Origin of the sequence: Pseudoalteromonas rubra, from assembly GCF_005887115.1 — a bacterium.
Classification (GTDB): Bacteria; Pseudomonadota; Gammaproteobacteria; order Enterobacterales; family Alteromonadaceae; genus Pseudoalteromonas; species Pseudoalteromonas rubra_F.
In genome coordinates, this window is sequence record NZ_PNCJ01000020.1 from 1 (window position 1) to 57,379 (window position 57,379).

Here is a 57,379-nt window from a genome sequence, read left to right on the forward strand (position 1 = left end):
ATTTGACGGAGCAAATATGACGCTAACGGCGTTGAAAATTTTTCATTTAGAACAACTAAATAACAAAATTTTTGCCTTGTTATCGACCATATTTTCTCGCCTCAAAATAGAACACTTAATTTAGCAAATTGGTATCAGATTTCAGCAACTAAATAGTAGATATAAAAAAGGCCATCACAATGTATGGCCTTTTATCACTTGTAGTTAGCGGATCGCGCTATCTACCAACGTCTTGGCCGCCTGTTCCAGCTCAGCAAGATGCGCTTCGCCTTTAAACGACTCAAGATAGATTTTATAAATGTCTTCGGTGCCTGATGGACGAGCCGCAAACCAACCCGACTCGGTCACTACTTTTAATCCACCGATGGCCGCTTTATTACCTGGTGCCTCGGTCAGAATATCGGTGATGGCATCACCGGCAAGCGTGCTTGCCGTCACATCTTGTGGGCTTAAGGCTTTTAGTTTGGCTTTTTGTTCAGGTGATGCCGGTGCATCAATACGCTTGTAAACTGGCGCGCCATATTGCGCTTCCAGCTCAAGATAGTATTGTGATGGTGTTTTACCAGTCACAGCCAGGATCTCCGCAGCCAGTAAGCCCAGAATAAAGCCGTCTTTGTCTGTGTTCCAGACCTCACCGTTACGGCGCAGGAAAGATGCGCCCGCGCTTTCTTCACCGCCAAATGCCAGCCATTGTTCGCTCAGGCCATCAACAAACCACTTGAAACCAACCGGTACTTCGTATACTTCGCGCTGATTGCCTTTAACCACTTTATCGATCATGGCACTGGATACCAGGGTTTTGCCAATCTTGATCTCACTGCCCCAGTCGCGATGCTTAAGCAGGTAATCTATCGACACAGCCAGGAAGTGGTTTGGATTCATCAGACCGTCTTGAGTGACGATACCGTGACGGTCGTAATCCGGATCGTTACCAATGCCGATATCATAATCGTCTTTAATCGCCACCAGATTGGCCATCGCAAATGGCGAAGAACAATCCATACGAATTTTGCCGTCTTTGTCCAAAGGCATAAAGGCAAAGCGTGGGTCAATCTGCTCATTCACAACCGTGAGATCTAACCCATATTGCTTGGCAATCACCGGCCAGAAATTGATGCCAGAGCCGCCCAGCGGATCAACACCAATGCGTACGCCTGCTTTGGCAATGGCTTCGAGATCGACAATATTCGCCAGGTCTTCTACATAAGGCGTGATCAAATCGACGTATTTTACAAATCCAGAGCGGCTGGCTTTTGCAAATGGGAACAGCTCAACTTCAACCAGGTCTTCGATTAACAGTTGATTGGCACGATCTTCAATCCACTTAGTCACATCAGTATCAGCCGGCCCACCATTGGGTGGATTATATTTAAAACCACCATCTTCTGGCGGGTTATGTGATGGCGTCACCACAATACCATCAGCCAGCTCATGCGGATGAGTCTTGTTATGACACACAATCGCGTGACTGATCACCGGGGTTGGTGTGTAATCATCGTTTTCTTGCGTTACCACATGAACTTCGTTGGCAACCAGCACTTCGATGGCAGAATTGAACGCAGCCTCGGACAAGGCATGGGTATCTTTACCTAAAAACAAAGGCCCAAAAATGTTGTTGGCTTTCCTGTAGTCACAGATAGCCTGAGTGATTGCCAGGATATGAGACTCATTAAACTTCACATTATATGAGCAGCCTCGGTGGCCTGACGTGCCAAAAGCAACACACTGCTCGGGGTTTTGTTCCAGATCAGGCTCATTTAGATAGTAAGCCGATACCAGTTTGGGAATATTCGCCAGCTGACTTAACGGTGCTGATTTGCCTGCATTGGGGTGATTTGCCATCACATTTCCTTATAGGTAGTCTCGGATAGTTTCTGCCTGTTGCGCCGAATAACCAAGTATGAGCGCAACTTCGTGCAACATCATTTTTTTGCGTGTCGTGTTTGAGTTTGTCATGACCCAATACTGACTATCTGCAATGTTTTTCGGGTTCGTACTACTACCGCTTTCGAGCAACGCTGCTTTGCTGGTCGAAAAATAAATGCGATCTCGCCCTTTGATCTCCAGAACTTTATGGAAATCAGCTTTGTGGCTGCGATGAAACGCCGCCAAAATAAATAAAAAGCGCCCTACTACACCTTTTTGCATAGCCAGCTCTTCTTTATTAAGGATATCAAATACGTTACCTGAAGCATCATTTGAAACCGCTGCAGGCTCTGCTTCACCCTGCGGTTGAACGACCGCTTCTGCGGGCTGTACGGTTTCTTGTGCGTTCTGCACCACTGAGTTCAGGTTTAATAAACGACGCAGGATCTGGGAAGCGCTTTCACCAATACTTTGCGTGTTACTGGCAATGTACTGATATAGCTCGTCATCTATCTCTATTTTTTTCATGCTTGTCCTGTCATTTTATACATCTACTGCATCTTCTCGGGATTATATCTAAATTTAACTTATTCCTCTACGGCTATGATTTTGCTTTCAACACTGGCAAACTATGCGCCGGATCCGGAGGTATTATGTTGCTTAACTACAAATTATCGGGACAGCCAATGGGCAGTGCCGAGCCAGTTGTGTTACTTCACGGCCTGTTTGGCTCGCTGGAGAACCTAAATATTATAGCCCGCGCATTGGGCGAGTCTTACACTGTGATCAATCTAGATTTGCGCAATCATGGTCTGTCGTTCAAAAGCGATGTAATGGATTACCCCAGCATGGCTCAGGACGTGTTAACCCTGCTCAAACACCTTAATGTAGATAAAGCACATCTGGTTGGTCATTCAATGGGCGGCAAAGTGGCCATGCAGGTAGCTATGCTGGATGAAAGTATAATCCATAAGCTGATTGTGCTGGACATAGCCCCTGTGAATTACCCCCCACGCCATGACACCATTATCCAGGCGTTAAACGCCGTTGCTTCTACAGCAGTTGCAAGCCGCAGTGAAGCGGACGCCATCATGCAAACCTATATAGCAGAGCAAGGTGTGCGAGGCTTTTTACTTAAGAGCCTCGCAAAAGACGAACAAAACATCCTGAACTGGCGGTTTAACCTGGCCGTCATAGAAGCCAACTATGATAAAATTATCTCAAACATAAATACAACTCATTCTTGTTTGTGTGATACTCTTTTTCTAAAAGGAAACAACTCAGATTATATTATGGCCGAGCACAAAGACGCCATCATGCAAGCATTTAGCAATGCCAGAGCAAAAATCATCCAGGGTGCCGGACATTGGCTGCACGCAGAGAAACCGCAAGCCGTCAATCGTTCAATTATTGATTTTATTCAATAATTACCCCAGTTTTTTCTCAGCAAACTTAATTTATCGGTAACAGGTATGATATAGTAGCCGCCGTTTATATTTTGAGTAGTGCAAAGATGATCAACGAATTTATGAATGAGTTTGAAACCATTGGTCTTTACTTTGCTCTCGCCGGGATTTTCTTCTTTATAGGTATGGCCATTCAGGACGTCCTAAAGAAAGGAGACGTGCCCAAGTTTGGTCGATACATTGTCTGGTTAGTGCTATTTTTAGGGTGCTCAGGCTTTATCGCCAAGGGCCTGATACAAGTATTTTGGCAAGGTGCGGGTGTTGGTTAATGGCCAAGTCTGAATTAGATAGAACCACTATCGACTTGTTTGAAAATGAAAAGCGCCCTGGTCGGCCTAAGACAAATCCTCTCCCCAGAGAGATGCAGCTAAAGATCAACAAGCGCAATCAGATTAAAAGAGACAGAGCAAGAGGGTTAAAGCGCGTCGAGTTTAAAATTTCCTCTGAGCTATATCAGGCATTGAGCGATATGGCCGAAGAGCAAAACATCAGTCGTAGCGCGCTGATAGAAACCATTTTGCAAGAAAAATTAGCGATTAATAGATAAAAGGTAAGTAGTTAATGGCAAGCGTAGGTATTTTTTTCGGCAGTGACACGGGTAACACCGAACACGTTGCAAAAATGATCCAAAAAGAATTGGGCAAAAAATTAGTCGACGTAAAAGACATTGCCAAGAGCAGCAAAGCAGATATCGAAGAGTTCGACTTGATCCTTTTTGGTATCCCTACTTGGTACTACGGTGAAGCGCAGTGCGACTGGGATGATTTTTTCCCTGAGCTGGAAGAAATCAATTTTGAAGGAAAGCTGGTCGCGATCTTCGGTTGTGGTGACCAGGAAGACTATGCCGAGTACTTCCTCGATGCAATGGGTATGGTCAATGACATTGTCACCGAACGTGGTGCAATCGTGATCGGTAACTGGTCGACTGAAGGCTACGACTTCGAAGCGTCCAAAGCCCTGGTTGATGACGGCCACTTTGTTGGTCTGGGGATTGATGAAGACCGTCAGCCTGAATTGACCGAAGAGCGTGTTAAAAAGTGGTCTGCTCAGGTATACGAAGAAATGTGCCTAAGCGAGCTGGAAGACTAACTAGACCCTAAACGGGTTAGTAATCCAAAGCACACTATTTTTAAGTCTGTGTCGTGCTAGACTTAAGTAGTAACTGAAATTAGACAAATTGAGACAGATTAATGACTGATCACAACTTAGAGCTAAAAAAAGCGGGTTTAAAGGTTACCCTGCCACGCATTAAGATCTTAGAGATCTTGCAGTGTCCTGATAACCAGCACATCAGTGCCGAAGACGTATACAAAATCCTGCTGGATAAAGGCGAAGAAATCGGTCTTGCGACCGTTTATCGCGTATTAAACCAGTTTGACGACGCCGGCATTGTGACCCGTCACCACTTCGAAGGTGGTAAGTCTGTATTTGAATTGTCAGGCAGTACACACCATGACCACCTGGTTTGCTTAAAGTGTGGTAAAGTCGTTGAGTTTGAAGATGATGTGATTGAAACGCGTCAGGAAGAAATTGCCAAAGACAACGGCATTAAGCTGACCAACCACTCTCTTTACCTGTACGGTGAGTGCAGCGACGTGGAAGCGTGTAAAAAATACGCTGAAGAAAACGGTAACTAATAAAGTTGTTGTTTTGATTGAATAAGCCGACTTTTGTCGGCTTTTTTGTGCCTAAACGCCCTAAAACTCACTCACGATTGGAGGCTGTGGCCTACCCTATCAACAGATTTGGCTAATACCAATTCCATTTAATGCCTATCCAGTTTTAATAAGCGACTATGACGCTAATGGTGTTAAAAGCTTCCTTTTTCAAACCTATGCCTTTGACAAAGGTTGAAATATTTTCGCCCCAATCTAGAACACTTAGTTCAGCAAATTGGTGTGGCCAACACGAGGTATTAATCACAACTTAACTATTAAAAGTATTTCCTGGTATTTTATGTACAATAACGCTCTCTATTTTTTCTCTCAATCCACCTGCGGTGAAAGGTTTAACAATATAATTATTTACCCCGGCTCGGAGCGCTTCACCTATCTCAGCACGTGATGCGATGACAGTCATCATTAAAAAGCTCACATTATTGTGAGGCCCGGCCCAAATGGTCTTCACAAACTCAAGCCCCGACATATCGGACATGTGCCAGTCAGCTATGACAAGTTCGAACCCTCCCTTGTTGAGCTCCTCTAATGCTGTATTACAGGTGTCCACCTGAACTGAATCTTGATAGCCTATTTGAGACAGAACTTGTACAACACTCTTGCGTATAAAAGCACTGCTATCCACGACTAAGGTTTTCATATAAAGCCTCCTTTTAAAATAGGACATTCATTTATTTTAATACTAACGGCGGTGCTTGGTCAGTGATTTCAGAGCCCAGTTCTACACAGTTAGAACCAGTATTTACCAAAGCCTTTATCAAACCAGTGTCTTAATCAGTGTGCGCTGTAGGCTTAATTTGGTTTTTGGATTTATAGAACTCATACAGCTGTGTATATGATTTAAAATAAACTAATCGCTTTGAGTACTTTGAAGAGTACGCCCATTCTTCAAAAAAATGTTCTAAGCTTACGTTAGCGAATTTTTTAATGTACTGAACAAATTGTTCAGTTGTAGCACCGGTAGAATAGTAAGTTCTGTAGAAGCCGCCCATCACCTCATTAAACTTTTTGGCTCCAACCAGGTCATAAAGTAAATGAAAAAACACCATCCCTGTGATGTATGAATTTAAACCGTGCTTACCATAATCAATAAATGCTGTTTTCGTATAAAGTGGGTTTTCTTTTATGACCTTTTTCAGGTGAAGCAAATTCTTTTCTGTCTGGGTCCTCAAATGGCCTGATTTACCAAATTTATCCAATGTAAGTTCTTCTAAAAACGTTGCAAGCCCTTCATTCCACCTTGGTGAATATGTATCAAGGGTTTTTACATTCCATTGGTGACTGATTTCGTGATATACCCTGTCAAGCTCCTTAAAGCCCTTTGCATCTTGAATAACAGCTGTCACATCTGCTTGTGCACCATAATCTTCCGGTACCTCAATAAAGGTATAGCCTAAATCCTTCTGTAAAGGTCCAAACCACTTCGTGTATAAATCGAAAGTTGCAGCAATTTTCTCAAGCAGCTGAAAAGAAGCTTGCTGTGATTCCCAACTGAACACTGAGTAATTACCCTTTGAATAACGCTGGTAATTTGCAACAGCGAAATCCATTCGCCATGCTGGCAGCTTATTGACATAGCGATAAGTGCTAACCCCATTGCGAGTGCTGTGAGATAGTAACTCGCCACCATTCGCTACCACCAATCCCTCCGGTACATTAATAGTGACGTCATACTCATAAGTGTTCAGCCAAAACTTTGCTTTTTTGTTCACTCGGTCATTTGGATAGGTCACGAGAGGGTATGCCAGAGCGTCCATTCTGATAATAGAAAACTCTCTAGAGATGTTATCTTTAACATAATTCATTCCAGTTTCTGAATAGCCTCGTAATAAGCCGTCAAAATTGATTTGAAACTGAAAAAGCTGATTTGGTTTAAGAGGCGTATCTAGCTTAATTTCAATGTAATTAGTCTGCAGTACAGGCCAATCTTCATTACTCAACACTCGCTGCGTAAATTCTAAGTCATTGCCTTTACTATCGAGTAGGGAGGATACGCTCAATAATCGATATAAGCGCAGAGGAATATGATCTGCATTTTTCTTTGAGGTATTTATAACAGTAATAACACCTGACGCAACCAGGCTTCGTTTTTCAATATTAATATCATAATTTAACGTATAGTGATGAGCAGCCAGTTGGAGGCTTCGCTGAGAAAAAGACACTTGCGCATGAACTATGCTCGTGAGCATCGCAATTAAGAATACAATCAATTTTGACAAAATTTATCCCTGGCTACGCCTAAAGTCTAACCATTAATAATCTTCCAAAATGCCGAAACATAAACTGACAAAATGGACGGTATTACATATTGGTATCAATCAAGAGAATAAATTTCAAGCAAATAATGCTTTGTATTTGTACAGGCATTGTCATGTAACAATCGAATAACATAATGCAGTCAAGTGATTTAAGACAGCTCCCTGCGCTTAGCCTTATCGTTAGCATGCCAGTTGCCAATCAGTATGTTTATGAATTCATTGCTCTCTTAGCCATATTATTGAAGCTAAGAGTCTAAACTTATCGCGTTGTTTGACGTGAAAAAGCCGACAATTGTCGGCTTTTCCTGTATGATATTCATAATTTAATAGCGCATTTCATATGCTGTTAGCTATTTGGCACGCATTTAATATTGCTTAGTTCAGGTCAGGCTTAAAATATAGCGGCGGATAGACAGGGTTAAGCGTTTTATCCTCAATAATTTGCCCTGTTTTCAACCCTCTGTTTACAGAATCAAGCATAGACTGCTGTTGCCCATTCACCATAAGTGCGACTGTCACCTGCTTGTTAGAGGCACCGACATTGGGACAAACTTTTACACGTGCACTGTCGCTGATATCTTGCCAGGTGCACTTGAGTAAAGAGGCTTCAACCCCATCAAAGAGCCGCTTAGCTGGGAATGGCCTGAAGTAAACCGGTCCAAGGTCACAGGTGTTCGCAGCGGGTTCATTGTCAATAACTGCCTTACCACCCTGGAAAAGATCTAATGTAAACGAGTTTAAACTCATTAGACATTGGGCAGAGTTTTCTGCTTGTATTTTGGTCGCTACTGGGTATCCAATAGTACCGCCATCAACCTCATCGCACATTAACTTGTGGGTGTTGTTGGCTTGTTTATCCCAACGGCACTTCAGAAGCTCCTCCTGAATACCATCAACAACGCGCGTCTCGGACTCTTGGCGAAATGAAACTGAGTGACCGTAACAAGCAGATTTGTCTCCCTCAACTTCAACCGTTCCTTTAAGCTCAGTGCGATAACCGTCAAACCAACTAATACTGCAATGGTTTTGGCTGCGCAGAATTCCCCGGCTTGCTACAAACACGTCTGGTAAGCTGGCATCCCGTGGGTTGCTACAAAGCTGGTGCTCCAAAATACCAAATTCATTTTGATTCTCAACCTGCCAATAGCAGGACATAGGTGAGCTGTCTTGAGCATAAGCTGTGGCCATAGAGCTACACGCAATAATTGACGATACTTTTAGTAGTGTATTTAATGTGCTTTTCATACTGATATTCCTTTTTAGTAATGCGTTGTCATCCGAAAACATGTGCACATTAGCATTTTTTTAAACTATAAAAAGTCTAAATTACAGTTGCTTACAATCAATTACCGAGTACCACATTCACATGTTTTTGCTTACAAAGCTAGTACGCACCATCGACCTGAATTCAGGTTCTATGCATGTTTTGCCATATAACTACCGCTTATCGCATCATATGTTTAGCGACAATGGCGATTACAACAGGCTCGTATGCTCAAGTAATGGTCATGTAAGGCAGTGTAATAGTATTTGTAGTATCGGCGTCTAGACTCTCAAGGCTGTTATCCCTGACAGCCATCCACACAAGGAGCCAGGCAATGACTATCTCAAAATTTATATTGTGTGCGTTATTTAGTAGCACTTTTTTGGCACATGCCGGAACTCAGTATCTAACCCAACCAGCCAGCAATATCACGCAAACTTCAGCTCAATTGAACGGATATTCCTCTTCCACAATCGGTCTCAGTGGTGAGGTTTTTGACTATGGGCAAACGACCAGCTACGGAAGTGGTGCACTGGCAATTCCCCCCGGTGTTAATGGCCCTGTGAGTGCACAAATTTCCAACCTGAATTGCGGCACACAGTATCACTTTCGCTTTCGAGGGGACCCCAAACCACCCCGCACAACCATTCAGGGTGAAGATCTCACCTTTACTACCCTACCCTGCGGCCCGACGACCTATTCGAACGTATCCTTTGAAACAGGTGGACAATACTTCTTCGTCGCAGAAGGTAATGGTGGTAGCACGGTGAATGCAAGCCGTCTGGCTATTGGGCCTTGGGAGCAGTTTAATCTGATTGATATCAACGGTGGCGACCTGAATAGTGGCGATCAGGTCCATATTCAGACTACTTCAGGCTACTATTTTGTTGCAGAGCAAGGCGGGGGCGCTGAACTCAACGCTAACAGAACCGCAGCGTCCATTTGGGAAACGTTTACCATCGAACTCCCAAACAACCCTGGCGCTTTGATACAAAACGGAGACAAAGTCGCCCTCAAATCTGTCAACGGATATTACGTGCAAGCGTCTGGTAACGGTGGTTCTGGCGCAAATGTCTACCCAACCGTGATTGGGTGTAATGCCACATACCCATGTTCCTGGGAAATGTTTAAAATCCATTTTTAGACAAACCACAAATCTGCATGGCTGTATAACCAGCCATGCTACTAATATCATGATATCCGGTACACTGGAGCAGCATTGATTAAAATGCTAGGTTGTTTGGCCTAATCAACCAAGGTGGATATGCCATAGTGAAGCGCTCTTTGTTACGAGAAAATATATTGAAAAAGCAGGTTTTACTTCAAGCGCTTTCTCTTTTGGGACTGTTGACTGGTGTATTTCTCGCGCCGGAAAATCCAACCTACCCGTTTGCACCTGACAAAACAAGTATGGCATTCATACATCGAACAGAAGCAATCATTACTTGTGTGCTATCTGGCTGTGTTGCAATTTTTGCTATTTATGGCAAATTCTGGCTTAGATTATCCTATGCACATGTCACTATTTGCTCTTTAATGAGTGGGCTTTTGGCCTTATCACTTTCAAGTTTTCGATTAGGAAGCTTTTCTTTACCTCCTCTCTACCTGGTCTTTTTATATACCGGCGTCTTACTTCTATTAATAATGGGTGGTGTTTCAGTTGAGAGGATATGGCTAAAGTATACATCAAAGGAATGAGATCAAGTTTAGTGGAGATGGACAAGGCCACACGTTCAATTTAGCACCCGCTACTTTGGCTTAAAAGAAAAATTAAAGACGTGCGAAAAGCAAGAGCCGAATAATTTGCCGAACCTATTTGGCTCCGCAGGTCGACAATGCTTTTTCAATTGCAGTAAGTAACTGCTTTGGCTCATTGGTGCCTAAGCTGACGGTGGTGCCGTCTTTCAGTGTGAGTTCTACGGCGTCCAGACCGGAGACGTTATATAACCAGCCGGTGGACAGCAAGCGAATGCCCAGGCCATTATACCATTTAGTTTTTATGACTTTTGCCGAATCTATTTGTGTGTAATCGAGTGATTTACGCCAAAACCCGGGGCCGAAAAACCAACGGATCTGCCCCTCACCTACTTTAATCGTCAGCGAACTAAACAAAATGGCGATGATGGCAACGACTACAAAAGCAAAACTAGCGTTGTCTTCGGGTTTAACGACTGCGCTATAGGCAAGAACCAGTGCAGATATGCCCATCACGGCCAATATGGCGGTACCTATTTGGGTATGTTTATAGTCCATTTTGCTTTCTCCCGTATTGTGTTCTGGTGAGCCACTTTTTTATAGAGCTATATATATATCTTGATAATTGGCTATTGAAGGGCCTGACCATACAACGTAGGCACGCCCTTTAACAAACCTATCGATTAGCAAGTGTAGCCAGTGACAGAAACAGGACAGGAATAGTTTGGATTTGAAATTGGACCACATCCCATTGCGGAAAGCGCCCCGCCAACCTGGCGTGTTTTACCATTTTCGAGGACGACCTGCCCAGACAGGTTTTTTACCTTTTTCTTGTTGAGTATCAATGTCATTATTTTCACCTTTACATGATTGCACCAATATTGGTAACAAACAGTGTGTTGCCATTTTGCTCAAAAAGCAACCAACAAAAGCCGATGCACAAATATTTCACGCAAATGTCATAATTAAGAAAAGCGCTCGCGGTGCTGAAGGTCGCGAGCAAGCTGAGTACAGTCAGCAAGTGCCGTGTCGTGATCTGTACTGTATGCACTAACACTTCGGTCCCATTGATCTCGCCCCTGCGCTAGATATTGCCCCGGTCCCACCTCCCGACATCTGAAATACCACCCTGTGACTGCATCGAAGATCGGATACGTTCTTGCTAATTCATCCACGGGCATGGTTGTCTTAGGTTTTTTCACTGTGGTAAATGCCCATGTTGTATATTGTTGTTTTTTAGCGCAAGCTGGCGGCGCACCAGCTTGCACCGCACGTATTAAAGTATTATGCGGCTTGCCTCGGTAAAAGGTGTGATGCCAATTTGCTCAAAGATGGCTTCCGGTTTAAAGACTTGGGTTCCCTTAATCACCAGAGAGAGCTTTCTCAGGGCCTTGATATCCTGAACCGGATCACCATCGACCAAGATCAGATCCGCAACTTTGCCTTCACTGATTGAACCAGTTTGATGCGCAACACCCATTAATTTTGCACTGTCGATGGTGGCCATTTTCAGCACCTCAGTAGCAGGGATCCCAGCCATAGTGTACAACTCAAGCTCCCGAAGTAAAGTAAACCCAGGGACACTGTCTGTACCAGCAACCATAGGTACGCCCGCGTCATAAAGGATTTTGACCATTTTCAGCATAGCATCCCCGGAATTCTGATAAGCACTTTGGTGCGCTTCCTCAACCTGCATCTGAGCTCCTTTCAAATTGCGCACAAAGTCGGGTGGTAAATGCGATGCTATCTCGGCAAACTCTTGATCAATCTGTTTATTTTTACTCATTAACAGGCTTCTGAAAGTAGATACTGTAGGATCAATAACCACGTTGTTATCTGCAAGCAGTTTAATAAAGGAATCCATTTCCTCACCAGTCATCGGCATTTCTGCTGCTTTTTCACCGATTAAAGAAAAACGTTGCGTGGTACGTGTGTCGACTTTTTCTCCCGCCAGAAAGTTCAGAAACAGCATGTTGATATGCTGGATCTCGTTATACCCGGCATGCACGGCCTGCTCTGCTGTCATAAAGGCCGGAATATGACCACTGAGGCGCAGCCCGCGGCTATGCGCACGTTGTGCTATCGGCTTAACCCATTTGGGATCGATCGACGAATAGAGCTTGATCTGGACATAGCCATTGTCAGCGAAAAAATCCACCATATCGAGCGCCTCTTCCAGTGTCTTAACGCTTAAGCCCGCTGAGTTCTCGCTGTATTTGTCCAAAAAACCGGCGCGATATACACGAGTACCCAGTACTTTACCAGTATCAAATAAAGCCTGGATCTCCATCAGATTTTGATGCTTATTACCCATATCCCGTACACTGATTACTCCTGTGGCAATGTTCAGGATCCCTGTGTTTTTACTTAAGTGGCCATGCATATCCCACAGACCAGGGATCAAGGTTTTGCCCTGCCCATTGACTGTTGCAACTTTTTTGCTAAGTTTGATTTTCGGTGCGACCGCAACAATTTTGCCTTGTTCAATCAGTACCTGTTGATCTTTGAGCGTGATCCCTTTTTCTACGTCGAATACATTTACCTGATCTAGTAGCAACGCCGAGTAGTACTCGGTAAGCTGCTCTGCCAAATTCTCCAGATATGTCTGCTCTGCTCGTAACTGACGCGCCTTTAGTTGCTCGAACTGCGCTGTACTAAAGCCGTCACGGATAACATACATACCACCCCAGTTCTGGGCAAAGTAATTACCATCTTCATCGTACCAGGCAAAATCTGGCGTCATAGTTAATCCGGATTTGGCGTACAAATAGACTTGCTCATCACCCAGCTTTACCGTGTCCAGCTTAGTAAAAGTAACTTTCCCATGGGGTAATACTTTGATCTTTTCCAGATCGTTTTTGATCAGATAGCGGATCAGCGCATTCTCTATTGCCAAAGTACTATTTTTAGGTACATAGAATGTGGGTTGGGTTGTATTTGCACTACTCTGCTCATCATCATTTCGCCACTTTGCATGGCCATTCTCCCACACATAAGATTCACTGATGTCCGCGCCAAAAGCAGACTGCCCTTGAGCTTCAAAGCCCAATACCCTGCCTTTATCGTCAAGTTTGAGTGTTTCATCAATCACAATACGACGGTTATTCCAGCCAAATCGGGCCTGTGATGTGTAAGTATTCGCATCTAACTGTGTCTGGCTCATTGTGCCAGCCAGCCCTTTTTCTGAATAGATGTTATTCACTATGGTCTGTGCAAATGCTGCGGGCAAATAAACGGCAGATAGAAAGGTTGTTGCAGCAATTAAGCGGCGCGCTGCAAAATTCCTTATCATTTTGTGTTTCACTATGTTTTCCTTACATATTATTATAATCAAAAACATTTATATCATATTCAGCGGTCAATTTTTCAAAAACACCATAGTTTTAAATACTTGAATTACGACACGAAGCGGAAGTTGGACTGCTATTAAGCACATGTCCGGTTTGGAGCTTGTTATATTTCTTAGTCTGGCTCTGTGAGCTGTTGTTTTAGGAGTGAGATCACCTCAGGTGGCGTTTGTCTGTTGGCGGCAAGGTAAAAGTCGTTGCTTAGTTCATCCAGTTCGAATAAAAATTTAAAATCGCTTCGTCTACAACCAATTTTATTGCACATATAGTCCAGATGTATTGGAGATGCAGCTATTATGTCTGCTCTGCCTCTTAGTAACATTTTTACTGTGACCAGTGTCTCGGGCAACACAACTGTGGTGTCGAGCATATTCTTTCCTAATAGATACTGGAACACCACGTCGTCACGCTTTACCCCGACCTTGTAGTTAAGCAGATCAGACAGTTTCTCCACTTTAATGTCGCTTCGATCTTGCAGTGCAATGAGATAAGTTTTAGTGCTCATCAGTACACCTACCCAGTGAAACAGGGCTTCTCTGTCCGGTGTTCTTACAATTGAGAAAATCAGAGTCCCAGGTTCATCTACTGCTGTTTTGTATGCCCTGGCCCACGGCATTACTTCAATGTCGGCTTTAATATTCAAATCTGACAATAATTTCGTTACTTTCTCTGCGGCTACGCCTTCTACTTGCCCGTTTTTGCCTGCCATCTGATAAGGCGGCAAGTCTTCAGTTACAATTTTGAGCTGACTTAAACCTGTTAAAGGTGAATTCTGGCCTGTAGCGACTAGAGACCATAGCAGAAGTGAAACCAAAACAATTAAATTAACATACCGCATATGTAACCAACTTAAAGAGCGTTAAAACCAGAATTATGCAAGGCACATAACCTATATACGTCTTAGGAAATCATTGGGATGATTAGTAATTAAAAAATAGTGTGCAATAGTCATAGAATCACAGCCAGCTCGGTGGTCGGTCAAAGCAAGCGCCTGACCATGGGCTTGCTGATTCAGACCATCAACTAAAGGGACTCATTGCCATTCATACCTTTGCGCAAAAAGCATGACTTGTTATGTACTTTATTTGAAGAAACTAACAGCCTAGCCACTTAGCTTACTTTGCCTGAATGTAACTACTCAGCTGATCCACATGCTGTCGCGTTTCGTCGATTAAACCGCCGATTTCTCCCGCCGATTCTGTGGTACGCATCGCCAGGCTTCTAACCTCATCGGCCACAACCGCAAAGCCCCTGCCCGCGTCACCAGCTCTGGCCGACTCGATGGCCGCATTAAGTGCCAGCAGGTTGGTCTGGTCCGAAATACTGTTGATGGTATTAATGATGGTGCTGATCTTTGACAATACCTGCGCCATAGCATGGTGCGTTTCAGTCAGTACCGCATTGCGCTCGGACACATCTGTGCCGTACAGCAAGATTTTATTTAAGTTGCCATCTTCATCTAACACAGGAGAAATGGCTGCGTCTATCTGCACTTCACTTAAACCAGTTGGCAGGGCAAGCTGGGTTTTAACGAATTGACCGTTCCGTATCGACTGCCACTGCTCGTCACTGAGGTAAGTCGACAAGGTTTTTAGCATTTGCTGCACGGCACGTTTATCACTGGCGCCCAGCGCACTGAGACCCATAGGATTGATCAGTGTCAGCTCACCCAGAGGATCAAACTCCAGCACGATATTTGCCTCACCTATGGCTCTGAGGCGGATATCATTTTCCAATGCGACACGCTTAGTACTGTCCACATTCGCCTGAATCGATACAAAGCGGATCAGACTCCCCTTGTCATCAAATACCGGATTGATTGCCAAACTTATCCAGTAAGGGTCGCCTTCTTTGGTGTAATTAAGGATCTCTTCATAAAACGGGGTGCGCTGATCCAGATTCTTTTTTATCCGTTTTTTGGTATCCGGTGAAGTATGCTTGCCCTGCAAAACATGACCCGGCTTTTTGCCCAGTACTTCGTGCTGCTCATACCCCGATAACTTGGTAAATCCGGGATTTACATACTCAATCAGTCCGTTTGCATCTGTGATAATCACAGAATTGTCAGTTTCGTTCGCAACCAGCGAAAGCAGCGCAATCTGATCTCGCTGGGCTTTTTCTTCGGTGATATCTTTAACAAATGCGGTATAGGCTATTTTTCCAGCCACATTAACTTTGGACAAAGACAGATTTGCCCACAGCACCTGTCCGTCACTGCGTTCAATTTCCACATCCCGGGAGGTACCGACGATTTTGTCTTCACCAGTCCGGCGGTTGCGATTAACCATTTCATCATGGTTGCTCTGGATTGCTTTTGGCACGAGCATTTTTACATTGCGGCCTATCACTTCATCTCTTTGATAGCCCCACAAACGTTCGGCCGCCGGATTAAAGAACGTCACTATGTTGCTGTGGTCAATAGATACAACAGCGTCAATACACTGTTCAAGCGTCTGGTCGATACGCTCTTGTGCTTCTTTTTGTACGGTAATATCTTTAATAAATGCGGTGTAATGAATACCATCTGACTGGCGAACCTTAGACAACGACAGACTGCACCACTTCTTCTCGCCACTGCGAGTTTCAATCTGAATATCGCGCGACGTGCCGACAATTTTATCTGGCCCACCGTTACGGTTGGCATTGACGTATTGATCATGGTTAGTCGCTAATTCCCGGGGAACAAGCATTTTGACATTTTTACCAATTACCTCGGTTTTACTGTAGCCAAACAGCTTTTCTGCTGCCGCATTCATATAAGTAACGTTGTTTTTGGTGTTTATACTGATCACGGCATCGATGGCCTGATCCAGGATAGCCTGGGTGTTATCGGACTTAACGGAGAAGAGTGACTGAATCATCAATTAACCTCGGAGCAAAGGTGAAAGCACGCGCTCGCAGTCTTAATACCTGATGGTTGCAATCACGTATGCATTGAACTGCGGTTAATTAAAAGTAGACTGAATTTTCGAAAAGTGTCAATTATCAGCGCAGCTTTAGAATTATATCCGCGCATGTTTTGCGTAAGACAGAAAGGCCGTATTACCCCAAACAGTGAAGTAACGCACGTCTAAACTGATCACATGACAATCGGTACATAACTCAATACTGCAATTCTCTCCGCCATAATTTACCAGTATCTGTACGCCGCCGAATAATGCTCTTATGTTCCATATATCAAGGTTGGAAGCCTTAGCTCTTTGCTGGCTTGGCTCACCTAGGACCTCGACAACATAGGCTCTTTGACTGCCGATATATACCTGATCAGATGATATCCAACTGGCCGCCAAACGACATGCATGAACAATGAACGTCACGCCCACAGCTGCTAAGAAAATTATAAAAAGCCGATTTTTAATCATTAGACTAACCTTGCGCGAGGGTGTATACATACGCTTGTATTATCGCGCCGCTATCGAGCTCAACATCCGTCAGTACTCTGGTGTAGTGCGCTCCCTCAAATTCATCCAGTCTTTGCCAATGAGTGCTCAATTGTTCTGACGTAAAGACCAGACCAGCAACCTGTTGTGCGTCCTCGTCCAGAATCAGCCCTGGATATCCAAGCTCTGCCCCCCAACCTGCATTGCGCAATTGGCCACTCACTTTACCAGGTTGCCATTGGCCATCTACATCGGCCAAAATGTGCTCGTTAGGACGCCCCGGAGCTAATGTGCCATATACAAATAGACTTGCCATTTTGCCTCCGTGTACATACATTTAGGACAGAATGGGGATCTGAAATTGCATCGTGATCCCCCCATATTGCTCCATATCGATCTCTTCGATCCACTCTATAAAGTGACCCTCGGGATCGACCTCGTAACCGGCAAGTTCAGCTTTTTCAAATAATGTGTGCAGTACCTGACTATAGGCCACATCCGATAAAAGATAAGCCCGACAGCAAAAGTAGTGACCGGCTGCGATCTCCAGTTCATAGGACTCTGACTGACCCACCGCTTTTCCTATCTGAGTATGAATATCTGACCAGCTTTTCTCAAGCTCGGTGGTTGGTGTGACCCCCAATAGTCCAACCGATTGCTCACCATAATGGTCCAAAATCTGATCCCAATCGGTCGTATCCGTTGAGATGCGCTTAATATAACGTGTGTCAAAAAACGCTCGAGTGCATGGTAAGGCCTCAGCAAGTTGTTTCTCAAGTGAGCCAGACTCCCCTGGGTGAGCCAGTTTATTCATTAATACCGTTGTTTGCGCAGGGGTTGCTTGCTGGGCCATTAAACGGACCGCTTTAGCAGTTAACCCGAGGTCGCGTTTAAGTGCTTTGGCCAAGGCCTGCGAAGAAGCAAAGCCGCATAGCTGAGCAATGTCTGTGATCGACAACGTATTGTGATACAGCAGATAATACACCGCATATTGCAGCCGGACCCGACTTAAATAACGTCCCGGGGTTTCATTGAACAACTTGCTAAACTGACGATGAAAATGAAATGCAGAAATGGCACTTTTTTTGGCGATCTGCTGCCAGGTCAACCCCTCTTCAAGTTGCTCATGCATCAACAGCAATGCCTGTTCAAATCGTTTACGCATGTGAGCGGGCAAAGGTGCCAGTAAAGCAATTTCTGGCACCAGATTAAACGCGGGATCTTTGTTCTCAGACATACGGGCTCACTGATAAATCCTGAGCGACAACTATCGCCCAGGCAGTGACCCAAGTCAACTGACCGTCACTACCTCCTTGGCTGATGGAACTGCTCGGCGGGTTTTACGATAGCTGAAACCAAGCAACACGGGTATTAAGAACAAAGTGATCAGAGTTGCGAATAACTCACCAAATACCAGAGATACCGCGGCAGGTTTTAAGTACTGCACCTGTTCAGATGTCCCGAACAACAACGGCAATAAACCGCACACAGTGGTCACTGTGGTCAGGAAAATCGCTCTGAAACGAGCGGTACCTGCCATTATCAGCGCCTCAGTGGGCTCAATGCCCTTGCGATATTCGCTGTTAAATCGAGTCATCAGTACTAAAGCGTCATTCACCACAATCCCAGTCATCGCCATCATACCAAACAAGGACAATAAGCTGACCGGCAGATCCATTATGGCATGGCCAAAAATGGCACCGGCAAACCCAAAGGGGATCACCGCCATGATGATAAGCGGCTGCCAGTAGGACTTAAGTGGGATCGCCAGCAACACATAGATCAGCATTAATGTCAGTATTAATGCCGATTTAAAACCTTTGCTCACTTCGTCGATTTCTTCATACTCACCCGCAGGCTTGATACCCACCTCAGGAAATTGGGTTTTTAGTGTCTCAATCTCCTTGGCCAGTAATGCCAGCGTTTGTTCCGGTGAGCCTGAAGCACGATCCTGAGACCAGTAGAGATTGATCACCCGTGAGCGGTCCCGGCGCTGTAACGCCTGTGGTTCGTACTCATAACTTAACCGGGCCACATCACCCAATGCAACACTCTGCCCGTCATTGAGTATTACCCGCATATCCTTTAATTCATGCTCTGTTCGTACCGCCTGCTGTGCAAAGCGCAAAACCACTTTCAGTTCCTGAGATTGATATAACAACCTATGCACTTCTCGCTCACCAAGCGCATTGGCAACCAACTCTGCCACCTGTGCCTGGGTGAGCCCCAACTGGCGACCAAATGCGTTTAGCCTGATCCGGATTTGCCGCTGTGCTGCCTGGTGGTCATCTCGTACGTCTTTCACGCCGGGCAAACCTGCCAGCTTTTCACGTAACAGGTCGCTGACCTGCTTTGCCTGCACAACATCATGGGATGAAATGGCCAGAAAAGTACCCCCCGCCGGAGGCTCTGCGGCACTAAAGTGCTGCGCGTAACTGCCCTCTATGTTTGCTGCATACTCACGCCAGGCGTCGCTAAGTGTGTTGGCCGGTAGTACATTGAGTGCTTCCGAGGTCAGCTCAGCGGTCACTTCAAGCTCACCAAACCCATTGGACCACGCCAGAATATTTTTCATCGGAGCTGCATTTAGGGCATAGTCTGCCTGCAGAGTGTTGTTGGCCTTCTGCGCACTGAGCTCAAGCTGGCTTAATGCCCGTGCCTGCAACCCAAGCGGCGCCCCCTCTTCCAAAGTTACCTTCGCAGTCACATATCGGCCCGGAATATCCGGAAACAAAGTACTTCGTATCGCGCCACCCAGCCAAAGACCATAGGCCAATACAAAAGCGGATAAAAACATCACCAAAGTGGATCTTTTATGCTTCAGACTCACACACAGCATGGGTTTGTAGATGCGCTGAATAAATTGGGTTAGTGCCCAGCGCGCTTTGTTTTGAACCGTGGCGACAATCCCGCTTCGTGTGCCTTTACGAGACATTGCAGCCAGATGTGATGGCAGGATGAACTTGCTTTCGACCAGTGAAAAACACAATGCCAGAATAACGACAGCCGAAAACCCTGCAAACAATTTTGCCAGATCATTGTTAATCCAGAGCATAGGCGAAAACGCCGCAATACTAGTCAGTACACCAAACACGGTTGCGACGGTCACAGACTCAACACCTGTATAGGTGGCTTGCTTGTAGTTGGCATTGCCGTTTTGGTGTTCATCAATGGCTTCACCTACAACGACCGCATCATCGACCAAAATGCCCAATACCAAAATAAAGCCAAACAAGGTGATGTCATTAAGGCTATAGTCCAACAACTGCATACCGTATAGAGTGCCACAGATGGCAACCGGGATCCCCGCAGCGACCCAAAATGCCAGTCTCAGATTTAGAAAGATCCCCAACAACAAAATAACTATCAGTAACCCCTGCCAGGCACTGCTGCCCAGTCTTTGTAACTGCTCTTCAATATAAGGTGCCATATCTGCCATGGTGGTGATCTCAATGTCTTCTGCAAGCGCAGGTTTTAGCTCAGCAATGGTGTCACGAATTGCCGTACTGACATCGAGTAGATTGTCGCTCTGACTGGTGCTGACCATCAGTGCAATGCCGGGTATGCCATTGTTGCGAACGATGGCGTCGCTGCGTTCATAACCCCGGCGCACAGTTGCAATCTCACCTAAAGTCACTTCTCCCGCCGGGCCGTTTATCACAGGCAGCTTTTTCAACTCACCCAGAGCACTCAGATAGCCATCCCCGCGCAAAGTAATGCGTCCGCCTTCATGTTGCAGTTGCCCACTGCGTGTTTCGAGGGACATCTGCACCATATTGCCCGCAAGCTGCTCCAGAGTCATGCCATAGCGCAGCAGTGCTTCGGGGTCGGGTTCAATATATAACCTTGGTTCACGCGCCCCCCAGTTGCTGACTTTGGAAATGTCAGGGTCCTTTTTTAGCGCCAACTCTATGCGCCTGGCAACTTGTTGCAGAGCCTCATCGCTGCGCGGCGCAGACACAATGACAAACGCCGCCAGATTAGTAAATTCATCCCGGGTCACAATGGGCTTTTCAGCCTGAGCCGGAAAGTGGCTGATAGCATTAACCTGATTGCGCACTTCCTCCAGTAACTTGCCAAGATCCGCATCGGGCTTTTTACGAATGGTTACGGTAGACAATCCAGCCTGCGACTGACTGGTAATTTGTTTTATCCCCGCCACCGAGCTGACCGACTCCTCAACACGTTGCGTAATGCTTTCGTCAATCTGCCTTGCTGTACCGCCCGGATACGCCACGTGAATACTCAGACTGGATGGCGCTATCTGAGGAAAAGACTCAACTCTGAGCTGACCAAACGCCAGTAAACCACCTACGATAATCATCGCCATCAGTAAGTTGGCAGCCACCGGGTTATCAATAAACCATTTGCTTAGCCAGCTCATAGCGCCTCCTGCTTGTCTGCAATCTGCAACGCCTCTGTAACCGGGTTTACTTGCTTTTTAGCCATCATGGAACGCAGTGGGAAGCGCACAACCTGCAACGAAGCGGGTTGCTCGTCAATCAGTGACACAATCACGCTGTTCGCTCTCACTTCGATAACCCGGACATTCAGCTGACGCAGCTGTTGCTGCGCTGTTACCACCCAGATAAATTCGTCCGGATCAACAGCGCTGAGTGGCAGTTCATATAAGGCTCCTTCATTTTTGAGCTCAAACTGCACTTTCACCTGTTGGTTCGGGAGCAACTGAGTTTCGTAATGATAGGGATCGGACACCGTCAGCACTAACGTTCTCTGGCGCGTTGTTTCATTGACCAGTGGCGACACATAACGCACAGATGCCGGCCAGCTCGCACCTGAGCGGCTGTGTACTGTAATCACATTTTTATCGAGCTCAGTTGTACTTATTCTGTCCCAATCATGCTGTGACAAGGGCACATGAATATCCATGCTGTCGCTGGCCACCAGTTCGAACAGAGTCTGACTGACTTCCATCCATTCTCCCGGGCTCACAAAACGCTGTGTGATCATGGCATCATAGGGCGCAACAATAATGGCGTCATCCAGCAATTGTTGTGCACTTTTTACATTTTGTTGTGCCCGTGCCAGTTCCGCTCGCGCCGCCGCAAGGTGCGGTTCCATTCTGGCAAATGCCGTGCTGTTTTGAGCAGGCCGCATGCTCTGTGCGACCTCCTGCTCATGCAGCTGTTGCTGTAAATTGAGCTCAGCCTGTTTTAATGTGCTCTGAGCCTCAAAAAGCTGAGATTCAAGTAAACGGGTATTGAGCCGTGCCAGTACCTGACCTTTTTTCACATGCTTACCCGGCTCCATATCCATGCCCATATACTCTAACCTGGCGCTGCTGGTAGCCTTTAATTGCATTGGCCAGCGTGCCTGAGTATGTGCCTGGACTGATAATGCAGGCGTCATTTCAGTACGCTCTATGGTCAACACAGAAACAGATGGCACCACGACTTGTTCAACCCCCGGCATGGGTTCAACGGGTGTCATAAGCACCACGGTCACTAATGACAAGAGTAATGTGGCGCCGGCAGCAATGGCCGGCAAACGGGCTTTAAACATCATGGATCACCTCCTGGTTAGGCACGATATCAACGGGTTGGTTTAGTCGTTTACTGATTTCACTCAGGCGAGACAGCGTCTGTAACGTGATGGGCAACATAATTGCGGTATCTACAAATTCGAGGGAATAGGTCACAATAGAGAACACCTGACCAACACTGATATCGGGGATCAGCTGCACCATCCACAAATTACCTAGCACAGCAGCAAAGAGTACAAGGAAGATCAGGCCATAAACCCAGGCTTCAGTATCGGATAGTCGGATCTCACATCGTTTAAGGCGTTCAAAGTGTGCACTGATTGCACCAAGCGGTCTGTGGCTCAGCACCCAAACCTGTTGCTCAAGTTGGTCATTAAGCTTGCTATTAAGCAGACTGAAACGGTCATGAAACAGCGCATAAATCAGACACATCAATACCGCAGCCAATACAACACTATAGGCCAAATACAAGTGGAATGACGCCAGTATCACCACAGTGGCGACCAGTTGAATCACAGCGGTAAACACACCAGGCAAGTCATTTTCGAGAAAATCAACCAGCTCACGTGACATAGTCAGACGCGCGTCTTTTACTGACACCGGAGCAGCGCGTAGCTTATAGGCCAACATTTCAGCTAACCAGACACGGATGTCACCAAATACACGGGTATCATAAAAGCGTCGCAGGACACTGATCACTACCAGCGCCACCAGCACCAGTGCAAACCAGGTTAATGGTGTCAGTGACTGGTCTAACACGCCATCAATGGCGTGGCCGATAAACAAAGGCAACAAAATCAGCAAGATATTTTCTAAGATCACCATAGTCCAGGTGGCAAAGATCTTAACTGGGCTAGTGCGAATAATCGCAGTAAAGGAAATTGGGTTCAGGAGTTTCACAACAGGCTCCGCTAGTACTACAAACAGGAAGCCAGTGTTACAGATCAGGACACTAAAAAAGTGTCCCAGATTGCGCTTTGCACTTTTTAACGCTCTGTGAGGCGCGCAATATAGCGTTTACATAAGGCAGTTATGTCTTCCTCTGATAAATATCTGGCTGACATATTTGCATCAAGATACTCGGATCGTCCGGTGTCTCAAAACCAAATTGGGCATACAAGCCATGAGCATCTTTGGTTGCCAGCATCATTCGGCGCAGGCATTGTAATTCAGGATGCTTCATCACCGCCTCAACCAGCATTTTACTTACTCCCTGACCTCTGTGCTGCTCAAGAATAAACACATCCGCCAGATAAGCAAAAGTTGCTTTGTCGGTAATTAGCCGGGCAAAGCCCACTTGCTCCCCCGCTTCGCTGTATGCGCCAAAACACAGTGAGTTGTCGATAGCCCTGGCCATCACATCGCGGGGTATGTTCTTCGCCCAGTAAGAATCAGAAATAAAGTCATAAATCACGTCAAAATTAAGCCGTGTCGGGTCGGTGCTGATGGTATAGGCAGACATAGTACTCTTTCATACGTATTATTACTCTCTCCATTAAACCCCTGACATCTCGTGATGACAAGTCCTTGAGCCATAGCCCTCTTTAAACTGTCACTGCATCTAATTGCCTACCAGCATACCGCGCGTCAGTTGTAAGGCATCTTGATGACTTCCCGGGCTTTGCGTAACCCAAAATGTCACGGGTAAACCCATTGCACAATAAATATTAGGGTGGTCCTGAAGATGAAAGTGTAAATGCGGTTCGCTCGTAAAACCAGTGAACCCGCAGCGCCCCAACAACTCTCCCTGCTTCACCCTGTCACCAACTTTCACTGGGACAGACCCTTTGTTCAGATGAGCATAGAAACCGTATTCACCAGGTGCATGTTTTACAACAACATGATTACCGGCAAAATGGCGGCACAGGAAGTCGATCATGCCAAATCCTACCCAAGGCGCCTGAGCCACCTTGTCGAATACAGACACGACCTCACCGTCAGCTGCCGCTAAAATAGGCTGATTAAAACAATAATAATCGCTCACATTCAGGCCCTTGGAGGTATGGCGAGAATAACTGTGATCGACCATCACAAAGTCCAGAGCAAACCTCTGCGAGAGCACTCCCCACGAGTGCGATGTCAAAGGTGTATTACCACCATTGTAAACCAACCAGCGACCTTCAAACGGTAATTGATAGCGTACTTTGTTTTGATATCTGGCCCTGTCTTTTTGCTCTGCCGAGACCCGTCGTGCAACCGACCTCTGGTAAACAACTAGCTTAGCCTGTTGAAATACCAGCACAGGGTTCAGGAATGTAAGCGCTAAGGATGGGAGTGCGGTAAACATCATGCCATAACGCCCCATATAACGGTGAATACCCGGACGCGGCCAGTTTAGACCTGGGTGAGGTTCATTGCCTGATTGACTGGCAAGGTACTTTTTTATTAGGCAGGCACAGATAAAATGCGATGAAAAGTAAACAGTCAGTTTTGCAATAACAGACAGTCTGACTCCCCACATCCATTGGCATATGAGCTGCGACCCGAGCGTTACGCCAACTGCAATAACGAGTGGCAGCAACCAGGTAAATGCAAACGTTTTTTGTGGACTGTGTGCCGTTTCTTTGGGCATGTCTGCTCCGGTTTGTGTTATCAAGTGTGTTTGTCGATGTGCCATCACTGTATACACGTGTCACTAAGGGTACAACGGCCTGATAATGACAAATCACCAAGAACCATATTTTGATACTCTAACATCCACTTTATGATACTTTACGACAAAAATAGTGAATGAGCAGATAACGTGTCCAACGATCTCAACAAGCAGATAATCAGGCGATGCCTCGATGCGATTAAAGTCCAGTTAAAAGCCAGACAACTTACCTATCAGGATGTTGCTGCATTGTTTGACGTGTCTGAAAACACCATCAAGCGTATGCTCAATCAGGATGACATTAGTTTAGACAGGTTGTTAACGCTGGCACAGTTGTGCGGATTAGATACGGCTGAGCTGCTTAGTAAGAGTCAACAACACAGGTCAGCGCACAGCTATTTTTCTGCGCGTCAAGATCAGGCATTTGCAGAAAACCCGCACCTGTTAAGTTATTTTTCACGGTTGTTTTACCAGCAGCATAGCGTGGAGAAAATTGCCTGCGAATGTGGTCTGAGCGACCTTTCCAGCTACCGATATTTACGCGCGCTGGAGGATATTGAGCTGTTGGAATTAAAACCCCAGAACAGGTTCAGGTTTTTGGTGAGCCCACCTTTGGGGTTCGCGCCGGACAGCATGGTAGTCAAACAGTCAGCCTGTAAGCACATGGAACAAACGCTGGAAGCCGTAATGGCCCCACACAAAACACCTCAGCATCATGTTGTGATCAAGCCTTTGAAAATGCCACCCATACTGCATGATAAAATGTGGCAAGAGTTACAACACACCCTAAGCAAATATGCTCAGGTCGCAGAGCTGGCCTTTGCCGAATACAGTGAGCATCCCACTATTCAGGTCACACTGGTAACACATCCACTCAACACGGACGTATTCAATGAGGCGCCGATCATTTCGCTTGATTAACGCCTCACGACTTATGCCTGTTGAAACGAGTAAACTGACCCCAAATTCAGGATAGTCGTTAACTCATCCAGTGCCGTCTGACACTCTGTCATTAAACCTGGGTCTGCAAGATCGGCTTCGCTCAACCTGTCGCGGTAGTGTGTGTTTATCCAGTTCCGCAATTGATCATATAAGCGCTGGTTGAGTAAACATGACTGATTCACAGCACTGAGCTCCTGCTCGGACAAGGTTACTCTCAGGCGTAAGCAAGCCGGCCCGCCGCCATTTTGCATGCTTTGTTTAAGATCCATATAAATCACTTCGCTTACCGGGTTGCTGGCCTGACACAGCGCAGATAAATACTGCTCCACTTTGCCTACCATCTGACATTCTCCCGGCGCAATCACGGCCATACCACCAGACGGCAAGCTGACCAGCTGGCTGTTAAACACGTAACTCTTAACCGCATCTTCAACACTGATATCGGCATTTTTTACCTCAATCAAATGCAGCGGTCGGTCGCCCTGATAGCCCGCTTTGATCTGCTCAATCACGCTTTGCTGCTGATAAAACGCCTGCTCATGGAACAAAAAGACATTTTCATTGCCAATGGCAATCACGTCATTGTGAAACACGCCCTGATCAATCACCTCAGGGTTTTGCTGAATAAATAGAGTATGCTGCGGGTCCAGCTGGTGGCTGCGCGCAACCGCTTCTGATGCCTGGCGCGTCTGGCGTGCAGGAAATAATTGCGGCTTCACTTGGGTATGGGCGTCTTCGCCATAAACAAACAACGCAAGACCCTGATGTCCGTAGCTGTCTGCCAGACGTGTGTAGTTTGCCGCGCCTTCGTCGCCATACAATGGGTGCTGTGGCAGTGCGTCATGATGACTAAAAAAGTCAGGATCACTGAACATGGCCTTGAGGATCTGGCTGGTCTGCGGCGCTTCAATGGCCCGGTGCAGCTTGTTATTCAGGTTGGCTGGTGTGATATGTAGTTTCCCGTCGACCGAATCACAGCTCGGTGATACCGTCGCCGCGTTTGCTGTCCACATTGAAGAAGCTGAGTAGCATGCCTTCAGCAGCTGAGGCTGAACTTTTGCCGCTTTGCTTATCACCGCACTGTCTGAGCCCGTGAAGCCGCAAGCCCTGAGCGTGATCAGGTCCGGTCGGGCGTTAGGTGCAACCACGCCCTGATGCAGACCCAGCTGAACCAGGTGCCACATTTTCTCAAGCCCCTGAAGTGCCGCCTGTTTTGGGTTCGAGATTTTATTGGCATTTGATTTGGACGCCACATTACCATACGACAGCCCGGCGTAATTGTGCGTTGGGCCAACCAGGCCATCAAAATTTACTTCGTAGTAGTTCATATTGCCCCCTTTTGGTGCAAGCAGCCTGTTTCAGACTCATGCATTGCACCAGATTGGTTATTGTTTTTGTTGATGATCTGCCTTGCATTTTGTCTATACCCATATAACTTCATATATTTCATAATATTAGGTCTTTAATGCTCGCAAGGCTTTAATTATTCCCCAGTTACAGAGTCAAAAGCTATGCCATGTCAGCCTGCCTAATGGCGTATCCATTGTTAGATAGAAGCGAGCTCCCCTAAATGGGTAATGTATTAACTAGCTGCCAAAGACTTTAAAACTGAGGATAAGATAAGCTATGTAGCCGCTGAGCAACGTGCCGCCTTCCAGTCGACTTAAACGACGCCCGGTGAACAGAAAAAACAACAAAATAAACGCACTGGCAAGTAGCACCCACAGATCAAACTGTAATACGCGAGGGTGAGCAGGGAGTGGTTGTAGTAAAGCAGAAACACCGAGGATCCCAAGGATATTAAAAATATTACTGCCCAGCACATTGCCAATGGCAACATCGGCATGGCGACGCATTGCGGCAATCAAAGAGACAGACAGTTCGGGCAAAGAGGTGCCCACCGCCACTAAGGTTAGGCCGATTACGGCCTCAGAGATAGCAAAATGCTGAGCCAGGCCCACCGCTCCTTTTAGCAGTACCTGAGAGCCCAGTAATAACAGCGCCAAACCGGCGACCAAAAACAAAATAATGCGCCAGGCAGCATCTGGCACGACTTCAATTTCTTTTGCCTCATCAGCATACACTTCAGAAGCTGGTGAACTGTGGTTTTTTTCGCTCCAGTAAGCGATGCCCAGATAACTCGCAAGGGCTCCCAACAGTATAATGCTGTCTGTAGCCGAAAGCCCCTGACCACCTATCAGTACCGCCAGCAACACAGAACTCAGTACCATGATAACGCCATCTCGCCTAAAGATCAGTGGCTGTACAGACATGGGGCTTATCAACGCACACAATCCAAGGATCAACAAGATATTGCCAATATTACTGCCAACTACATTACCCATAGCGATATCGGGCTGAGCCTGAGCGGCAGCATCCACAGAGACCACCAGTTCCGGCGCAGAAGTGCCAAACCCGACAATCACCAGGCCACTGAGCAAAGGAGAAACGCGCAACCGCCGCGCCGCTGCCACCGCACCGCGGATCAGCGCCTCACCACCCAGTGTTAGCATGGCAATACCCGCTAAAATGAGTCCCAAATCCAGCATCATAAGTTGTTAATCCTTGTCAATTAAGCACTTATACTTTAGACGCTGATTCCTTTCTTTTACAAAAGATACTAACAAATCGCGCTAAACATCTATCACAACTTTGCCCATCGCCTGACCACTTTGCAGACGTGCATGTGCTTGCCCTGCCTGAGCCAATTCAAATCGCTCTTCATCCAGAACCGGGTTTAGCCCACCAGCTTCGACTATGTTGGTTAGCTCGTTCAGAATGTGATGATGCGCTTCACGTTTGTGGTTATGCAGCATGGGGATCAGCATAAAGACCACATGCAGCGACAACCCTTTAAAGTGTGCCTGCGACAGATCAAGGTCCACCATGGCCACCGTTGAGGCAACATGACCATTGAGTGCAGCCGCCTCAAACGAGTTGGCCATATTAGCTCCCCCGACCGAGTCAAAGACCAGATCAAACCCTTTGCCATCGGTGTGCTTAGCAACATAGTCGACAACCGACTCGGTTTTATAGTTGATTGGTTCGGCGCCCAGACGCCGAATTAAGCCCAGCTGAGCTTCACCGCCGCCGGTAGAGTAAACACGAGCGCCAAAATGCTTAGCTAACTGCAAAGCCACATGACCGACCCCACCAGAGCCACCATGCACTAACACCTGTTGTCCTGCGCTAATACCGCCACGCTGTAACCCTTCATAGGCGGTGATCCCAACCAGGGGTAACGCCGCTGCTTCTCGCATACTCAGATTGCGTGGTTTACGTGCAATCAGTCGTGCATCGGCCAGCATATATTCCGCCAGTGCACCTTGCAAGTCCGCCAGCCCACCGGCGCAGCCATAAACTTCATCGCCTGGTGCAAAGCCGGTTACGCCTTCGCCTACCTCAACCACGGTACCGGCAAAGTCCATCCCCAAAATGGCGGGTAAAGCTGGTGACAAGGGCAGCGCCTCACCCAGGGTACGGATCATAGTATCCACGGTGTTAACACTGCTGGCTGCAACCTGTACCAGCACATGACCCGCGCTCGCGCTGGGTTTAGCCACGTCTGTAATAGTAAACTCAGCGTCATCGCCATATTGATTCAAAACCATTGCTTTCATAATTGTGCTCTCCTGTGTTGATGACGAAAACTATACTTGCCTTTCACGATTTTGATAATAGACTTGGTTTTATAATCACTTTATGCATTTTGTTGATAATGAACATTGAACATCTGAAGCTGTTTATACGCATTGCCTCTACACACAACATCAGTCAGGCAGGTCAGGATCTGGGGCTGTCAGCTGCGGTCGCGAGCAGTCATATTAATAAGCTTGAAACCGACTTGGGCGTAAGACTGCTGCACCGCACCACCCGCAAGGTCGCTTTGACCGAAGAAGGACAGGCGTTTTTGCCCCATGCCGAGGATGTCTTAAATGGCATTGAAGCCGCCCGCGCCGCCATCGGCGCAGGTACCACCAAACCCAGTGGCACACTGAGGCTGACCATGCCCGCCTCCTTTGGCCGCATGCACGTTCTGCCTGCTTTGCCTGGTTTTTTTGCGCTTTACCCTGACATTAAGCTCGACCTGAAACTCTCCGACACCATTGCGGACTTGGTTGAAGGCGGGTTTGATCTGGCCATTCGAAATAGTGCGCTGAAAGACTCAACGCTGGTGGCCAAGCGGTTAGCAACAGACACTCGTCTGCTCACTGCGGCTCCCGACTATCTGGCCCTTAAAGGAGCCCCGCAAAGCCCTGAGGATTTGCGGGATCATGCCTGCATTACACTCTCTGGGCTGGAACACTGGTCTTTTCAAACCCCGGATGGCGTCCAGACCATTAAAGTTCAGGGTCAGCTGCGCGCCGACAACGGCGATGCCATCAGAGAAGCCTGTCAACTTGGCCTTGGGATCACCATTAATTCGCGCTGGAGTGCGTATCAGGCATTGCGCTCTGGAGAGTTAGTTGAGGTGCTCGCGGACTACCCTCTGAAGTCTGATACCGCCATCTGGCTGGTTTACCCCAGCTCCCGATTACTCGCGCCCAAAGTACGGGTTTTTATTGATTACCTGACCCGCTATTTCGGCGATATCCCTTACTGGGAAAAATAATGTGATGTTCGTGAACCTTTTTATGTGCTGCGCCGTCTTGTAGAAAAAGCCACAAGGAATAGCATGGAACCATCAAAGGCCGCACTACTGGTATTGTCTGCCCAACAGGGTAACCGGCGTGCGTTCGAAACCTTATGCGAAGCGTTTTATCAACCAAGCTGGCGGTTTGCAATGAAACTCAGTGGCCAGCGCGCCTGTGCAGATGATATCTGTCAGGATGTCTGGACCAGTGTGGCAAAAAAGCTGGGGCAGCTGAAAGAGCCCAGTGCGTTTCGCGCCTGGGTGTTCAGGGCCATCTATCGACGCTTTATCAGTCAAAAGCAAGGCGAAAGCCGGTTCGAAGGCTCCCAACCGGAGCAAGCCTACGAGACACCGGATCTGGATACCTCGCTGAGCATTCTGACACTGATAAATCAGCTTGGCGATGACGAGCGCCACTGCGTGTATTTATTTTATTTAGAGCAGATGTCGCTCAGAGACATCGCCAACATACTGGATGTCCCCCAGGGCACCGTTAAATCAAGATTGAACCGCGCACGAGCCCAATTGCGTGCCATGGTCAACGAGGAGCAAGCATCATGAATTTAGACAAAGAGATCAGTAAAGCATTACAACAAGAGCAAGCAGAGATGGCCCCGATCCTCGCTGAGGAAAAAGGCCTGTTTACTATGTTGGGCAATGTATATCAGGGCAATACCCGCTTTTGGGTGATTTTGGCGTCTATCAGCGCCCTGCTGATCACCCTAGGTTTTGTATACAGCGGTTATCGTTTTTATATTGCCACATCGGTGATGGATCAGGTCTTCTGGGCGGTATGGTTTATCGCCGGGTTAGTGGTGCAAATAGCCACCAAACTGTGGATTTTTATGGAAATGAATCGCCAAAGTGTTCTTCGGGAGATCAATGCTCTGGCGATGCGATTGAGCAAATAAGCGCAGGGCCCCGCTTTTAGCGAGATGCAGCTGGCGGGGCTAGTTCACAGATCACTTTTCCAAACACGCTGGCGTCTACCTCAAGGCATTGCAAGCCACTCTGGACTGACTTCACAGCGTCGCTGCAGCGCTTCTCCCGCACCACCGGATGACCTTTTGGTTCAATGCGGTAGGTACTACCTGCACACAACTCTTTTGCTGTGCTCAACCACAACGTAAGCAGCTCAGTTGCCAGCTCGTCAGGATCAGACACGGATACGAAATACACCCCGTTTACCCGTGAGTCTGTTACCTCTATTTTTGGCGCTGCCAGAACCGTGCTACAGGCTAATAAAAGTGTTGCTGCAATGGTTGCATGCCATAACTTATGTGAAACGGTTATCACCTTGCGCTTAATGCTCCTCTTTGTGATACCTATTCACCATCCAGATTCAGCGTTCTGGACGGTTGTTCAGGCTTTGCATAACTCAAACGGCCCAGTCTTTGGGTTTTATGATAACTGTCGAGCCCGGATATAGCGACCGTATTGAGAGACTCGATGTCGATATAACCATCGGCCTTGATGCTCTCTTGTGGCAGCTGGATGTCCATGACCTCGCCAATCACCAAAATAGTGCCATTGATCTCCAGCTTTTGCACTTCACGCAACGCCAGCGCAAACTTAAGCTGGCTTTGCGCCACATAAGGGGCGGCAATACCCGCTTCATGCTGAGTGTCCAGCCCGACCTGTGTAAATTCAGAGACGCCTGGCGCATAGCGCGCTGAGGTCTGATGCGCTTGTTGCCAGATATCCGTATTCACATGATTCAGCGTATAAAAACCGGTCGCTTTAAGATTACTTAAGGTATCTCTTGGTACCGTATCCGGGCGAATGATCATGCCTATCAGCGGCGGGTTGGCCCCAATATGAAACACCGAGCTGACAATGGCCAGATTTGGGTTGCCCTGCGCATCCTGAGTTCCCACCAGGTTAGCACTTTTAAACCCTGACAAGCTGTTGATCAGCCGTGCCCTTTCTCGCTCCTGCATATTGGCTATGTCTTCCCGGTTGAGCTGTTTGATCATCTGTATACCTTCCTCATTTATCACTGTTTTTACTGCACTGAGTCCTCTTTTGGGACGTCAGTATTATAGCTGTTCAATATTCTCGAGCACCTGCCTGGCGCGCTCGAGCACGGCTTGTTTGTCTTCGTCTGACTTTTTCAGCCAGTTGCTGTAGACCATTTTGGTGCGCGGGTTACTGGCAAACTGTACATGGTGCTGCTGCATAAAATGCCAGTACAAGGCATTGAGCGGACAGGCAGAGTCAGTGACGGTTTCTGTCACCTTGTAGGCGCAATCGCCGCAATAGTCGCTCATTTTTTTAATGTAGTTGCCACTGGCCGCATAGGCCTTAGAGCCAACAATGCCGCCATCGGCAAACTGGCTCATGCCCCGGGTGTTTGGCATTTCAACCCATTCGATGGCGTCGATATAAATGCCCAGATACCAGTCATCCACCTCATCCGGGTCAATGCCAGCCACCAGACAGAAGTTACCTGTGACCATCAGGCGCTGGATATGATGCGCATAGGCATAAGTCAGCGACTGGGTGATGGCATGGCTGAGACAGCGCATTTTGGTCTCACCGTTCCAGAACCAGGATGGCAGAGCACGCTTGGCCTGCAAATGATTGAGCTGTGCATACTGGGGCATATTGGCCCAATAAATCCCCCGCACAAACTCACGCCAGCCAATGATCTGACGGACAAAGCCTTCAATTTGAGCCAGGCTGATGGCCCCCTGAGACTGCTCGAATGCCGCAATGGCCGCATCGACCACCATTTTTGGGCTGAGTATTTTGGCATTAATCGCAAAAGACAGGCGGGAGTGATACAGGCTCCAGCCCCGGTCTTCACCCAGCTCTATCAGCTTGCCCGTCATGGCATCCTGAAATCGTCCGAAAGACGGCAAACAATGTTGGCAAAAAAACGTCAGCAAGTCTTTTGCCTGAACCCGATTAACCGGCCACAATAACTGCTTATCTGCCTGCCCTATGGTTTTGATCTGGTGACGTTCCAGTCGCGCTAAAATGTCAGTGACATCGTTGGCGAACACCAGTGGCTCGGGGATATCGGCAAGATCCGCCGCTTTGAGTTTGTTGCGGTTATCGCTGTCGAAGTTCCACTGGCCTCCTTGCGGCTCACCATCAACCATCAACACATTAAATTCACTGCGCATTTTACGATAAAAGTGCTCCAGGCGATGACGCTTGTCGCGCTTAAAATAATGGCTTAGCTGTTCATCAGCGAGATAAAAATGCTCAGTGTCATACACACTTGATGTGACTGAAAGCGACTCACAAAATTCTGCCAGTTGCGTGCGCAGCCGATGTTCGTCAGGAAGCTGATAGGCAAAATGACTGATGCTATGCTCGCGAAGCAAATGCGTTAGTAGCTCAGGGAGAGAGGCAAAATCCTGAGTATCATCCAACGTCAGGTGAAGTACCCGGTGCCCGGCCGACTCAAGCGCATGCGCAAAGGCTTGCATAGCAGCGAAAAACGCACACACCTTTTGAACATGGTGCCGTGTGTAACTGGCTTCCTGATGCAGCTCGGCCACCACATACAGTACATCGTCGGATTTTTCTTTGTACCAGGTGTGACCAGCATTAAGCTGATCACCCAGAATTAATCTCAGTTGCTTACTCATGAGGTTCTCTTTGTGTTGACTTGTTGCCTGCACAGCGTTTGGAGCAATACTTAACATTGGGCCAGTCCCGTTGCCATTTCTTACGCCAGGAAAAAGGACGCAAGCAGACCGGACAGGTTTTTTGCGGTAACTGTGATTTCTTCATTCTTTCATCCAGCTTTTAACTCGGCCGTACGTGTCGTTTTAAGATCCGCTGCGCCTCTTTTTTTACCTGAGGTTTCTTGCGCCACTGCCACAGCAACTCCTGGGCTGCTTTATAGCTTAGCTTTAAATCAACAATCGGCTCGGGGAAGTCTTTGCCAAGTTCAATGCCGTACATCAACTGCTCCATCGGGGAAAGCGCCCAGGGCTGATGGACCAGCGGCGATGGAATATCTCTGAGCGCAGGCAGCCAGGTTTTTACAAATTCGCCATCGGGGTCTTTTTCTTCCCCCTGCTTAACAGGGTTGTAAATACGAATGGTGTTAATGCCCGTCACGCCTGCCTGCATTTGAAACTGGCTGTAATGAATGCCAGGCTCGAAATCCAGAAACAGGCGAGCCAAATGCGCAACCCCGGCGCGCCAGTCAAGCTCAAGGTGGTGGCATAAAAAGCTCACCAGCATAGCGCGCATACGAAAGTTGATATAACCAGTTTCGAGCAGGCACTTCATGCAGGCATCTACCATGGGGATCCCGGTGTTGCCCGTTTCCCAGGCGTGCAACCTGCGCTGCGCCTCATCGCCAGTGCAGCGCGGCAGCTGCTCATAGCCCCGGTTAATGTGCCTGAACTGCATCTCGCATTCGCTTTCAAACTTTTGAATAAAGTGACAATGCCAGTGCAGCCTGGAAGAAAAGGCCACCAGAGTGCGGCGCCAGCCTATCATTTGCCAATGGGCCAGCACACTCTGGTACACCTGACGCAAACTGATGTTGCCCCATGCCAGATAAGCAGACATACGCGAGCAGGCCTGCTGACTCAATAAGGGACTTGAAAGACTATATGAATAGCCTTTGCCCCGCCCCTGATAAAACTCGTCCAGTACCCGCTGCGCCTGCGACTCTCCACCCGGCTGAAAACACCCCGGCGGTGCACTAAAGCGTTGCTGAATATCATGAAGCTGACCAATGGGCTTCCCCGCCGTAAACCAGTTAACCTGCGACAGGTCTGGCGTTGCGCAAATTGAGCGCATGGTTTTTTGCCACTGTTTATCCCAGCTTTGCCTTTGTCTTAAGCCACGCTGGACCGCACCACTGCGCGACTCTAGCCAATCGATCCCCTCTTCGCGGCACCAGGCAGCAACGACCTTATCCCGCTCAAATGTATTCGCCAGGCCAATTTCCTGATGCGAATAAAGCCCGGCAATCTGATGATCAGCATGGATCTGCTTAAGGGTTAGCAGTGCACTTTGCTCACACACCCACAATGCCGAGTGTGGCACACGTGCCTGTATGTCCTGTAGCGACTGTAAAACAAACTGCCAGTGACGCGGAGAATAATGCGGGTCTTCCAGCAGCATAGGCTCAAAGCAGTATAACAACAACACGGGATGACCACTGGCCACTGCCCGGCACAAAGGCTCGTGATCAGACAACCTTAAATCACGCTTAAGCCAGACCAGCGCCACACTCATATATCTGCCTCAGCAGGCATCGGCCAGTCAGCCGCATCCACACTATCCACAGCGGTTATGCCCTGTTTACCGCGCCACTTGGACACAAATACGCTTTGTGGGTCGTATAACTGTGTCTGCTTTTCAATATTAAAGTGACGACCACCGCGGGGATCAACGCCTACACCGGCGATATACTGCCAGTTCCCCCAATTTGAGGCGACGTCAAAATCGAGCAACTGTTGCTGGAAATATGCGGCACCATAGCGCCAGTCCAGCCCCAGTTCATGAACAAAATAACTGGCGACAATCTGGCGGCCGCGGTTTGACATATAGCCCGTTTCGTTAAGCTGGTTCATCAGTGCGTTAACCAAAGGTGCGGGCGTGTTGCCCTCGCACCAGCGCACAAAGCGCTCGGGCATAAAGGTGGTTAAAGGTTTCGATGGGGCCAGACCCTGAAAACGATAAAGCTTTGCTCCGAGTTTAAGACTCAGCCACTGAAAATATTCACGCCACAGCAGCTCAAACTTGATCCAGTAGGTCGACTCATTGGCCTCTACTTGGCGTTCAAAGGTGTCTGTTGCCCACCAAATCTGGCGGGGTGACAAGTTGCCCAGCGCCAGATAAGGGCTCATTTTGGTTGAATTCAGCCAGCCATCCAGCTCATTGCGGGTCTCTTTGTATCTGCGTGCCACGCCGCTGTCAAAATAGTCTTTAAGATGGGCCTGAGCGGCTTCTTCACCGGCTGGAAAGTCCAGCGGTACGCGGGTTTCTGACAAATTTGACTGGAGTTGTGTTTGCCACTGCTCAAGCGCTACGCAAGCGCTGCTGTCGATGGTTAACGGAACCGGCATTTTGTTTGAGTCAAAACGGCACGCAGTGACCACCGACAACGGGGCCTTTTCAACGCGCTTGCGGAACTGAGTAAAGCTGCCTAAATCACTGTTGAGTGTCTGAATTTGTGCTTGGTCAAATAAGGTGTGCTGCCAAAAGCTATGTACAGGAACAGCGCCCAGTGCCCGACGGATCTGCTGCAATATGGCACGTTCATAAAAGCCGACGGGCTCGGCACAGATCACTTGACTTATCTGATGCTTCGCGACTAATTCCGGCAAAAGGTGATTGGGCTCCCCCTCAAGTACCATCAGCTTGTGGCCACAGGCTGTGAGTTGGCTGTCCAGCGTCATCAGCGAATCCGCAATGAATGCCGCCTGTCTGTCGCCAAGTAATTTACAGTGATGGTTGGTCTGAGTGCGGTACTTTGGGTTTATCACATACACAAACGTCAGCGCATCACTGTTGTGAGCGGCAAAATCCAGTGCCAGATTGTCATCCAGCCTGAGATCTTGAGTAAACCAGTAGAGTGTTTTTTTCACACGCAGCCCTGTTGGAATCGGATATATGCGACCTTTTACGAACCAGAAAAAGAAAAAGTTCAGCAATAAAGTTTCAGTTTTTATTGAAAGTTCAATAACAACCGCGCTAAGCTAACCGTGGTGAATCAAATAATAAACAATCAACAACAGGAACTTGCACTATGAAGAAACTCGCCACTGTCGTGCTGCTGGGCACCGCATTTGCAGGCCAGGCAGGCCAATCGCAGGATGCTCATAATTACCAATATACTGAGATCGGGGGAAAGAAGTTGGCCTATGCCTGTGAGGGAGAAGGTAAAGTGACGGCGCTGCTGGTTGCAGGTATGGGGCTTGATGCCCATACCACCTATAAAAATACCTTGCACAATGCCAACCCTGAAGGATACCGGTTGTGCTTTTACGACCGCGCCGGTTATGGCAATAGCCAGTATGAGAACCCCAAAGTCAGAACCATGGTTGAGCTGCGCGACGAGCTTGCCGGCCTGGTTGAACACCTGAAAGTCGAGTCTCTGGTGCTGGTACCACATTCTTTTGGCGGTTTTGTCGCCCGTGCTTACGCCAGCAAATACCCTGACAAGGTGAAAGGCATGGTGCTGATAGACACAGCCCATGAATCCTGGTTCGACGCCATGAAGTCAAATATGTCTAAGCCCGGTTGGGACACGATGGAAATGATCATCAACTGGGAGCGTGAGCATAACTCGTTTGAAGACTTTGCTGAGGCCTCCAGCCATTCTGCGCTTTATAAAATTAAAGATGATCTGCCTGTCACTGTATTGTCGCGGGGCATCCCTCATGTAACCATCAGGCAAACTAAAATGAGTTACGCCGATATTGATGTCTACACACAGACCTGGAACGACTCACAAAAGAAACTGGCCAAGCTCAATAACAATACGCAGGCGGTCACCATGAAATACGCCTCACACCTGTTTGATGAGACAGACCCCTGGATGGCACTTGAGCATATAGAAGCCATGGTGAATAAAGCCAAGCTCTGAGGGTAAGGCCGACCCGCTCAGGCCCCTGCCCCGGATGTCCTGAGCGAATTGCAAAAAACACTGACGGGGTTCAGCGTATACAGTGTTTTTTGACCGCCCGAAAACCAAACCAATAGCACAGCCCGACAACCAGCCAGGCAATACCGGCCATCAGCACGGGCTCACTGATTTTTTCTGGATTACGAAAGAACAACTGAATGGGTAACACACCCCGGACAATACAGATCACTGATATGCTATAAATGCCCACACGCAAAAAGGGCAATCTCCGAATAAATTGGGCGGCAGACAAGGCGTAGCACCCCAACATGATAAAAATCGCAGATACAACCACAGTCAATAGCGGTGCCAATAGCGTACCTGCGCGAGCAGACTCCACCACAAATGACGGAGCCATCTGGGCTGCATAGCACTGCGGACCAAAGTAAATACATGACAAATGCGCAGCGGCAACTAAAAATGCGGCGCAGGTTGCCAGCAGTAATAATGCTATGCCGTAACCTCGGCTCATACAGGCAAGCTCCTTATTTAACCTAGACTTAGAATCAAATTCACTACGAAATATTAACACATTTTTGTGCAGAAAAACGCTATAGTAAAGCGAGTATTACTCTGTATCAGGCTAACAATGAAAGCGATTTTCTTACCTTTAGTACTGGCCGCCGGCGTTTTAAATACTGGCTGTCAAAGCACCTCAACCACAACATCCTCAGACTCTGAGCCAACAAGTCATCATACTCTGAGAGTGGCCACGTTTAATGTCAGTATGGAAGCCACCAACTATGATATGGCTCAGCATACTGCGCAGTCGGGAAATGCATTAACCTTTGCTCTGAAAAGCGGTGAATTCAGCCAGATCAACAATATTGCCCAGATCATTCAACGCACCCGCCCGGATATTATCCTGCTGAACGAGTTTGATTATATAGAAGACGCTGAGCAAGGTATTAACCTGTTCAAGCGAGACTACCTTGAAGTGTCTCAAAATGGCTTTGACCCCATCGAGTACCCTTATGTGTATCTGGCACCGGTTAATACCGGTGTAAAAACCCCTTTTTCCGGCGATGATACCCGTCTGGCACATTATGGTTTTGGCAAGTATCCTGGCCAGTATGCCATGATCTTGTTGTCCAGATACCCGATTAACCAAAATCAAATCAGAACGTTTCAGCACTTCCTTTGGAAAGATATGCCAAACAATCTAATGCCAACTCAGGCAGATGGCAGCAGCTGGTATTCTGCACAGGAGGTATCTGCCATGCGCTTGTCATCCAAGTCGCATTGGGATATTCCGGTGCAAGTGTGCAACAGACAGATCAACGTGTTAGCCAGTCATCCAACCCCACCGGTATTTGACGGTCCGGAAGACAGAAACGGCAAGCGCAATCACGATGAACTGAGGTTGTGGAAAGACTATATCAGCGCGACAGGTAACGATTATCTGTATGACGACAAAGGGCAACCAGGTGGATTTGCAGGTGAGTCATTTGTGATCCTGGGCGACCTGAACGCCAGCTCGGTTGATGGTGATGCCTATCCGGGCGCCATTGATCAGCTACTTAAACATCCCCGCGTCAATGACTACCCGGCACCGACTTCACAAGGTGGACAACTGAACAAACCCGAAAACAAGTATGGTGCTACACACACCGCGCACTGGGGCATGCGAGCAGACTATGTCCTACCCTCTGCTGACCTTACCGTTACAGGCAGCGGCGTGTTTTGGCCTGCAGGCAACGAGGCTGGCGCAGAGCTTGTGGCAGACAGAGCATCATCATCCGATCATCGCCTGGTGTGGGTCGACATCACACTGCCCGCATTGCAATGCGATAAGTAAATACAACAGATAAAGGGCTTAACGCCCTTTATCTTATTTAAACCTCTGCATCACGATTCAGTCTTATTTTACTATTTTCGCACCGTCGTGTGCGATATTAAGCATGTTGCTTATTTCTATATTCTCTTCCCAGAACTGTATGTCAGTGAAGTAAAAGCCTGCATGGTGCCTCAAAGCCAGATGAGAAGCTTACTCTTTACTCCGTAGCTAAAGAGCATAAAAACTTTAAACCCATTCAATATTCAAGTCAGGAAACAATCACAGCTGAAATATTTAAATCCAGAATATTAGAACCATCCTGGACAGAGGACAAAGGAAAGCACTAAACAATCACTTTAAGTGATTAATCAATTATAAAAAAGAAGGGTAAAGGAAAAAGCAGATAAGTATTGAATAAATAGCTAACCCTAACTTACATATGAGATATGAAATACAACTTCATATCTAAAGTTAAAAAAATCGACTTTACCACTCCTTATAAAAACCGATTTAAAGCAAGTGCCATTACTCAATAAACATAAAGCTACCTCTTGAATTAGAAAACCCCAAAAAGAAAGAACTATAGATGTGAAACGATGTTTTTATAAATTCACACACCCCATTTTATAAATTAATTATGTAAAGTTTACCCAAGTAATACAACCTGACAACCTAGTTGTTAGAACACCATAACAAAAGAACCTAAACCATTGTTATTGATGGTTATGTTAAAATTTAACCACCTTTGCATTCCTCAGATTTCGCATTCATTCTATGTCCCATCAACGCAGCACAGACACATATCGTTGCGTTAGTTAACATCAAAGTATAAACATTAACGAGGTTAAGAATGAGACCATTAGATAAAGAAAAAACACAGTTAATATCAGGCGGAGAACTACCACCTTATATAGTACCAACACTCCCTGAGGATAATTACCTTGGCTAAACAACAAAAACCAAAAGCTAAAGAAGAAAATAAATTTAAGGTAGAAACCATTATCGACCTTAAAATAACAGAGGCAGTCACAGGCTCGGGCATTGTCGAACAACCTATTTTTATCGGTCAACCCAATTAAATAGAAAGGAAGGTTAAAAATGAAAAAAACTAAAACATTCACACCAAAAACAATCGACTCATTAGAAGTTAAATCAGTAAAAGGTGCTGGTCTTATTGGGGAGGTTCCATTCTTCCTTGGCTTAATTTTTCCTAATAACAACGAAAACAACTAATTGAGAGAAACGACATGAATAAAACAAAGTCATTTACACCAAAAACAATCGATGCATTAGAAGTTAAATCAGTGAAAGGTGCAGGTCTTATTGAGGACGTTCCATTCTTCCTTGGCTTGATTTTTCCTAATAACAACGCAAACAACTAAAAGAGAAAAGCGACATGAAAAAAGCACAGTCATTTTCACCAGAAACTATTAATGCGCTGCAACTAAAAGAAGCCGTTACAGGTGGCGGCATTCACCCAGTTTTCATCGGCTATCAAGAGCCAATCGAAAACATCAAATTTTAAGAGAGAGAACTAATGATGAAAAAAACAACACAATTCACACCAAAGACAATTGACGCACTAGAACTGAAAAAAGCAGTAACCGGCGCTGGTTTTGATATCGGTATTCACCCAGTTTTCATCGGTTATCAAGAGCCAATCGAAAATATCAAATTTTAAATAAGGAGATTAATAATGAACAAGACTACAAAATTTACACCAAAGACAATTGACGCACTAGAACTGAAAAAAGCAGTAACCGGTGCTGGTTTTGATATCGGTATTCACCCAGTTTTCATCGGTTATCAAGAGCCAATCGAAGACATCAAATTTTAAGAGAGAGAACTAATGATGAAAAAAACAACACAATTCACACCAAAAACAATTGAAGCCTTACAACTTAAAGCAATTTCTGGTGGTCACGATACCGCTATTCCCCCAGAGTTTCTTGGCATCAAAGAATAAACAAGCGCTAGATTGGTTGAAGTAGCAAAGCTTAAGCTGCTTCACCTCTCTTACATTATAGGTAATTGATTAAAAGAAAAATGTGAGGAAAGTGTATGTTGCCTGATAGTTTCACAAATGCTTTATCTGAAAGCAACTCAGTTGAGTGTATTGAAAGTACATTCTTTGAATACGTGGAAAAAATGCGTTTCAAAGATCAAATCCGTAGCATGATAGACCGTAAAGACTATGACTATCTTGGCAAAGTAAACAGTAAAGGCATTACGCTATTTGAAAATGAAAAATGGATAATGCGTATTACGCAGGACGCTTTTCACACACGTCAGGATGTTGCAAGTACGTTTGCATCGGACGCTTTATACTGCGTCATTTCTGACCACCACTACTTAGTTAGCATCTACCCCGAACATCACGGCGCGTTACAAAACCCGGAATCATGTCAACAGTTTAAAACTAAGCACCTTAAAGTGATGTCAAACAACTATGCCTATGAATTTCACGGACAACAAGAAAAAGTAGTCGTTGTGCTGCGAAGCAAAACGATTTCACGAGATGTGTGTCATGAATATAATATTAAATCAGGCAGTAAAATAGCAACCTATTCTGGTACACAGAATCTGGAGCGATATAAAGTCCTGACCAGCTTTTTACCCCAGTTTGGCGCCGTAGCAGCCCCTTACCTGGTTGGCCTGACAAAACACGCAGTTAATGCTATTCGCTGGCAAGCACTTGTTGAATTGTTCAAAGTAGATCACCAGCAAGCTAAATCCATTTTAATCGAGTTCACGGAAGATCCCTGTCAAATTGTCAGAGCGCAAGCAAAGAATACTTTAGAACAGCTAACAGCATTTGAACAGGAGTGCTAATACTTATGGAATTTTATACACCCAAAACTGTCCCGTCCAATTCGATTGAAGGTCTGCTCCAATTTATCAAAGATAATGTAGTTGACGGTCGAAGGTTATGTGATACGCCCGGTCTTGTAGAACAGTTAATGGGATTAAAGAATAATATACCGAATGTGCTCGATCACATTACTCGTTCACTTGAAGAGCCAAGTGCTAACTCATATGGCAAGAACTCCTTCGTTTTATATCGTGACGACACAGTGATGCTACGCGCCGTTGTATGGGAGCCCAGAAGCGACACGCAGTTTACCACAGAAGACGAAAACCTGTTTGCTTACGGCTTGTGTCATGATCACAATTTCGAGTTAATGACACTGGGTCTGAGTGGTAGTGGCTACACAACACACATGTATGAATATCAACACAAAGGCAGTGCTTACGAAGAAGGCGAAGAGATTGATATTCAATTTAACGGTGACTTTGTATTGGATGAAGGGTGTGTTCTCTTTATGGACAAATCGCGAGATCTTCATTCGCAAAGCCCACCTAAAGCGCTGTCAATGTCACTGAACATCATTGTGGATAGCGGTGAAAAAGAACAACCTGTTTTTGTCGATACACAGTCGAAGCGTGTTATCTCATTTGGCAACGTGATTGATGGTGCTCGTTATATGCAGCAACTCCAGCAGGCCCTCAGCTGAAAAAACTGGATTGACCTTCTCTGAACCCTCCTCAATGCTTTTATGTTCAGTGAAGGTCATTTGATACTCAGTTCTGTAAGTATGACCGCGACAATGAAAGAATAGCTTACTTTTCAAAGGACAGTGAACCGCACAATGCATCCATCCTTTTTTCTTCCATGTTTTCGTGCAAAAAGGGATCCACGCTGGCTAATTGACGTCTGGCAGCATCGCTTTGCGCGCCGATCACTTGCTCTATCCAGCTTTGATAAGACGAAACTCGGGTATAAAGCTCAGTAACACCATATTCACCGACATCGTAAAACCAGGAGTCGGTTCGTGAACTGACACCCAGTACTACCATTCGTCCGTCTTGTTTGATATAGGCAGGTCCCCCGCTATCACCATTGCCAGAGACCCCCTCCAACGCTTCTCCTTTGCTCCCTTCTTCAAATTTAAAGACAATATCGGAGTCTGTTACTTTGACGATTCTATTTTGCGCTTTTCTTAACTTCCCTTTGTTATCCTGATAGCTGACGGTTTCTCCCTGATCACCGGTACCGAAACCACCCGCTCCAATAAACCAAACTACCTGACCTTGTTCGTCCTGCTTATTGTAAACCTCAGCGGGTTTCACACTTGTCACTGGCTGAGAAAGCCTGAGTAAAGCAATGTCGTGTTGCTTACCCAATCTATATTCAGGGTAACTGAAACGCTGTGATACTTTAACCAGCTCATTTCCAACTTTTATTGATTGCCCCGGGTTCATACAAAATACAGTGTGGGCTGCTGTCAGTACCCAGTCGGGGGCTATCAATGTGCCATGGACACCAATGTTATACAGAGTTGCCAACGGCGGGAAGTCAGATAGCGAAGCGTCATAGTGCTGTGCCGATACATCATGTCGAATGACGATGGCGTTGGCTGACGAGGTAAACAAACCGATTGTAAGAAGGATAGAACTGCAGATTTTCAATGTATTAATCCTTATTTGTAACAGTTTTCAGATATGTTGAGACCTGCGGATTAATGTAGCAAATAGCTGCTTCTGTATTGTTTATTGGCCATTTCATTTTGTAAGGATAGATTACAACTCATTCAGTTAGCAGTTGCCCAAAGCGCTGCTCCAGCTCAGCTGCGCAGCAAAACCCCAATGTCAGAGGATAAGCATTATCCTGTTCGTTAACATAAAACAACGCAGGAAAGCCAGAAACCCTCAATCGACGTGTTAACTCCAGATGTTGCCTGAGTTGTGTTTGGGTCTGAGCACAGCCCAGTAATTCCTGAAATTTTGGCTTATCGAGCCCAATGGAGCCTGCGCACGCTATCAGTGTGTCATCCAAAGAAGGGTTTTGTGCGAGCTGATAGTAGGCTCGCTGAATGGCTTTTGCCATGTCCATAGCACTGTTTTCCCGTATACTTTGTGCGGCGATCACGGCTCGACAAGCCTGATAAGTCGCACGTATTGGGGTATTGAGCCGCCAGAAATCATGGTTAAATGACACCTTGGTCTTACTTTCAATCTGATGCCAGTACGATGAGATGGTTTCTCTCAATGCCTGCACCATAGGCTGGTCAGTATCTGGCGCCAGCCCACCCATAATCCAATTTACCTGCGCATGTGGGTATTTAGCCAGAAACAGTTCTAACTCTGGTTGAAATCCGTAACACCAGCCACACATAGGGTCCATTACATAGATAAGTCGCATCGTTTATTCACCCTCTCTTTTACATGTTTTATCGGGTCTATCGCCTAAGTGCAACTACTACTCAGATGCCGCTGGATAGAGCTGGAAAAAGGCTTGTCAGACCCGGTCCTTAATAAAAAGGCTTGTCAGACCCGGTCCTTAATCGTCCGGGCTGACACCATCATTGATTAAAAAATTGTTTTACAAAGCGCCGCCACCGTTACTTCCCTTTTTCTGGTAAAACGTAGGGCTTATTAATGAACTGATCGAGCTCAGCACGCGTTTCTCTGGAAAATACAAATGCACCGCTCATAAAGTGATTGAGACACTACCTGAATAAATACAAAAACGACGGGGAGTTAGCCAATAGGCACTCACTGAATACTATGAATGCAGAGCAATGCTGGGCGTTCGTATAACACAAGTCAGTTAAGCCTACCCTCATGCAATCGCCCGGCATTCTACACCAAACAATTGCGTTGAGGGTAAGTACTTATGTTAAATGTCTTTGAGATTTAAACCACATAATCAACCTGCTGCACAAGGCCTGGTTTCCCGTTCTCATCGAGATAAAAACCCGATTTTCGAATAGCGCCCTGTAACTGCCCGTCTGACCGGATGTTCATTGGCGTATCTGCGTTTTGCAGAGCAATGGCACCTATGTTGGCATCATTGAGTGACACTAATTCATCCTGTTCTTTGTTTTTGATCCAAACCTTGAGGCTGTCAAAGATTGCGTCATTTTCATCAATAAAGCCGTTTCCGTCGTCGTCATACTTGGCCAGGTCGGCAAACCCATTGCCACTGAGCGCACCAAACAGCTCCTTACCATCGTCGATTTGATTGTTTTGATTGAGATCCAATGCCAGATAACCATACCCCTTTTTCAGTTGCGAAAAGGTATCTGCGTTACCATCAGCATCTATATCAAAATCCATACGTTCGCTGTCCAATTCTACGGCACGATTGGTGAAACTAATGATCAGAGGATCTTTCATATTCACGTTTTCAATGGTGCGTTCGTAACTGGTATGTGACTGTTCGAAGACTGACTTGAAGGCAAAGCTGATTTGCTGCCCGTTCTCAAGTCGAATTTGTCCATCTGCTTTGAAGACATTTGACTGGCTCTCGTGTGCCAATCGTTCCACGATAATTTGCGCAGGCTCAGTTGGGCTGGCATTTGCTTGCTCACCCGCCGCCATACTCTCAGACATTTCAGCACGGGAAAGATCTTTTCCTACAACGGCGTCATACCACTGGACTTCATCACCCGAGAGCTTTTCCACCAGCAATTTCAGGATATACATTCTGGCGCTGGTTTGCATGTCCAGCTCTGTCGATGTGCCCTCGACCTCAGTCACCTCGCCCTGGAGTATCTGACCCCCATTGTCAGACTGGTCAGGATTAACGCTCTCAGACGTAGTTCGACCCGAAATTTCGGTTCGCTTTTCATAAACATGGGCTTGTCCCTCATGCTTATTACTCATATTTACTTGTGCATGTTCAATTTTCATAGCTCCTCCACTCCCATCCATGTGATTTGGTATCGGCCATGACGAACAAAATTTGAGTGTTTTTTGAGCGACTGCACACAATATGATTAAGACAGCAAGCCACTTCTCATACAGGCAAGACCTCAGCAGTTTCAGTATCCAGCATCTCCAGAACTCGTTTAAAGTCATGTCTTGGTTGCCAATTCAATTGCTGACGTGCAGCGGAAGAGTCATACACCCGGTCAAGAGAATTAGGCAAAGACCAGTTACGTTCCCTGAATACCGACACCAAATCAGGACATTTTTCAGCGATGACAGCCGGTGCATCTCGGTATAAACGCTCACAATCTTCGCGGCTAAAAGGCGATATGCCTGAGATGATAAAACGATTAAAGCCCGTCAACCTTTTTTGTATGGCACACAAATGTGCTGTCGCTACATCCCTGGCGTCAATGCCCCGCGTCAATCTATAGATTGCCATCAGATCTGCAGGCTCAGGAAAACAGCGCGACATTTGTAATACCGTTACCGGCAATCTGTGTTCTGTCGAGATAGTTTGTAATACTTGTTCTGCCAATATTTTACTGCGGTGATAAACCGATTTAGGCTGTGGCTGAGTATGCTCGGTGATCCAGCCAGCTCGTCCTGAAGGTGTAGAGGCATGACCGTACAAGGCAGTCGTGCTGGTAAAAACAAAGTGCTTTATACCTGCTTTTACACCAGCCAATGCCAGTTGCTCCGTTGCATCGACATTGATGCTTTGAAACGCATCGTCATCAACAAGCCCGACATGCGGTGCATGTAACGCTGCCGTATGGACTATCGCCTCTACCCCTTCAAGCGCGCGGCTTAAAAGCTCGCTATCTCTAATATCACCAATGAAATCAGCAGTGGAACAAGGTGTTTTATCTAACCCAACTACCTGGTGTTCACGCATCAGTTTGATATAAATTGCTCGCCCGACTCTGCCTGCCGAACCCGTTACCAATACCTTCACTATCTTTACCTTAGTCCTGTAGCGACCGAAGCCAGTCAGCTACTTTGTCAGCGCAGACCTCAACTGGCAGATCCTGTGTAATACTCAAATCGCAGTTGGACCGGACCATGCTGACCGTGTCTGCATAAATTTCTTTTAAATGATCCTGATATTTTATCAGATAGCCACCAAGGGCACGGGGTGAATGACTCTGCCTTTGGACAAAATGCCTGCTGATCACACGTGATAAACACAACGCTAATGGCAGATCGAGCAGCACCACATAATCTATCCACGGCCCGATACTGGCACGCGCTTTGCCAAATGGCTCTTCAACAAACAGATATTCGGGCCTACGTGCGATACTTTGTTCAAGCACCTCATTCATGGCAGGCGTTTTAATTTTGGATACATCCGCCCCATCTGAGTGCCATTGCTGCAAATTCCGTGGATAGCTCCGAGCATCGACATAGTCATCAAACATTACGCTGGGACATCCGAAACGCGCAGCAAGCACATTTACCAGCGACGTTTTTCCACTTCCTGAAGCGCCGCTAATGGCAACAACAACCGTTTTACGCATGTCAATTTCTTTGTGAGATGAATGTATGACGATCCTATGCCAATACTCGCACAATACCAATCAATTGTTTTACAAAGGAGAATAACCCTTTGACAGGTATTCTCCATTTACTGTTACATAAAGGCAGGCAACACCCGTTCTGCTATTAATTGCAGTGTGCTGTTTTCCCTTCGATTGGCTGTCACCACAACAACTAAGTCAAGTTCTTTGACCAAAATAATATACTGGCCACCTCCCCCTTGAGCAGACACACTATAGAAACGTTGCTCACCTGATTGAAGCTCAGCGTTCCACCAGTAGTAACCATAGCCCTGTTTAGATACATCTTTACCGCCACCAAACATATTTTCATCCCCAGTAAAGAGTTGTGGGCTGATCGCTTTTGAGATGTAACTTTGCGGGATCAACTGCTCACCCTGCCACATACCTTTGTTGTTGGTTAACGTACCCCATTTGAGCATATCACGGGATGTCATGTTGACCCGCCAACCCGCTTCAGGGAGGCCGTTATCGGCTGTTTGCCAGCGGTATTGTTCGATACCCAACTTATCAAGTAACTCTTGCTTGATAAACGCTTCTGCGGTTCCGGGTACCACAGCATCAATCACCTGCATGATCAGCATCGGGTCATCCTGATATTTAAATGTCTGCGTTTGTGTACTGATGGGAGCACTGCGCTCCAGCAACGCCTGAGTATGTTGCTGACCTTTAAGCTGTTTGGATATTTGCGCCAATCCTTCCTTTTGCTCGTCACTCAGTCGAATACCTGAGCGCATGGTCAGAGCCAGATTAAGCGTGATTTTATCACTGCCTTTTGTCAGCTTGCCGGTATCCAGACCCTTTAAAAAACTCACTACAGGTTTGTCCAGATCTGCCATGCTCAAATAACCCAGCTGAATGGCCCTGCCAAGTGCCAGGCTGGTATACACTTTAGTGGCGGATGCCTGATAATGCGGCAGGTTGATGCGGCCACGGGAGTAATAGGACTCAAACACCAACTTGCCCTTGTGGGCGATAAGTAAGCTGTCAAACTGCCCATGCTTGTTGTTTTCGATTTCTTGTGCCAGTTTTATTAACAGCGCCCTGTCACCACCATCTACTCCGGCTACTCCAACAGCCAAGCCGTCGTTTTTTCGCTTTGGTGCTGTGTCAATAAATGCGTTTTTAAGCTCTGTAACATCCCGGTACCCTCCGTCTAATTCAGCCTGCGTGGCCTCTATAGACTGAGTACACTTTGCCATTGTTAACTGACTAAAACTGCCCATAAGCAGGGTTATCACTAAGCTCGTCACTCTCTTTTGTATAATCATGAAACTCTCCTGTTTTTTAACAGTAGCAACATAGCCAGTACGGACGCTCAGTACCTGACTTCCTGGTGACTTCTTGATGACTTTGTCACGAAAGAGCTATATAAACTTTAAAATCATAAGGTTAGAAACCTGTGTCAATATCCTCAGCCCATATTTGTTTGACACTCAACGGAAAACATTTTGTGATAATTAAGCATCATTGAGATGAGTTCAGAGACATTTTGCTCTATGCGGCAGGTGACTATATAGACATATCGTTCACTGAGGTGTTCTTCCATTCGTTGCCGGACTAACGTTTTTTGACTAGACTCCCAGTATCATCATCCATTTACCGCAATATGCTACGTATCACACTTTTTTGTCTGTTCTTGTTTCCGCTAGCGGTGTTATCAAACAGCGACAGGTTGGTCCTTATTGCTGGAGACAACTGGTGTCCGGTGAACTGCGGAGAGAATGATAAAGACAAAGGGTTTATGATTGATGTCGCCACCGAAGCACTGGCAATCTCCGGGTATGAGGTGCGGTACATTGAAATGCCTTGGCTCAGGGCCATTCATCAAGCCCGCGAAGGAAAAATACATGCTATCGTGGGCGCGTTCAAAGATGACGCGCCAGATTTTTATTTTCCAAAAGTCCCAATTCTCAAACTCAGCCCAAATACATTATTCACACTGGCAGAGAACACCTGGGTATATAACAACCAGCATTCCCTCAACAAAGTGCGCCTTGGTGTTGTGCAAGGCTACGACTACGGTCACTTGCTAAATGCCTATATAAAATCTCACCGCACGTCTCCCAATAGCTACATTACACAAATATCAGGAGACAATGTTGTAAAACGCAGCCTGCTACTGCTAACCAGTAAGCGCATTGATGTTTATGTAGATGCCGGACCGGTAGTCTGGTTCCGGGCAAAACAAATGGGGCTCGGTGAACAAATCAAGTCTGTTGGTTCAATCAGTCCAGTGGAACCGGCTTATATTGCTTTTTCCCCCAAGCTGACAAATAGTGAACAACTTTCACTGGCGCTGGACTTGGGTGTGCTCAGGTTGCAACTAGATGGTCGCCTTGCGGTAATAGCCAAAAAGTATGGGCTAACGGAACTGCACTATCGGTAAACCTGTAATGCGCTAATTGCCATGCTTTATGAAAGTATTGCGAGCATGAAGCATGATACGCAGCTGGAATAGCTCAAGTATTATCTGGGCATGCAGGTTGCTCGACAATTGCCTGCGCGGCATGCTGAGCAAGCACTCCTTGCAGGTCAGGTGACACCCCGTCCAGAATGCTGGTAGCTCCTTTATCTACTGATTCCCCGGTAATAATTTGTGTAAACACCAGCGCGCTTAGTAGTATACCCAAAGTGTCGGCATGATTGCCATCTGATGCATGTAGTGCTAATTCAGGCCTATTGGCTATCGTGCCGTACCAGGCTTTTGCAATAGGAGCCAGGCAGCTAGGCTCTGCATCGGCAATGTTTTTGTGAATATCATGAACATATTCGCCTTCCACTCTATTTCCACGTTGCGGGTGTTCAGGAAACAAAATAGGCGTAGCGCCATGGGTTTTGGCCAGTGCTACCCACTGCTTGGTTGCCTCTGTAGAATAGCGCTTGGACATAGACTGGGAATATTTCTGACCCTGAATTATCAAGTGTGTCCAGGGTACATCAGGCTGAGTAAAGCGCTTAACGACTTCATAATTCGCTATCAGATTGTCGGTGAAGCCAAACCCCAATAATTCAACATTAACGGTCTTATCGGGCGCCATAAATTCAATCGTGCGCTTGAGAGTCGGGGCAAGACCACTAGAATGACTATTGCCCACCATGGCAATTTGGTAGTGCTCTACATCAGAGTTAATCGCCAAAGAAGCGGGTTTGATGTAGCTATTGACCAAATCAGCTGCGCTTTCTCCTGCCTGCCCCTTCGCAGCACTGTGTTGACTGTCACTATTGCCCCCACATGCCCCAAGTAATAGCACAGGCAATAACGAAAGACACAGCAATCCAGTATATTTATTCATTTTTTTATACTTCCCTTTGGTTATGCTGTCTACATAATGCCCACAAGACCAATATTTCGTCAACGCAATATTAATTTATAATCATCATTTCGTTAATTTAGATATCGATTTGTAAATATTATCTAGCTACCTTCCAGCTAGCAGAGAACACAATGGCAGTGTCTGCCGACACTGCCACAGAGGTAGAAACCAAGCGATCTGCAGTCATAAATCTGCTTGGCAATTTATCCTCCTTGCAAAGCACTAGAATTGATAGTTGACGGTAAAGGAAGTTGTACGCCCGTTAATGGTGCGAGCTCTGATGATTCCAGACTCTGGAATGCTGCCTTCTTCCGCTTCTGTGATCCCTACTGCATTAAACAGGTTGTTGACGTTGAGCGATAAAGACAAGTCTTCGGTCATATCATAGCTGGCAAATGCATTGACCTGAGTGTAGCCATCAAATTTCAGCGCGTTATTATCCTGTGCGTAAGCATCGGTTGAGCCAAGCAGGCTTAAACCCACTGCTCCTCGTGCCATGTTGTAACGCGCCATCAAAGAGTAAATAAAGTCCGCCTGGCGCCTTGGCGTATTGCCCACCACCTCAGGTGACAAAGCATCTTTGGCGATCTCGGCGTCCGTCCAGGTCAGGCTGCCTCTGAAATCAAAGGAGCCAACAAAGTACACCCCTTCAAGTTCAATGCCATGTGCTTCATATTCACGGTCAAAAAAGCGCTGGCTGGTGGCTTCAAAATTTTGCTCTTCGGTTTGAGCATAAAAAGCGGTGGCAAATAGACTGCCGTTTTCAAGCTGTTGCTTCAAACCAAATTCAAGCTGGGTTACTTCGTCAATGGCGTCTTCCTTTGCCACACTGCCGTCTGCATTCACTTTGCCAAACAACAGACGATCGGCATTTGCTCTGGCTCCTTCACTGAAACGCCCAAACACCGCCCGCGTTGGACTCAACTGATAATTAGCACCGAGGGAGTAGCTGGTGTAATGCCAGTCGTAATCAACGAGTGACGGATTAGCCAAATCTATGCCCGCAACCTGCTCTTCAGGTTTTGAAATCGCGCCATCGGCATTCACATCCCGCTGCGATACCACAGCCCCCGCATAGGTGCCCGAGGCTTCACCTGAGTCATAACGCACACTGGCATCGACGGTTAAATCGCCCACCTGCGAGGAAATCGCCAGATAAGGCGCGCGCGTTGAATAATCTGTATTGTAATTACGCTGACAACAATTGCCCCAGGCAGGTGTCCCGTATGCGTACAAGCCATTGTCCGAAAAAGCCGTGCCATCGGCTGCAAAGACATCCAAAAGCGCTGCGTTTTGCCCTTTTAACTCCAGCAGATAAGAGTTCCACAACCAGGACATTTCAATGGCCTGCTCGGATGCAAAATAGCCAAAGGTTAAAGCGGTATCGCCCAGCTGTTTTGTCAGTTTAATGTCGTTGACCAGCGAGCCAAAGTCCTGCATCTCAACATCAAAAGTATGGATCCGCATCAGATTATCGTCGCTGAATTGACTGCCAGCGCTTGCACCATTGGCATATTTTAATGTCGCGCCCTCACCGGCGATGCTCTCGGCGATAGACTGGGCACTGCCCACTTCAGCCGGAAAAGGCGCATTAAACGTACCTTTTACCTTGGCTACTCTAAACCGGTTTTCAATTTTCCAGTCGTTGCTCAGCTCAAAGCTGGCCTCAACGCCAACGCTGTCAACCTGAGGATGCATGCCATCACGCATATCTGCGCGGCGCACTTCGTTGTTGGCGCCCAACCCCTGTGTTTGGGTAAACAAAACCGAATGCGGCGTATCTGACAATGCATCAAATCTCGGCAGTGAGTCGCCATTGGCATACATGGGCATAGGTAAGTAGCCGGTTGAGCGGTCATCCAGGTGCTTGAGGTAGACTCTGACATAGCCCGACTCAAATTCTTTGGTCAGATTGGCTTTAATCTGCCCGCCCTTGTTGCCGGTATAACCGGTATCACGCGGCCCTTCGCCTTGGCGCACAAATCCGCCGATATGGAATCGTACGGTGTCAGACAGATAGGTGCCAAATTCAAAGTCAGTTCTGAATTCGTCATAATCAAGACCCAGTGTCGTTGCAATGCTGCCCGATTCGCTGTCACCGGTCTTAGAAATAAAGTTGATGATCCCACCCGGCGCGTTACTGGCGGCAGTCGAAGCCGAGCCGCCTCGGATGGACTCAATTGATTGCACCGTGTTATCCAGGCGCATAAAAATATCTGCATTACCGAATGCAATATCGCCAAACTGTAATACGGGCAAGCCATCTTCTTGCAATTGCAGGAACTTGGCCCCACCGGCCGCAACCGGCAGTCCGCGTACGGCAATGTTTGCATTGCCCTCTCCCCCGGTTGACTCTGATCTCACCCCAGGTAACAAGCGAAATGCTTCGGCTGTGGTTCTGGGTGTTGCAACACTTATCTGCTGAGCAGAAATGCTACTGACAGACACGCTGGATGCCATCACGGTGCGCCTTTGTGGCACGCCTGTCACAATGATTTTTTCCAGCTCATTCTGAGCCTGTGCATTTGCTTGGTCCTGGCTCTGTTGTGCCCACACTGTGGGGCTAAGCGCCAGAGTCAGTGCACTGAGTGCAAACCAACCGGGAGTGTATGTTGTCATAATGTGCCTCGTTGTTGTCAATTATATATTGCTGGCACCACACTATGTGGATTTAGATACTTAATCGATTAAGTAAGTTAGCAAATATTTGTCGCTTTGCAATCAAAAAATTACACACGACGGGTTTCTAGTTAGATAACGCTATGATTTAGTTTTAAAAGTATTTGAGCTAATGTGCGTTTGCCAGCCTCAGCTGGGCTGGGTTTTTCCAGTAGTTGTATGCCATCGCCAGCATCAGCAAAGCCGCAAATCCCATCGCCAGTGCAAACCCGTAGCGAATATGACCAAAATAATCACTGACCATACCCATCAGCAAAGGCGCCAGGGCTGCAGACAACGCGGTAAAGAACAAAATCACGCCAGCGACCGAGCCATGCTGATGCTTATCGAAGCATGAGATCCCCTTCGAATTAAGTGTGGGGTATATCATCGACATAAAGAGCCCACTGAGTGGCAGCGCAATGACGGCAGCATTCACGCCAAACAAAAAGGTCAGCAGGTAACAAAGAAAAATGGCCGAGCTCAGCGCGAACATCACACTCTGCCAACTGAACAGGTTAAGCAGCCAGACAGCCATAAAGCGCCCCACCGCCCGCAATATAAAAAAGATGGTCAGTGCATAGGTTGCCAGCAGGCTCCAGCTCCCCTCGTAGGTTTTGAGTAAAGTCGGCATCCAGACATAAATGGCGACTTCCGTCGCAACATACAGCGCAATGGCAGCCGAAAAGCCTAGTGCATGTTTGTCCTTGAGCATCAGCAGGGTCTGCCTGAATCCACTACCTTGGCTAACCTGCTTAGCGGGCCGCTCAGGAAACTTCACAGCGAACGTGATTAAACACAAAACGCTGCATAAGCTCCCTGCCAGAATATAGAGGTAAACCCAGCTGACACCCGACGCCAGCATGTAGCTCACCGCGGCCGGCCCCACGATGGCGCCAACAGCAAAGAAGCCTTCGACCATGTTCATGGTCCGGGTGTGCGCCTGGCTGGTTGGCGTCAAATCGCCTAACAAAGCCAGTGCTGCGGTTTTGAACAGGCCGATCGCCAGGCCAATCACACTCATTAAGCACACAAAGGTGATAAAGGTTTCACCCATTGCAAAGCCAAAGCAGGCACCGGCAAAGAGCACAAAACCAAGAATGATGGTCGGCTTGTGGCCTATTTTATCGGCCAAAAAGCCCAGCAACAGACCACTGGCGGCAATCCAAATCATTGGCGCGTAATGAAACGCGCTCGCCTGTGTCATGGTTAACTGATAATCCCGGATCAGCTCGGGAATGATCACGCCCACGGCGTCCGATGTCATGGCAAACATAAAAAACATCATGTATGTCAGCCAGCGTAATGCGCCTAAGTTGCTGCTTGTCATAGTTATTACCTCTTAGGTATTGCGGCCAAGCCCGGTTAAGTTTAAAACTCAATCGCACTCTTGTGCCAATTTTCACGTAAATAGTACTTGAATATCTTGTCGTGCTGATTAAAGATATAACTTAATCGATTAAGTTTCAACAATGAGAATTGAACTGAACCATGAAAAACCAAGTGCAACTGATAACCTACGCCGATCGCTTAAGCGGTGCAGGCCTGCCTGAACTCACTCAGCTGTTGGACGGCCCGTTAGCGGGATTGTTTGGCGGTGTCCATATTCTGCCGTTTTACTACCCGATTGACGGAAGTGATGCCGGATTCGATCCGATAGACCACAGTGAGGTTGATAAACGACTTGGCAACTGGGCAAGTGTGAAAGCACTTGGGGAGCGCTTTGAGGTGATGGCCGATTTAATCGTCAATCATGCTTCGGCTCAGTCCCCAGAGTTTCAGGATGTGCTCAAACATGGCGAGCAGTCACCCTACTGGCCTTTGTTTTTAAAGGAGCACGATATTTTTCCCGATGGGATCAGTGACGAACAAGCACACGCGATATTCAGACCCAGGCCAACCAGCTGTTTTACGCCTAAAAAGCTGCAAAGTGGTGAAACGGTCAACTTCTGGACCACGTTTACTGATAATCAGGTTGATATCAATGTTGAAACGCCCCAGGGCAAAGCGTATCTGGACAAAATTCTGACCTTGTTTGCGCAAAATAATGTCAAGATTATTCGCCTGGATGCGGCTGGCTATGCCATAAAACGCGCCGGAACAAGCTGCTTTATGACCCCGGAATCATTCGACTTTATCAACCAGCTATCGCGTCAGGCCAATGCGCTCGGTATGGAGACCATTGCCGAGATCCACAGCCATTATCAGACTCAAATTGACGTAGCATCGAAAGTAGACCGCGTCTACGACTTTGCTTTGCCACCGTTAATCTTACACGCTCTATTTAGCAATAATGCCGATCCCCTGCTTTGCTGGTTACAGCAATCGCCGCGTAATTGCCTGACGGTACTCGATACTCATGACGGTATCGGCATTGTCGATGCGGGTCCGGATGGGGATAAGCCCGGTCTGCTCAATGCACAGCAAATCGATACTCTGGTAGAAACCATTCACAGCAATAGCCGGGGTGAGAGCAAGCAGGCAACCGGTGCCGCTGCCAGCAACGTTGATTTGTATCAGGTCAATTGCACCTACTATGATGCACTGGGTCGCAATGATCTCGATTACCTGATAGCGCGCGCAATCCAGTTCTTTTCACCTGGCGTCCCGCAAGTTTATTACGGTGGCCTGCTGGCACTGCACAATGATATGGCGCTGCTTGAAAACACCAACGTAGGTAGGGATATCAATCGCAGTTACCTCAATGAACAACAAGTTGAAGACGCGTTATCCAAACCCGTAGTCAGGGGCCTGTGCAAACTAATTGAATTACGAAACCAGAGCAGTGCATTCGATGGAGAGTTTGTTTTGTCAGGGTCAGAAGAAGCGCTCTCTTTGCAATGGTGCACTCAGGACGCCCGTGCAATACTCGACGTTAACCTGGCGACAAGAGCAGCGTTCATTACGTTCAAAGAGACGGACCTTACAAAGCACATCTGTCTGGCTGATTTACTCCAGGCTTAGTAATACCTGGGCAGTCAGATTGACTGCCCAGCTCTCAGTTCAAAGGGCAGGCGTATTTGCTGCTTTTCTTTGCGGATAAACAAACTTGCCGCCTGTTCGCCCTTATTTTCGCTGTTTTGATGTATGGTGGTAATGGCAGGTTGAAACAGCTCTGCTTC

62 protein-coding genes (1 of these 62 cut by a window edge) are annotated in these 57,379 nt (G+C 46.9%); 24 read left to right on the forward strand and 38 right to left on the reverse strand.

Annotated features, from left to right (window positions below):
• Positions 1–204: 204 nt before the first annotated feature.
• The gene (gene pgm, locus CWB98_RS15040) at positions 205–1,842 is read right to left on the reverse strand and encodes a phosphoglucomutase (alpha-D-glucose-1,6-bisphosphate-dependent) (RefSeq protein WP_138545601.1); all 1,638 of its coding nucleotides are present in this window, start codon (positions 1,840–1,842) and stop codon (positions 205–207) included.
• 9 nt (positions 1,843–1,851) lie between these two features.
• Positions 1,852–2,394 carry a replication initiation negative regulator SeqA gene (gene seqA, locus CWB98_RS15045; RefSeq protein WP_138545602.1) on the reverse strand — a complete coding sequence of 181 codons (543 nt, stop codon included), beginning with the start codon at positions 2,392–2,394 and terminating at the stop codon, positions 1,852–1,854.
• 125 nt (positions 2,395–2,519) lie between these two features.
• Here seqA and CWB98_RS15050 point away from each other — a divergent pair, with 125 nt between their 5' ends.
• The 5 genes from CWB98_RS15050 to fur all read left to right on the forward strand — a co-directional run bounded on the left by CWB98_RS15050 (position 2,520) and on the right by fur (position 4,969).
• On the forward strand, positions 2,520–3,293 hold the full coding sequence (locus CWB98_RS15050; RefSeq protein WP_138545603.1) for an alpha/beta fold hydrolase: 774 nt from the start codon (positions 2,520–2,522) through the stop codon (positions 3,291–3,293).
• An 86-nt stretch (positions 3,294–3,379) separates the two neighbouring features.
• Positions 3,380–3,601: a DUF2788 domain-containing protein gene (locus tag CWB98_RS15055; RefSeq protein WP_046004500.1), complete on the forward strand. Its 222-nt coding sequence runs from the start codon at positions 3,380–3,382 to the stop codon at positions 3,599–3,601.
• Positions 3,601–3,879, forward strand: coding sequence for a LexA regulated protein (gene ybfE / locus CWB98_RS15060; protein WP_010384731.1), 279 nt, complete (start codon positions 3,601–3,603; stop codon positions 3,877–3,879). The genes CWB98_RS15055 and ybfE overlap by 1 nt, the downstream gene beginning before the upstream one ends.
• Positions 3,880–3,893: 14 nt before the next feature.
• Positions 3,894–4,421 carry a flavodoxin FldA gene (gene fldA, locus CWB98_RS15065; RefSeq protein ID WP_138545604.1) on the forward strand — a complete coding sequence of 176 codons (528 nt, stop codon included), beginning with the start codon at positions 3,894–3,896 and terminating at the stop codon, positions 4,419–4,421.
• A 101-nt stretch (positions 4,422–4,522) separates the two neighbouring features.
• Complete coding sequence (fur, locus tag CWB98_RS15070; protein WP_054015203.1) at positions 4,523–4,969, forward strand: ferric iron uptake transcriptional regulator; 447 nt, start codon at positions 4,523–4,525, stop codon at positions 4,967–4,969.
• 289 nt (positions 4,970–5,258) lie between these two features.
• Here fur and CWB98_RS15075 read toward each other — a convergent pair whose 3' ends face one another.
• From CWB98_RS15075 to CWB98_RS15085, 3 genes are all read right to left on the reverse strand, one after another.
• On the reverse strand, positions 5,259–5,648 hold the full coding sequence (locus tag CWB98_RS15075) for a response regulator (RefSeq protein WP_171045663.1): 390 nt from the start codon (positions 5,646–5,648) through the stop codon (positions 5,259–5,261).
• Positions 5,649–5,778: 130 nt separating this feature from the next.
• On the reverse strand, positions 5,779–7,227 hold the full coding sequence (locus CWB98_RS15080) for a M1 family aminopeptidase (protein WP_138545606.1): 1,449 nt from the start codon (positions 7,225–7,227) through the stop codon (positions 5,779–5,781).
• Between the two features lie 414 nt (positions 7,228–7,641).
• Complete coding sequence (locus CWB98_RS15085; RefSeq protein ID WP_138545607.1) at positions 7,642–8,511, reverse strand: hypothetical protein; 870 nt, start codon at positions 8,509–8,511, stop codon at positions 7,642–7,644.
• A 353-nt stretch (positions 8,512–8,864) separates the two neighbouring features.
• Between CWB98_RS15085 and CWB98_RS15090 the strand changes: the two genes are divergently transcribed.
• Positions 8,865–9,674 (forward strand): fascin domain-containing protein, encoded by an 810-nt coding sequence (locus CWB98_RS15090; protein ID WP_138545608.1) that lies wholly within the window; start codon positions 8,865–8,867, stop codon positions 9,672–9,674.
• Between the two features lie 158 nt (positions 9,675–9,832).
• Entirely contained in the window at positions 9,833–10,228 is a 396-nt protein-coding gene (locus CWB98_RS15095; RefSeq protein WP_138545609.1) for a hypothetical protein, read from the forward strand.
• Between the two features lie 114 nt (positions 10,229–10,342).
• On the opposite strand, the gene CWB98_RS15100 is transcribed toward CWB98_RS15095, so the two are convergent.
• Together CWB98_RS15100 and CWB98_RS23970 are read right to left on the reverse strand one after the other, a co-directional pair.
• The gene (locus CWB98_RS15100) at positions 10,343–10,783 is read right to left on the reverse strand and encodes a hypothetical protein (RefSeq protein WP_138545610.1); all 441 of its coding nucleotides are present in this window, start codon (positions 10,781–10,783) and stop codon (positions 10,343–10,345) included.
• A gap of 125 nt (positions 10,784–10,908) precedes the next feature.
• The gene (locus CWB98_RS23970) at positions 10,909–11,076 is read right to left on the reverse strand and encodes a hypothetical protein (protein ID WP_171045664.1); all 168 of its coding nucleotides are present in this window, start codon (positions 11,074–11,076) and stop codon (positions 10,909–10,911) included.
• Here CWB98_RS23970 and CWB98_RS15105 point away from each other — a divergent pair.
• Positions 11,070–11,279 (forward strand): hypothetical protein, encoded by a 210-nt coding sequence (locus tag CWB98_RS15105; RefSeq protein ID WP_138545611.1) that lies wholly within the window; start codon positions 11,070–11,072, stop codon positions 11,277–11,279. The genes CWB98_RS23970 and CWB98_RS15105 overlap by 7 nt on opposite strands.
• Before the next feature lie 222 nt (positions 11,280–11,501).
• Here the strand turns inward: CWB98_RS15105 and CWB98_RS15110 are convergent, their stop codons facing one another.
• From CWB98_RS15110 to CWB98_RS15160, 11 genes are all read right to left on the reverse strand, one after another.
• Positions 11,502–13,529 carry an amidohydrolase family protein gene (locus tag CWB98_RS15110; RefSeq protein WP_249364687.1) on the reverse strand — a complete coding sequence of 676 codons (2,028 nt, stop codon included), beginning with the start codon at positions 13,527–13,529 and terminating at the stop codon, positions 11,502–11,504.
• Positions 13,530–13,687: 158 nt separating this feature from the next.
• Complete coding sequence (locus CWB98_RS15115) at positions 13,688–14,410, reverse strand: substrate-binding periplasmic protein (RefSeq protein WP_138545612.1); 723 nt, start codon at positions 14,408–14,410, stop codon at positions 13,688–13,690.
• 277 nt (positions 14,411–14,687) lie between these two features.
• The gene (locus tag CWB98_RS24615) at positions 14,688–16,433 is read right to left on the reverse strand and encodes a PAS domain S-box protein (RefSeq protein WP_138545613.1); all 1,746 of its coding nucleotides are present in this window, start codon (positions 16,431–16,433) and stop codon (positions 14,688–14,690) included.
• Between the two features lie 141 nt (positions 16,434–16,574).
• Positions 16,575–16,934 (reverse strand): hypothetical protein, encoded by a 360-nt coding sequence (locus CWB98_RS15125; protein WP_138545614.1) that lies wholly within the window; start codon positions 16,932–16,934, stop codon positions 16,575–16,577.
• 4 nt (positions 16,935–16,938) lie between these two features.
• A complete protein-coding gene (locus CWB98_RS15130) occupies positions 16,939–17,268 on the reverse strand; it encodes a gamma-glutamylcyclotransferase family protein (protein ID WP_138545615.1) in 330 nt (109 codons plus the stop codon).
• A 21-nt stretch (positions 17,269–17,289) separates the two neighbouring features.
• Entirely contained in the window at positions 17,290–18,189 is a 900-nt protein-coding gene (locus tag CWB98_RS15135) for a helix-turn-helix transcriptional regulator (protein ID WP_138545616.1), read from the reverse strand.
• Between the two features lie 54 nt (positions 18,190–18,243).
• Positions 18,244–21,336: an efflux RND transporter permease subunit gene (locus tag CWB98_RS15140; protein WP_138545617.1), complete on the reverse strand. Its 3,093-nt coding sequence runs from the start codon at positions 21,334–21,336 to the stop codon at positions 18,244–18,246.
• A complete protein-coding gene (locus tag CWB98_RS15145) occupies positions 21,333–22,478 on the reverse strand; it encodes an efflux RND transporter periplasmic adaptor subunit (protein ID WP_138545618.1) in 1,146 nt (381 codons plus the stop codon). Before CWB98_RS15145 ends, CWB98_RS15140 begins: the two co-directional genes overlap by 4 nt.
• Positions 22,468–23,355 carry an ABC transporter six-transmembrane domain-containing protein gene (locus CWB98_RS15150; RefSeq protein ID WP_138545619.1) on the reverse strand — a complete coding sequence of 296 codons (888 nt, stop codon included), beginning with the start codon at positions 23,353–23,355 and terminating at the stop codon, positions 22,468–22,470. The genes CWB98_RS15145 and CWB98_RS15150 overlap by 11 nt, the downstream gene beginning before the upstream one ends.
• A 130-nt stretch (positions 23,356–23,485) precedes the next feature.
• Complete coding sequence (locus CWB98_RS15155; protein WP_138545620.1) at positions 23,486–23,917, reverse strand: GNAT family N-acetyltransferase; 432 nt, start codon at positions 23,915–23,917, stop codon at positions 23,486–23,488.
• A 99-nt stretch (positions 23,918–24,016) separates the two neighbouring features.
• Positions 24,017–25,027: a M23 family metallopeptidase gene (locus CWB98_RS15160; RefSeq protein WP_138545621.1), complete on the reverse strand. Its 1,011-nt coding sequence runs from the start codon at positions 25,025–25,027 to the stop codon at positions 24,017–24,019.
• A 171-nt stretch (positions 25,028–25,198) separates the two neighbouring features.
• Between CWB98_RS15160 and CWB98_RS15165 the strand changes: the two genes are divergently transcribed.
• The gene (locus CWB98_RS15165) at positions 25,199–25,969 is read left to right on the forward strand and encodes a helix-turn-helix domain-containing protein (RefSeq protein ID WP_138545622.1); all 771 of its coding nucleotides are present in this window, start codon (positions 25,199–25,201) and stop codon (positions 25,967–25,969) included.
• A gap of 11 nt (positions 25,970–25,980) precedes the next feature.
• Here CWB98_RS15165 and astB read toward each other — a convergent pair whose 3' ends face one another.
• From astB to CWB98_RS15180, 3 genes are all read right to left on the reverse strand, one after another.
• Positions 25,981–27,318, reverse strand: coding sequence for an N-succinylarginine dihydrolase (gene astB, locus CWB98_RS15170; protein WP_138545623.1), 1,338 nt, complete (start codon positions 27,316–27,318; stop codon positions 25,981–25,983).
• Positions 27,319–27,576: 258 nt separating this feature from the next.
• The gene (locus CWB98_RS15175) at positions 27,577–28,542 is read right to left on the reverse strand and encodes a calcium/sodium antiporter (protein WP_138545624.1); all 966 of its coding nucleotides are present in this window, start codon (positions 28,540–28,542) and stop codon (positions 27,577–27,579) included.
• Positions 28,543–28,623: 81 nt separating this feature from the next.
• A complete protein-coding gene (locus CWB98_RS15180) occupies positions 28,624–29,610 on the reverse strand; it encodes a zinc-dependent alcohol dehydrogenase family protein (protein WP_138545625.1) in 987 nt (328 codons plus the stop codon).
• Positions 29,611–29,708: 98 nt separating this feature from the next.
• Between CWB98_RS15180 and CWB98_RS15185 the strand changes: the two genes are divergently transcribed.
• The 3 genes from CWB98_RS15185 to CWB98_RS15195 all read left to right on the forward strand — a co-directional run bounded on the left by CWB98_RS15185 (position 29,709) and on the right by CWB98_RS15195 (position 31,534).
• The gene (locus tag CWB98_RS15185; protein WP_138545626.1) at positions 29,709–30,602 is read left to right on the forward strand and encodes a LysR family transcriptional regulator; all 894 of its coding nucleotides are present in this window, start codon (positions 29,709–29,711) and stop codon (positions 30,600–30,602) included.
• A gap of 63 nt (positions 30,603–30,665) precedes the next feature.
• Positions 30,666–31,184, forward strand: a complete 519-nt coding sequence (locus CWB98_RS15190; RefSeq protein WP_138545627.1) for an RNA polymerase sigma factor — start codon at positions 30,666–30,668, stop codon at positions 31,182–31,184.
• Entirely contained in the window at positions 31,181–31,534 is a 354-nt protein-coding gene (locus CWB98_RS15195) for a DUF6768 family protein (protein ID WP_054015226.1), read from the forward strand. Before CWB98_RS15190 ends, CWB98_RS15195 begins: the two co-directional genes overlap by 4 nt.
• Positions 31,535–31,550: 16 nt before the next feature.
• Here the strand turns inward: CWB98_RS15195 and CWB98_RS15200 are convergent, their stop codons facing one another.
• From CWB98_RS15200 to CWB98_RS15225, 6 genes are all read right to left on the reverse strand, one after another.
• Positions 31,551–31,919, reverse strand: coding sequence for a hypothetical protein (locus tag CWB98_RS15200; RefSeq protein ID WP_138545628.1), 369 nt, complete (start codon positions 31,917–31,919; stop codon positions 31,551–31,553).
• 29 nt (positions 31,920–31,948) lie between these two features.
• Complete coding sequence (locus CWB98_RS15205; RefSeq protein WP_138545629.1) at positions 31,949–32,599, reverse strand: flavin reductase family protein; 651 nt, start codon at positions 32,597–32,599, stop codon at positions 31,949–31,951.
• Positions 32,600–32,662: 63 nt separating this feature from the next.
• Positions 32,663–34,225, reverse strand: coding sequence for a cryptochrome/photolyase family protein (locus tag CWB98_RS15210; RefSeq protein ID WP_138545630.1), 1,563 nt, complete (start codon positions 34,223–34,225; stop codon positions 32,663–32,665).
• Positions 34,218–34,370: a DUF2256 domain-containing protein gene (locus CWB98_RS15215; RefSeq protein WP_125717458.1), complete on the reverse strand. Its 153-nt coding sequence runs from the start codon at positions 34,368–34,370 to the stop codon at positions 34,218–34,220. The genes CWB98_RS15210 and CWB98_RS15215 overlap by 8 nt, the downstream gene beginning before the upstream one ends.
• 15 nt (positions 34,371–34,385) lie before the next feature.
• Positions 34,386–35,837, reverse strand: a complete 1,452-nt coding sequence (locus CWB98_RS15220) for a cryptochrome/deoxyribodipyrimidine photo-lyase family protein (protein WP_138545631.1) — start codon at positions 35,835–35,837, stop codon at positions 34,386–34,388.
• Positions 35,834–37,192 (reverse strand): DASH family cryptochrome, encoded by a 1,359-nt coding sequence (locus CWB98_RS15225; RefSeq protein WP_138545632.1) that lies wholly within the window; start codon positions 37,190–37,192, stop codon positions 35,834–35,836. The genes CWB98_RS15220 and CWB98_RS15225 overlap by 4 nt, the downstream gene beginning before the upstream one ends.
• 161 nt (positions 37,193–37,353) lie before the next feature.
• On the opposite strand from CWB98_RS15225, the gene CWB98_RS15230 reads away from it, so the two are divergent.
• Positions 37,354–38,193, forward strand: coding sequence for an alpha/beta fold hydrolase (locus CWB98_RS15230; protein WP_138545633.1), 840 nt, complete (start codon positions 37,354–37,356; stop codon positions 38,191–38,193).
• 70 nt (positions 38,194–38,263) lie between these two features.
• On the opposite strand, the gene CWB98_RS15235 is transcribed toward CWB98_RS15230, so the two are convergent.
• Entirely contained in the window at positions 38,264–38,704 is a 441-nt protein-coding gene (locus tag CWB98_RS15235; protein WP_138545634.1) for a hypothetical protein, read from the reverse strand.
• Positions 38,705–38,821: 117 nt separating this feature from the next.
• Here CWB98_RS15235 and CWB98_RS15240 point away from each other — a divergent pair, with 117 nt between their 5' ends.
• From CWB98_RS15240 to CWB98_RS15250, 9 genes are all read left to right on the forward strand, one after another.
• Positions 38,822–40,030, forward strand: coding sequence for an endonuclease/exonuclease/phosphatase family protein (locus CWB98_RS15240; RefSeq protein ID WP_138545635.1), 1,209 nt, complete (start codon positions 38,822–38,824; stop codon positions 40,028–40,030).
• Between the two features lie 920 nt (positions 40,031–40,950).
• On the forward strand, positions 40,951–41,088 hold the full coding sequence (locus CWB98_RS23975) for a hypothetical protein (protein ID WP_171045665.1): 138 nt from the start codon (positions 40,951–40,953) through the stop codon (positions 41,086–41,088).
• Positions 41,089–41,107: 19 nt separating this feature from the next.
• Positions 41,108–41,242 (forward strand): hypothetical protein, encoded by a 135-nt coding sequence (locus CWB98_RS24620; protein ID WP_283241209.1) that lies wholly within the window; start codon positions 41,108–41,110, stop codon positions 41,240–41,242.
• 14 nt (positions 41,243–41,256) lie between these two features.
• Complete coding sequence (locus CWB98_RS24625; RefSeq protein ID WP_283241210.1) at positions 41,257–41,391, forward strand: hypothetical protein; 135 nt, start codon at positions 41,257–41,259, stop codon at positions 41,389–41,391.
• A gap of 14 nt (positions 41,392–41,405) precedes the next feature.
• On the forward strand, positions 41,406–41,534 hold the full coding sequence (locus CWB98_RS24630; protein ID WP_283241211.1) for a hypothetical protein: 129 nt from the start codon (positions 41,406–41,408) through the stop codon (positions 41,532–41,534).
• Positions 41,535–41,546: 12 nt separating this feature from the next.
• Positions 41,547–41,690 carry a hypothetical protein gene (locus tag CWB98_RS23980; RefSeq protein ID WP_171045666.1) on the forward strand — a complete coding sequence of 48 codons (144 nt, stop codon included), beginning with the start codon at positions 41,547–41,549 and terminating at the stop codon, positions 41,688–41,690.
• A 15-nt stretch (positions 41,691–41,705) separates the two neighbouring features.
• Positions 41,706–41,846 (forward strand): hypothetical protein, encoded by a 141-nt coding sequence (locus CWB98_RS23985; protein ID WP_171045667.1) that lies wholly within the window; start codon positions 41,706–41,708, stop codon positions 41,844–41,846.
• A 224-nt stretch (positions 41,847–42,070) separates the two neighbouring features.
• Complete coding sequence (locus CWB98_RS15245; protein ID WP_138545636.1) at positions 42,071–42,841, forward strand: hypothetical protein; 771 nt, start codon at positions 42,071–42,073, stop codon at positions 42,839–42,841.
• Positions 42,842–42,846: 5 nt separating this feature from the next.
• Positions 42,847–43,524: a hypothetical protein gene (locus tag CWB98_RS15250; protein ID WP_138545637.1), complete on the forward strand. Its 678-nt coding sequence runs from the start codon at positions 42,847–42,849 to the stop codon at positions 43,522–43,524.
• A 106-nt stretch (positions 43,525–43,630) separates the two neighbouring features.
• Here the strand turns inward: CWB98_RS15250 and CWB98_RS15255 are convergent, their stop codons facing one another.
• From CWB98_RS15255 to CWB98_RS15280, 6 genes are all read right to left on the reverse strand, one after another.
• Entirely contained in the window at positions 43,631–44,479 is an 849-nt protein-coding gene (locus CWB98_RS15255; protein ID WP_249364688.1) for a S1 family peptidase, read from the reverse strand.
• 118 nt (positions 44,480–44,597) lie between these two features.
• Complete coding sequence (locus CWB98_RS15260; protein WP_138545639.1) at positions 44,598–45,212, reverse strand: DsbA family protein; 615 nt, start codon at positions 45,210–45,212, stop codon at positions 44,598–44,600.
• Positions 45,213–45,706: 494 nt separating this feature from the next.
• On the reverse strand, positions 45,707–46,705 hold the full coding sequence (locus CWB98_RS15265) for a hypothetical protein (RefSeq protein ID WP_138545640.1): 999 nt from the start codon (positions 46,703–46,705) through the stop codon (positions 45,707–45,709).
• Between the two features lie 106 nt (positions 46,706–46,811).
• Complete coding sequence (locus tag CWB98_RS15270) at positions 46,812–47,681, reverse strand: NAD-dependent epimerase/dehydratase family protein (RefSeq protein WP_138545641.1); 870 nt, start codon at positions 47,679–47,681, stop codon at positions 46,812–46,814.
• A gap of 10 nt (positions 47,682–47,691) precedes the next feature.
• On the reverse strand, positions 47,692–48,243 hold the full coding sequence (locus CWB98_RS15275; RefSeq protein ID WP_138545642.1) for a hypothetical protein: 552 nt from the start codon (positions 48,241–48,243) through the stop codon (positions 47,692–47,694).
• Positions 48,244–48,356: 113 nt separating this feature from the next.
• The gene (locus CWB98_RS15280) at positions 48,357–49,553 is read right to left on the reverse strand and encodes a serine hydrolase domain-containing protein (RefSeq protein WP_138545643.1); all 1,197 of its coding nucleotides are present in this window, start codon (positions 49,551–49,553) and stop codon (positions 48,357–48,359) included.
• Between the two features lie 299 nt (positions 49,554–49,852).
• Between CWB98_RS15280 and CWB98_RS15285 the strand changes: the two genes are divergently transcribed.
• Complete coding sequence (locus tag CWB98_RS15285; RefSeq protein WP_138545644.1) at positions 49,853–50,671, forward strand: substrate-binding periplasmic protein; 819 nt, start codon at positions 49,853–49,855, stop codon at positions 50,669–50,671.
• Between the two features lie 73 nt (positions 50,672–50,744).
• Here CWB98_RS15285 and CWB98_RS15290 read toward each other — a convergent pair whose 3' ends face one another.
• The 3 genes from CWB98_RS15290 to CWB98_RS15300 form a co-directional block, all read right to left on the reverse strand.
• Positions 50,745–51,578 (reverse strand): hypothetical protein, encoded by an 834-nt coding sequence (locus CWB98_RS15290; protein WP_138545645.1) that lies wholly within the window; start codon positions 51,576–51,578, stop codon positions 50,745–50,747.
• Between the two features lie 243 nt (positions 51,579–51,821).
• Positions 51,822–54,218 carry a TonB-dependent siderophore receptor gene (locus CWB98_RS15295; RefSeq protein ID WP_138545646.1) on the reverse strand — a complete coding sequence of 799 codons (2,397 nt, stop codon included), beginning with the start codon at positions 54,216–54,218 and terminating at the stop codon, positions 51,822–51,824.
• A gap of 169 nt (positions 54,219–54,387) precedes the next feature.
• Complete coding sequence (locus tag CWB98_RS15300; protein WP_138545647.1) at positions 54,388–55,587, reverse strand: MFS transporter; 1,200 nt, start codon at positions 55,585–55,587, stop codon at positions 54,388–54,390.
• A 161-nt stretch (positions 55,588–55,748) separates the two neighbouring features.
• On the opposite strand from CWB98_RS15300, the gene gtfA reads away from it, so the two are divergent.
• Entirely contained in the window at positions 55,749–57,221 is a 1,473-nt protein-coding gene (gene gtfA, locus CWB98_RS15305; protein WP_138545648.1) for a sucrose phosphorylase, read from the forward strand.
• 14 nt (positions 57,222–57,235) lie between these two features.
• Here gtfA and CWB98_RS15310 read toward each other — a convergent pair whose 3' ends face one another.
• Positions 57,236–57,379: the end of a LacI family DNA-binding transcriptional regulator gene (locus CWB98_RS15310; RefSeq protein WP_138545649.1), read on the reverse strand. Its footprint extends 900 nt past the window's final position; the window shows 144 of its 1,044 coding nt (coding positions 901–1,044); its start codon lies off the right edge, out of view; its stop codon occupies positions 57,236–57,238.

Excerpts from the sequence above, each read along its gene's own strand:
- CWB98_RS15185 (WP_138545626.1), top strand. The coding sequence starts at position 29,709 with ATGAACATTGAACATCTGAAGCTGTTTATACGCATTGCCTCTACACAC.
- CWB98_RS15235 (WP_138545634.1), bottom strand. The coding sequence starts at position 38,704 with ATGAGCCGAGGTTACGGCATAGCATTATTACTGCTGGCAACCTGCGCC.
- CWB98_RS15275 (WP_138545642.1), bottom strand. The coding sequence starts at position 48,243 with ATGCGTAAAACGGTTGTTGTTGCCATTAGCGGCGCTTCAGGAAGTGGA.
- CWB98_RS15180 (WP_138545625.1), bottom strand. The coding sequence starts at position 29,610 with ATGAAAGCAATGGTTTTGAATCAATATGGCGATGACGCTGAGTTTACT.
- CWB98_RS15190 (WP_138545627.1), top strand. The coding sequence starts at position 30,666 with ATGGAACCATCAAAGGCCGCACTACTGGTATTGTCTGCCCAACAGGGT.
- fldA (WP_138545604.1), top strand. The coding sequence starts at position 3,894 with ATGGCAAGCGTAGGTATTTTTTTCGGCAGTGACACGGGTAACACCGAA.
- CWB98_RS15280 (WP_138545643.1), bottom strand. The coding sequence starts at position 49,553 with ATGATTATACAAAAGAGAGTGACGAGCTTAGTGATAACCCTGCTTATG.
- CWB98_RS15055 (WP_046004500.1), top strand. The coding sequence starts at position 3,380 with ATGATCAACGAATTTATGAATGAGTTTGAAACCATTGGTCTTTACTTT.
- CWB98_RS15175 (WP_138545624.1), bottom strand. The coding sequence starts at position 28,542 with ATGATGCTGGATTTGGGACTCATTTTAGCGGGTATTGCCATGCTAACA.
- CWB98_RS24630 (WP_283241211.1), top strand. The coding sequence starts at position 41,406 with ATGAAAAAAGCACAGTCATTTTCACCAGAAACTATTAATGCGCTGCAA.
- CWB98_RS15125 (WP_138545614.1), bottom strand. The coding sequence starts at position 16,934 with ATGATTAAAAATCGGCTTTTTATAATTTTCTTAGCAGCTGTGGGCGTG.
- CWB98_RS15265 (WP_138545640.1), bottom strand. The coding sequence starts at position 46,705 with ATGAAAATTGAACATGCACAAGTAAATATGAGTAATAAGCATGAGGGA.
- CWB98_RS15115 (WP_138545612.1), bottom strand. The coding sequence starts at position 14,410 with ATGCGGTATGTTAATTTAATTGTTTTGGTTTCACTTCTGCTATGGTCT.
- CWB98_RS15105 (WP_138545611.1), top strand. The coding sequence starts at position 11,070 with ATGTCATTATTTTCACCTTTACATGATTGCACCAATATTGGTAACAAA.
- CWB98_RS15145 (WP_138545618.1), bottom strand. The coding sequence starts at position 22,478 with ATGATGTTTAAAGCCCGTTTGCCGGCCATTGCTGCCGGCGCCACATTA.
- CWB98_RS15220 (WP_138545631.1), bottom strand. The coding sequence starts at position 35,837 with ATGAGTGTGGCGCTGGTCTGGCTTAAGCGTGATTTAAGGTTGTCTGAT.
- CWB98_RS15260 (WP_138545639.1), bottom strand. The coding sequence starts at position 45,212 with ATGCGACTTATCTATGTAATGGACCCTATGTGTGGCTGGTGTTACGGA.
- CWB98_RS15130 (WP_138545615.1), bottom strand. The coding sequence starts at position 17,268 with ATGGCAAGTCTATTTGTATATGGCACATTAGCTCCGGGGCGTCCTAAC.
- CWB98_RS15210 (WP_138545630.1), bottom strand. The coding sequence starts at position 34,225 with ATGAGTAAGCAACTGAGATTAATTCTGGGTGATCAGCTTAATGCTGGT.
- CWB98_RS15195 (WP_054015226.1), top strand. The coding sequence starts at position 31,181 with ATGAATTTAGACAAAGAGATCAGTAAAGCATTACAACAAGAGCAAGCA.
- CWB98_RS15160 (WP_138545621.1), bottom strand. The coding sequence starts at position 25,027 with ATGCCCAAAGAAACGGCACACAGTCCACAAAAAACGTTTGCATTTACC.
- CWB98_RS15300 (WP_138545647.1), bottom strand. The coding sequence starts at position 55,587 with ATGACAAGCAGCAACTTAGGCGCATTACGCTGGCTGACATACATGATG.
- CWB98_RS24625 (WP_283241210.1), top strand. The coding sequence starts at position 41,257 with ATGAATAAAACAAAGTCATTTACACCAAAAACAATCGATGCATTAGAA.
- CWB98_RS15205 (WP_138545629.1), bottom strand. The coding sequence starts at position 32,599 with ATGATCAAACAGCTCAACCGGGAAGACATAGCCAATATGCAGGAGCGA.
- CWB98_RS15100 (WP_138545610.1), bottom strand. The coding sequence starts at position 10,783 with ATGGACTATAAACATACCCAAATAGGTACCGCCATATTGGCCGTGATG.
- CWB98_RS15295 (WP_138545646.1), bottom strand. The coding sequence starts at position 54,218 with ATGACAACATACACTCCCGGTTGGTTTGCACTCAGTGCACTGACTCTG.
- CWB98_RS15290 (WP_138545645.1), bottom strand. The coding sequence starts at position 51,578 with ATGAATAAATATACTGGATTGCTGTGTCTTTCGTTATTGCCTGTGCTA.
- CWB98_RS15135 (WP_138545616.1), bottom strand. The coding sequence starts at position 18,189 with ATGTCTGAGAACAAAGATCCCGCGTTTAATCTGGTGCCAGAAATTGCT.
- CWB98_RS15215 (WP_125717458.1), bottom strand. The coding sequence starts at position 34,370 with ATGAAGAAATCACAGTTACCGCAAAAAACCTGTCCGGTCTGCTTGCGT.
- CWB98_RS15230 (WP_138545633.1), top strand. The coding sequence starts at position 37,354 with ATGAAGAAACTCGCCACTGTCGTGCTGCTGGGCACCGCATTTGCAGGC.
- CWB98_RS24615 (WP_138545613.1), bottom strand. The coding sequence starts at position 16,433 with ATGATTCAGTCACTCTTCTCCGTTAAGTCCGATAACACCCAGGCTATC.
- pgm (WP_138545601.1), bottom strand. The coding sequence starts at position 1,842 with ATGGCAAATCACCCCAATGCAGGCAAATCAGCACCGTTAAGTCAGCTG.
- CWB98_RS15245 (WP_138545636.1), top strand. The coding sequence starts at position 42,071 with ATGTTGCCTGATAGTTTCACAAATGCTTTATCTGAAAGCAACTCAGTT.
- seqA (WP_138545602.1), bottom strand. The coding sequence starts at position 2,394 with ATGAAAAAAATAGAGATAGATGACGAGCTATATCAGTACATTGCCAGT.
- CWB98_RS15085 (WP_138545607.1), bottom strand. The coding sequence starts at position 8,511 with ATGAAAAGCACATTAAATACACTACTAAAAGTATCGTCAATTATTGCG.
- fur (WP_054015203.1), top strand. The coding sequence starts at position 4,523 with ATGACTGATCACAACTTAGAGCTAAAAAAAGCGGGTTTAAAGGTTACC.
- astB (WP_138545623.1), bottom strand. The coding sequence starts at position 27,318 with ATGAACTACTACGAAGTAAATTTTGATGGCCTGGTTGGCCCAACGCAC.
- CWB98_RS15090 (WP_138545608.1), top strand. The coding sequence starts at position 8,865 with ATGACTATCTCAAAATTTATATTGTGTGCGTTATTTAGTAGCACTTTT.
- CWB98_RS15050 (WP_138545603.1), top strand. The coding sequence starts at position 2,520 with ATGTTGCTTAACTACAAATTATCGGGACAGCCAATGGGCAGTGCCGAG.
- gtfA (WP_138545648.1), top strand. The coding sequence starts at position 55,749 with ATGAAAAACCAAGTGCAACTGATAACCTACGCCGATCGCTTAAGCGGT.
- CWB98_RS24620 (WP_283241209.1), top strand. The coding sequence starts at position 41,108 with ATGAAAAAAACTAAAACATTCACACCAAAAACAATCGACTCATTAGAA.
- CWB98_RS15075 (WP_171045663.1), bottom strand. The coding sequence starts at position 5,648 with ATGAAAACCTTAGTCGTGGATAGCAGTGCTTTTATACGCAAGAGTGTT.
- CWB98_RS23970 (WP_171045664.1), bottom strand. The coding sequence starts at position 11,076 with ATGACATTGATACTCAACAAGAAAAAGGTAAAAAACCTGTCTGGGCAG.
- ybfE (WP_010384731.1), top strand. The coding sequence starts at position 3,601 with ATGGCCAAGTCTGAATTAGATAGAACCACTATCGACTTGTTTGAAAAT.
- CWB98_RS15250 (WP_138545637.1), top strand. The coding sequence starts at position 42,847 with ATGGAATTTTATACACCCAAAACTGTCCCGTCCAATTCGATTGAAGGT.
- CWB98_RS15155 (WP_138545620.1), bottom strand. The coding sequence starts at position 23,917 with ATGTCTGCCTATACCATCAGCACCGACCCGACACGGCTTAATTTTGAC.
- CWB98_RS23985 (WP_171045667.1), top strand. The coding sequence starts at position 41,706 with ATGAACAAGACTACAAAATTTACACCAAAGACAATTGACGCACTAGAA.
- CWB98_RS15240 (WP_138545635.1), top strand. The coding sequence starts at position 38,822 with ATGAAAGCGATTTTCTTACCTTTAGTACTGGCCGCCGGCGTTTTAAAT.
- CWB98_RS15140 (WP_138545617.1), bottom strand. The coding sequence starts at position 21,336 with ATGAGCTGGCTAAGCAAATGGTTTATTGATAACCCGGTGGCTGCCAAC.
- CWB98_RS23980 (WP_171045666.1), top strand. The coding sequence starts at position 41,547 with ATGATGAAAAAAACAACACAATTCACACCAAAGACAATTGACGCACTA.